Source organism: Pseudomonas guangdongensis, assembly GCF_900105885.1.
Classification (GTDB): Bacteria; Pseudomonadota; Gammaproteobacteria; order Pseudomonadales; family Pseudomonadaceae; genus Geopseudomonas; species Geopseudomonas guangdongensis.
Map to the genome: position 1 here is coordinate 109270 of NZ_LT629780.1, position 55680 is coordinate 164949.

57 protein-coding genes and 3 tRNA genes (1 of these 60 only partly in view) are annotated in these 55680 nt (G+C 68.4%); 15 read left to right on the top strand and 45 right to left on the bottom strand.

Going from position 1 to position 55680, the window contains the following annotated elements; genetic code table 11:
* The first annotated feature begins 88 nt into the window (after positions 1–88).
* Complete coding sequence (locus tag BLU22_RS00570; protein WP_090211339.1) at positions 89–1249, top strand: 1-acyl-sn-glycerol-3-phosphate acyltransferase; 1161 nt, start codon at positions 89–91, stop codon at positions 1247–1249.
* A 30-nt stretch (positions 1250–1279) separates the two neighbouring features.
* On the opposite strand, the gene BLU22_RS00575 is transcribed toward BLU22_RS00570, so the two are convergent.
* From BLU22_RS00575 to BLU22_RS00595, 5 genes are all read right to left on the bottom strand, one after another.
* Entirely contained in the window at positions 1280–1591 is a 312-nt protein-coding gene (locus tag BLU22_RS00575; protein WP_090211341.1) for a hypothetical protein, read from the bottom strand.
* 192 nt (positions 1592–1783) lie between these two features.
* Positions 1784–2371, bottom strand: coding sequence for a YajG family lipoprotein (locus BLU22_RS00580; protein ID WP_090211343.1), 588 nt, complete (start codon positions 2369–2371; stop codon positions 1784–1786).
* Positions 2372–2472: 101 nt separating this feature from the next.
* Positions 2473–3570: a cell division protein ZapE gene (gene zapE / locus BLU22_RS00585; RefSeq protein WP_090211344.1), complete on the bottom strand. Its 1098-nt coding sequence runs from the start codon at positions 3568–3570 to the stop codon at positions 2473–2475.
* A gap of 86 nt (positions 3571–3656) precedes the next feature.
* A complete protein-coding gene (locus BLU22_RS00590) occupies positions 3657–5171 on the bottom strand; it encodes a tryptophan--tRNA ligase (protein ID WP_231975252.1) in 1515 nt (504 codons plus the stop codon).
* A gap of 23 nt (positions 5172–5194) precedes the next feature.
* Positions 5195–5830 carry an alpha/beta hydrolase gene (locus BLU22_RS00595; RefSeq protein ID WP_090211346.1) on the bottom strand — a complete coding sequence of 212 codons (636 nt, stop codon included), beginning with the start codon at positions 5828–5830 and terminating at the stop codon, positions 5195–5197.
* Positions 5831–5979: 149 nt separating this feature from the next.
* Here BLU22_RS00595 and BLU22_RS00600 point away from each other — a divergent pair, with 149 nt between their 5' ends.
* A complete protein-coding gene (locus BLU22_RS00600; RefSeq protein ID WP_090211347.1) occupies positions 5980–6408 on the top strand; it encodes a YhcB family protein in 429 nt (142 codons plus the stop codon).
* Positions 6409–6534: 126 nt separating this feature from the next.
* On the opposite strand, the gene cysN is transcribed toward BLU22_RS00600, so the two are convergent.
* From cysN to BLU22_RS00615, 3 genes are all read right to left on the bottom strand, one after another.
* Positions 6535–8436 (bottom strand): sulfate adenylyltransferase subunit CysN, encoded by a 1902-nt coding sequence (gene cysN, locus BLU22_RS00605; protein ID WP_090211349.1) that lies wholly within the window; start codon positions 8434–8436, stop codon positions 6535–6537.
* Between the two features lie 12 nt (positions 8437–8448).
* Positions 8449–9366: a sulfate adenylyltransferase subunit CysD gene (cysD, locus tag BLU22_RS00610; RefSeq protein ID WP_090211350.1), complete on the bottom strand. Its 918-nt coding sequence runs from the start codon at positions 9364–9366 to the stop codon at positions 8449–8451.
* A 136-nt stretch (positions 9367–9502) separates the two neighbouring features.
* Positions 9503–10261, bottom strand: a complete 759-nt coding sequence (locus BLU22_RS00615; RefSeq protein WP_090211352.1) for a Nif3-like dinuclear metal center hexameric protein — start codon at positions 10259–10261, stop codon at positions 9503–9505.
* A gap of 107 nt (positions 10262–10368) precedes the next feature.
* Here BLU22_RS00615 and algW point away from each other — a divergent pair, with 107 nt between their 5' ends.
* The gene (gene algW, locus BLU22_RS00620) at positions 10369–11514 is read left to right on the top strand and encodes a Do family serine endopeptidase AlgW (RefSeq protein WP_090211353.1); all 1146 of its coding nucleotides are present in this window, start codon (positions 10369–10371) and stop codon (positions 11512–11514) included.
* A gap of 66 nt (positions 11515–11580) precedes the next feature.
* Here the strand turns inward: algW and hisC are convergent, their stop codons facing one another.
* From hisC to BLU22_RS00670, 10 genes are all read right to left on the bottom strand, one after another.
* Positions 11581–12639, bottom strand: a complete 1059-nt coding sequence (hisC, locus tag BLU22_RS00625) for a histidinol-phosphate transaminase (RefSeq protein ID WP_090211355.1) — start codon at positions 12637–12639, stop codon at positions 11581–11583.
* A 110-nt stretch (positions 12640–12749) separates the two neighbouring features.
* The gene (hisD, locus tag BLU22_RS00630) at positions 12750–14057 is read right to left on the bottom strand and encodes a histidinol dehydrogenase (protein WP_090211357.1); all 1308 of its coding nucleotides are present in this window, start codon (positions 14055–14057) and stop codon (positions 12750–12752) included.
* A gap of 165 nt (positions 14058–14222) precedes the next feature.
* A complete protein-coding gene (gene hisG, locus BLU22_RS00635; RefSeq protein WP_090211359.1) occupies positions 14223–14858 on the bottom strand; it encodes an ATP phosphoribosyltransferase in 636 nt (211 codons plus the stop codon).
* Positions 14859–14867: 9 nt separating this feature from the next.
* Positions 14868–16133 (bottom strand): UDP-N-acetylglucosamine 1-carboxyvinyltransferase, encoded by a 1266-nt coding sequence (murA, locus tag BLU22_RS00640; protein ID WP_090211361.1) that lies wholly within the window; start codon positions 16131–16133, stop codon positions 14868–14870.
* Positions 16134–16156: 23 nt separating this feature from the next.
* Positions 16157–16396, bottom strand: coding sequence for a BolA family protein (locus BLU22_RS00645; protein ID WP_090211362.1), 240 nt, complete (start codon positions 16394–16396; stop codon positions 16157–16159).
* An 87-nt stretch (positions 16397–16483) separates the two neighbouring features.
* Positions 16484–16786 carry an STAS domain-containing protein gene (locus tag BLU22_RS00650; protein WP_090211364.1) on the bottom strand — a complete coding sequence of 101 codons (303 nt, stop codon included), beginning with the start codon at positions 16784–16786 and terminating at the stop codon, positions 16484–16486.
* Positions 16786–17430: an MlaC/ttg2D family ABC transporter substrate-binding protein gene (locus BLU22_RS00655; protein WP_090211366.1), complete on the bottom strand. Its 645-nt coding sequence runs from the start codon at positions 17428–17430 to the stop codon at positions 16786–16788. The genes BLU22_RS00650 and BLU22_RS00655 overlap by 1 nt, the downstream gene beginning before the upstream one ends.
* A gap of 11 nt (positions 17431–17441) precedes the next feature.
* Positions 17442–17915, bottom strand: coding sequence for an outer membrane lipid asymmetry maintenance protein MlaD (gene mlaD / locus BLU22_RS00660; protein ID WP_090211367.1), 474 nt, complete (start codon positions 17913–17915; stop codon positions 17442–17444).
* Positions 17915–18712 carry a lipid asymmetry maintenance ABC transporter permease subunit MlaE gene (gene mlaE, locus BLU22_RS00665; RefSeq protein ID WP_090211369.1) on the bottom strand — a complete coding sequence of 266 codons (798 nt, stop codon included), beginning with the start codon at positions 18710–18712 and terminating at the stop codon, positions 17915–17917. Before mlaE ends, mlaD begins: the two co-directional genes overlap by 1 nt.
* Positions 18712–19521 (bottom strand): ATP-binding cassette domain-containing protein, encoded by an 810-nt coding sequence (locus BLU22_RS00670; protein WP_090211371.1) that lies wholly within the window; start codon positions 19519–19521, stop codon positions 18712–18714. The genes mlaE and BLU22_RS00670 overlap by 1 nt, the downstream gene beginning before the upstream one ends.
* Before the next feature lie 204 nt (positions 19522–19725).
* Here BLU22_RS00670 and BLU22_RS00675 point away from each other — a divergent pair, with 204 nt between their 5' ends.
* The 10 genes from BLU22_RS00675 to BLU22_RS00720 all read left to right on the top strand — a co-directional run bounded on the left by BLU22_RS00675 (position 19726) and on the right by BLU22_RS00720 (position 26730).
* Positions 19726–20700 carry a KpsF/GutQ family sugar-phosphate isomerase gene (locus BLU22_RS00675; protein WP_173867162.1) on the top strand — a complete coding sequence of 325 codons (975 nt, stop codon included), beginning with the start codon at positions 19726–19728 and terminating at the stop codon, positions 20698–20700.
* Entirely contained in the window at positions 20701–21225 is a 525-nt protein-coding gene (locus tag BLU22_RS00680; RefSeq protein ID WP_090211372.1) for a KdsC family phosphatase, read from the top strand.
* Positions 21226–21236: 11 nt separating this feature from the next.
* Positions 21237–21806: an LPS export ABC transporter periplasmic protein LptC gene (gene lptC / locus BLU22_RS00685; protein ID WP_090211374.1), complete on the top strand. Its 570-nt coding sequence runs from the start codon at positions 21237–21239 to the stop codon at positions 21804–21806.
* Entirely contained in the window at positions 21793–22335 is a 543-nt protein-coding gene (lptA, locus tag BLU22_RS00690; protein WP_090211375.1) for a lipopolysaccharide transport periplasmic protein LptA, read from the top strand. The genes lptC and lptA overlap by 14 nt, the downstream gene beginning before the upstream one ends.
* Complete coding sequence (lptB, locus tag BLU22_RS00695) at positions 22332–23057, top strand: LPS export ABC transporter ATP-binding protein (protein WP_090211377.1); 726 nt, start codon at positions 22332–22334, stop codon at positions 23055–23057. Before lptA ends, lptB begins: the two co-directional genes overlap by 4 nt.
* Before the next feature lie 160 nt (positions 23058–23217).
* A complete protein-coding gene (locus BLU22_RS00700; protein ID WP_090211379.1) occupies positions 23218–24711 on the top strand; it encodes an RNA polymerase factor sigma-54 in 1494 nt (497 codons plus the stop codon).
* 73 nt (positions 24712–24784) lie between these two features.
* A complete protein-coding gene (gene hpf / locus BLU22_RS00705) occupies positions 24785–25093 on the top strand; it encodes a ribosome hibernation-promoting factor, HPF/YfiA family (protein WP_090211380.1) in 309 nt (102 codons plus the stop codon).
* A 20-nt stretch (positions 25094–25113) separates the two neighbouring features.
* Complete coding sequence (gene ptsN / locus BLU22_RS00710) at positions 25114–25578, top strand: PTS IIA-like nitrogen regulatory protein PtsN (RefSeq protein WP_090211382.1); 465 nt, start codon at positions 25114–25116, stop codon at positions 25576–25578.
* Positions 25579–25582: 4 nt separating this feature from the next.
* The gene (rapZ, locus tag BLU22_RS00715) at positions 25583–26440 is read left to right on the top strand and encodes an RNase adapter RapZ (protein WP_090211383.1); all 858 of its coding nucleotides are present in this window, start codon (positions 25583–25585) and stop codon (positions 26438–26440) included.
* A gap of 17 nt (positions 26441–26457) precedes the next feature.
* Complete coding sequence (locus tag BLU22_RS00720; RefSeq protein WP_090211386.1) at positions 26458–26730, top strand: HPr family phosphocarrier protein; 273 nt, start codon at positions 26458–26460, stop codon at positions 26728–26730.
* 13 nt (positions 26731–26743) lie between these two features.
* On the opposite strand, the gene BLU22_RS00725 is transcribed toward BLU22_RS00720, so the two are convergent.
* Genes BLU22_RS00725 through BLU22_RS00735 form a run of 3 tightly spaced genes read right to left on the bottom strand, consistent with a single transcriptional unit; the run spans position 26744 to position 29474 of the window.
* The gene (locus BLU22_RS00725; protein ID WP_090211388.1) at positions 26744–27613 is read right to left on the bottom strand and encodes a rhomboid family intramembrane serine protease; all 870 of its coding nucleotides are present in this window, start codon (positions 27611–27613) and stop codon (positions 26744–26746) included.
* On the bottom strand, positions 27610–28584 hold the full coding sequence (locus tag BLU22_RS00730; protein ID WP_090211389.1) for a metallophosphoesterase: 975 nt from the start codon (positions 28582–28584) through the stop codon (positions 27610–27612). The genes BLU22_RS00725 and BLU22_RS00730 overlap by 4 nt, the downstream gene beginning before the upstream one ends.
* A gap of 2 nt (positions 28585–28586) precedes the next feature.
* Complete coding sequence (locus BLU22_RS00735; RefSeq protein WP_090211391.1) at positions 28587–29474, bottom strand: NAD(+) kinase; 888 nt, start codon at positions 29472–29474, stop codon at positions 28587–28589.
* A gap of 194 nt (positions 29475–29668) precedes the next feature.
* Between BLU22_RS00735 and BLU22_RS00740 the strand changes: the two genes are divergently transcribed.
* Positions 29669–30601 (top strand): DUF1853 family protein, encoded by a 933-nt coding sequence (locus tag BLU22_RS00740; RefSeq protein ID WP_090211392.1) that lies wholly within the window; start codon positions 29669–29671, stop codon positions 30599–30601.
* On the opposite strand, the gene BLU22_RS00745 is transcribed toward BLU22_RS00740, so the two are convergent.
* From BLU22_RS00745 to leuC, 20 genes are all read right to left on the bottom strand, one after another.
* The gene (locus BLU22_RS00745) at positions 30579–31538 is read right to left on the bottom strand and encodes a 1-aminocyclopropane-1-carboxylate deaminase/D-cysteine desulfhydrase (protein ID WP_394327532.1); all 960 of its coding nucleotides are present in this window, start codon (positions 31536–31538) and stop codon (positions 30579–30581) included. The two genes, BLU22_RS00740 and BLU22_RS00745, sit on opposite strands and share 23 nt — an antisense overlap.
* Positions 31535–33568, bottom strand: coding sequence for an NADPH-dependent 2,4-dienoyl-CoA reductase (locus BLU22_RS00750; RefSeq protein WP_090211394.1), 2034 nt, complete (start codon positions 33566–33568; stop codon positions 31535–31537). The genes BLU22_RS00745 and BLU22_RS00750 overlap by 4 nt, the downstream gene beginning before the upstream one ends.
* A 445-nt stretch (positions 33569–34013) precedes the next feature.
* Positions 34014–34090: transfer RNA gene (locus tag BLU22_RS00755), tRNA-Asp, on the bottom strand.
* A gap of 96 nt (positions 34091–34186) precedes the next feature.
* Positions 34187–34263, bottom strand: a tRNA-Asp gene (locus tag BLU22_RS00760).
* 46 nt (positions 34264–34309) lie between these two features.
* Positions 34310–34385: transfer RNA gene (locus BLU22_RS00765), tRNA-Val, on the bottom strand.
* Positions 34386–34500: 115 nt separating this feature from the next.
* Positions 34501–35265 (bottom strand): SDR family oxidoreductase, encoded by a 765-nt coding sequence (locus BLU22_RS00770; protein ID WP_090211395.1) that lies wholly within the window; start codon positions 35263–35265, stop codon positions 34501–34503.
* On the bottom strand, positions 35265–36476 hold the full coding sequence (locus BLU22_RS00775; RefSeq protein WP_090211396.1) for an O-succinylhomoserine sulfhydrylase: 1212 nt from the start codon (positions 36474–36476) through the stop codon (positions 35265–35267). The genes BLU22_RS00770 and BLU22_RS00775 overlap by 1 nt, the downstream gene beginning before the upstream one ends.
* A 111-nt stretch (positions 36477–36587) precedes the next feature.
* On the bottom strand, positions 36588–38093 hold the full coding sequence (gene purF, locus BLU22_RS00780; protein WP_090211398.1) for an amidophosphoribosyltransferase: 1506 nt from the start codon (positions 38091–38093) through the stop codon (positions 36588–36590).
* A gap of 25 nt (positions 38094–38118) precedes the next feature.
* Complete coding sequence (locus tag BLU22_RS00785; RefSeq protein WP_090216145.1) at positions 38119–38646, bottom strand: CvpA family protein; 528 nt, start codon at positions 38644–38646, stop codon at positions 38119–38121.
* Between the two features lie 83 nt (positions 38647–38729).
* The gene (locus BLU22_RS00790) at positions 38730–39338 is read right to left on the bottom strand and encodes an SPOR domain-containing protein (protein ID WP_090211400.1); all 609 of its coding nucleotides are present in this window, start codon (positions 39336–39338) and stop codon (positions 38730–38732) included.
* Positions 39339–39388: 50 nt separating this feature from the next.
* Positions 39389–40663, bottom strand: a complete 1275-nt coding sequence (folC, locus tag BLU22_RS00795) for a bifunctional tetrahydrofolate synthase/dihydrofolate synthase (protein WP_090211401.1) — start codon at positions 40661–40663, stop codon at positions 39389–39391.
* Positions 40660–41553 carry an acetyl-CoA carboxylase, carboxyltransferase subunit beta gene (accD, locus tag BLU22_RS00800; protein ID WP_090211402.1) on the bottom strand — a complete coding sequence of 298 codons (894 nt, stop codon included), beginning with the start codon at positions 41551–41553 and terminating at the stop codon, positions 40660–40662. The genes folC and accD overlap by 4 nt, the downstream gene beginning before the upstream one ends.
* Positions 41554–41794: 241 nt before the next feature.
* Positions 41795–42415 (bottom strand): phosphoribosylanthranilate isomerase, encoded by a 621-nt coding sequence (locus tag BLU22_RS00805; protein WP_090211403.1) that lies wholly within the window; start codon positions 42413–42415, stop codon positions 41795–41797.
* Between the two features lie 74 nt (positions 42416–42489).
* Entirely contained in the window at positions 42490–43344 is an 855-nt protein-coding gene (gene truA, locus BLU22_RS00810) for a tRNA pseudouridine(38-40) synthase TruA (RefSeq protein WP_090211404.1), read from the bottom strand.
* Positions 43345–46080 carry a FimV/HubP family polar landmark protein gene (locus tag BLU22_RS00815; RefSeq protein ID WP_090211406.1) on the bottom strand — a complete coding sequence of 912 codons (2736 nt, stop codon included), beginning with the start codon at positions 46078–46080 and terminating at the stop codon, positions 43345–43347.
* Positions 46081–46209: 129 nt separating this feature from the next.
* Positions 46210–47193 carry an aspartate-semialdehyde dehydrogenase gene (locus BLU22_RS00820; RefSeq protein ID WP_090211407.1) on the bottom strand — a complete coding sequence of 328 codons (984 nt, stop codon included), beginning with the start codon at positions 47191–47193 and terminating at the stop codon, positions 46210–46212.
* 92 nt (positions 47194–47285) lie between these two features.
* Complete coding sequence (gene asd / locus BLU22_RS00825) at positions 47286–48398, bottom strand: aspartate-semialdehyde dehydrogenase (protein WP_090211409.1); 1113 nt, start codon at positions 48396–48398, stop codon at positions 47286–47288.
* Between the two features lie 60 nt (positions 48399–48458).
* A complete protein-coding gene (gene leuB / locus BLU22_RS00830) occupies positions 48459–49541 on the bottom strand; it encodes a 3-isopropylmalate dehydrogenase (RefSeq protein ID WP_090211411.1) in 1083 nt (360 codons plus the stop codon).
* A 106-nt stretch (positions 49542–49647) separates the two neighbouring features.
* On the bottom strand, positions 49648–50295 hold the full coding sequence (leuD, locus tag BLU22_RS00835) for a 3-isopropylmalate dehydratase small subunit (protein WP_090211412.1): 648 nt from the start codon (positions 50293–50295) through the stop codon (positions 49648–49650).
* A gap of 11 nt (positions 50296–50306) precedes the next feature.
* On the bottom strand, positions 50307–51731 hold the full coding sequence (gene leuC / locus BLU22_RS00840; protein ID WP_090211414.1) for a 3-isopropylmalate dehydratase large subunit: 1425 nt from the start codon (positions 51729–51731) through the stop codon (positions 50307–50309).
* Between the two features lie 161 nt (positions 51732–51892).
* Here leuC and BLU22_RS00845 point away from each other — a divergent pair, with 161 nt between their 5' ends.
* Positions 51893–52780: a LysR family transcriptional regulator gene (locus BLU22_RS00845; RefSeq protein WP_090211415.1), complete on the top strand. Its 888-nt coding sequence runs from the start codon at positions 51893–51895 to the stop codon at positions 52778–52780.
* 115 nt (positions 52781–52895) lie between these two features.
* On the opposite strand, the gene BLU22_RS00850 is transcribed toward BLU22_RS00845, so the two are convergent.
* From BLU22_RS00850 to edd, 4 genes are all read right to left on the bottom strand, one after another.
* The gene (locus BLU22_RS00850) at positions 52896–53876 is read right to left on the bottom strand and encodes a tRNA dihydrouridine synthase (RefSeq protein ID WP_090211417.1); all 981 of its coding nucleotides are present in this window, start codon (positions 53874–53876) and stop codon (positions 52896–52898) included.
* Between the two features lie 116 nt (positions 53877–53992).
* Positions 53993–54427 carry an acyl-CoA thioesterase gene (locus tag BLU22_RS00855; RefSeq protein WP_090211419.1) on the bottom strand — a complete coding sequence of 145 codons (435 nt, stop codon included), beginning with the start codon at positions 54425–54427 and terminating at the stop codon, positions 53993–53995.
* A complete protein-coding gene (eda, locus tag BLU22_RS00860) occupies positions 54424–55077 on the bottom strand; it encodes a bifunctional 4-hydroxy-2-oxoglutarate aldolase/2-dehydro-3-deoxy-phosphogluconate aldolase (RefSeq protein ID WP_090211421.1) in 654 nt (217 codons plus the stop codon). Before eda ends, BLU22_RS00855 begins: the two co-directional genes overlap by 4 nt.
* 2 nt (positions 55078–55079) lie before the next feature.
* On the bottom strand, positions 55080–55680 hold the 3' portion of the coding sequence (edd, locus tag BLU22_RS00865) for a phosphogluconate dehydratase (protein WP_090211422.1). The gene runs 1214 nt beyond the window's last position; the window shows 601 of its 1815 coding nt (coding positions 1215–1815); the start codon falls outside the window, past its right edge; its stop codon occupies positions 55080–55082.

Sequence of the window (55680 nt, forward strand, 5' to 3'; positions counted from 1 at the left end):
CACGCCTCCCGGAACTCTTCGTTTATAATCGACTTCCTGCCTGGCGGAACTCACGGACCGCCCCCGATATCCTGATCAAGAGACGACAATGGGCGAGTTCGAAGCCATCCGACCCTATGCCGACACGGAAGTGCGCGCCGTTCTGGCGCGCCTGCTCACCGACGACGCCTTTCTTTCCATCCTGACACGCTATCGCTTCCCGCGCCTGGCCGGCCCCTGCGGCTGGCTGCTCAAGCCGATCATCGCCCATTACCTGCGCCGCGAGATCCAGGGCGTGGACAGCGTGGCCGCCCTGCAGGCGCGCATCGAGCCCTATGTCGACCGCAGCATCGAGCGGGCCAGCGACGGCATCACCTACTCCGGCCTGGAAAACCTGCAGAAGGGGCGCGCCTACCTGTTCCTCAGCAATCACCGCGACATCGTCATGGATCCGGCGTTCGTCAACTACGCGCTGTACCACGCCGGGCATCCCACGCCACGCCTGGCGATCGGCGACAACCTGCTGCAGAAGCCCTTCGTCAGCGACCTGATGCGCCTGAACAAGAGCTTCATCGTGCACCGCTCGATCAGCGGTCGGCGCGAGAAGCTGGCCGCTTTCCAGACCCTGTCGGCCTACATCAACCACTCGATCCGCACGGAAGGCGAGTCAATCTGGATCGCCCAGGCCGAGGGCCGCGCCAAGGACGGCGACGACCGTACCGATTCGGCGATCCTCAAGATGTTCCACATGAGCCGCAAGGACGAAGCCTTCGCCAGCGTGCTGCGCGAACTCCATCTGGTGCCGATCGCCATCAGCTACGAGTACGATCCCTGCGACCTGGCCAAGGCCCGCGAGCTGTACATCCGCGCCAGCACCGGCAGCTACAGCAAGGCGCCAGGCGAGGACGACGCCAGCATCGCCCTGGGCATCACCGGCTACAAGGGGCGCGTGCACATCCACTTCGGCGCCGAGATCGACACCCCGGAGGACGACGCCAAGCTGCTGGCACAGCGCATCGACCGCGAGATCCTCGGCCATTACCGGCTGTTCCCGGTGCACTATCTGGCCTACGCCATGTGGGACGAGCGCGACCCGCAACTGGCGGTGCCGCCGGCGGACAGCCTGTTCGAGGCTGACGAGCTGGCGCGCGCGCGCAGCGAATGGCAACGCCGCCTCGACGCCTGCCCGGCCGAGCAGCGCCCGTGGCTGATCATGCAGTACGCCACCCCGCTGCGTAACCGCTACGCCGCGCTGTACAGCGCGACCTGAGGAGAACGGCGGCGCTCTGCGCCGCCACGCTCAGCCGGCGAGCGACGTGCCCAGGGTGGTGCTGAACCACGACAGGGCCAGCCCGGCGCCCAGGCTGACCAGCCCGAAGGCATAGAAGAAGCGGTTGAGGCGGTCGAGCGCCGCATCGGCCGCCGACGGCGCCAGAGCCTCCAGCAGCGCCTCCCCCTCGCTTTCCATCAGCACGCGCGCCAGCGCGCGGCGCTCGCGCCAGCGGGTGGCCAGCAGCAGCCAGCTGCCGGCCAGCGCCAGAAACAGGGCCAGCCCATTGACGACCTGGGCCGGATAGGCCAGTCCCAGCGACCACAGCACTTCAAGCGACATCCACACCTCCCCGACGGCCTGCCGGGCAGGCCTTGCGATGACTGACCGGCGCCGCGCGGCCGGTCGAAACGCCGCGCAGTCTAACCGCCGCCGCCGCGGCGCTCGGCAGCTATCCGACGAGCGCAGCGTCCGGGCATGAAAAAAGGCGATGGGGTCACCATCGCCTTGCGCTCGCCGGACAGCAGCCGCGGCTTACTGGTTGTTCAGCAACTGGCCGACGGTGGGATCCTTGAACACCCGGGTCAGCGCATCGCTGACCACATCGCTGACCAGCTTGCTGTTGGTCTGCTGATTGGGCGCCATGCCGAAGCGCTGGTTCAGCGAGGCGCCGTAGCGGCCGCTGTAGCGGCGCACGCTGTTCTGCACGTCGGCGCGGATGCTGGCGCTGATGTTCGCCTCGGTGACGTAGCTGCCATCCTTGGGCGACTGGTACTTCAGGTCGGTCAGGGTCAGGGTCAGCTGCGGCGCGTTGTAGGCGTTGGGTGTCGGGGTGAAACCGAGCAAGCGTACCGCCGCCTCGGCCTGACCCTGCAGCTTGGGCAGCAGGTCCTGCGGGTTGACGCTGATCGCGCTGGTTTCCGGGTAGAGGCCGCCACGGGTGCCGAGCACCGGCGAGGGACGTCCGTCGACAACCCGCACCACCACCGGCTGACCCTGACCGACCGGCGTCAGCGGCGCGGTGACCATCGGTTGCAGACTGAGTTGTTGCGGGCTGTGCGCACAGCCCGCCAGGGTCAGACTGGCGGCGGCGAACAGGCCAAGCAGCAGACGGGGCAGCATGTCGATTTCTCCGGAAAGGGACTGGAAGGAACGGAGCGCAGTATATCCACACCGCCCGGGAGCGGAAACGACGAGGGCACCCGCAGGTGCCCTCGTCGAGGTCACGGCTTGTGCGGCCGGGCGAGGAATTCGTGGGACTGCATCTCCAGCAGGCGACTCAGGGTGCGCTGGAACTCGAACTCCAGGCGGCCGCCGGTGTAGAGATCCTTGAGTTCCACCTCGGCGGAGAGGATCAGCTTGACGTTGCGGTCGTAGAACTCGTCCACCAGGTTGATGAAGCGCCGCGCCATGTCGTCCTTGGCGGTGCCCATCTGCTCGACATTGGAGATCAACACCGCGCCGAAGATCTTGCCCAGCTCGATGTAGTCGTTCTGGCTGCGCGGGCCGTCGCACAGGGCGCGGAACTCGAACCAGGCAACGTCGTTGGCGGTCTTGCGCGCGCGGATCTCGCGGTTCTCGATCAGCAGCACGTCATCGTCCTTCACCGTGCAGTTCTCGGTGAGCAGGCTCTTGAAGCTGCGCTCCAGGCTCAGCTCGGCCTCGGCGTCGAGCGGGCAGTGGTACAGCTCGGCCTGCTCCAGGGCGCGCAGGCGGTAGTCGATGCCGCTGTCGACGTTGACGATCTCGGTGTGCTGCTTGAGCAGGGCGATCGCCGGCAGGAAGCGGGCACGCTGCAGGCCGTCCTTGTACAGGCCGTCCGGCACGATGTTGGAGGTCGCCACCAGACTCACGCCGTTGTTGAACAGCTCCTCGAGCAGGGTGGCGAGGATCATCGCGTCGGTGATGTCGGAGACGAAGAATTCGTCGAAGCAGATCACCCGTGCCTCGTCGGCGAAGCGCTTGCCGATGATGGTCAGCGGGTTCTTCTCGCCCTTGAGGGTCTTCATCTCCTCGTGGACGCGCTTCATGAAGCGGTGGAAGTGGGTGCGCATCTTCTGCTCGAACGGCAGGGCATCGAAGAAGGTGTCGACCAGGTAGGTCTTGCCGCGACCGACGCCGCCCCAGAAGTAGATGCCCTTGACCGGCCCCTGCGGCTTCTTGCGGCCGAACAGCTTGCCGAACAGGCCCGCCGACTCCTGCTGGCCGCTGACCAGGTCGTCGTAGAGACGCTGCAGATGACGCACGGCATTTTCCTGCGCGGCGTCGTGGAAGAAGTCGGGGCGTTTCAGATCGGCCTGGTAGCGTTCGAGCGGGGTCATGACGGCAACACGGTTAAGAAACGGGGCCGCCACTTTAACGGCGCACCCCGCCCTTGGCAATTCGCCGGACCGCCGCGCGCGGCACCCTACTCTTCCTGCGGCGCCAGCACCTCGCCGAGACGACGCATCGCCGCATCGCGCGCGGCATTGTCGGCATAGGCCGGGCTGTGCGCCACCGGCGCATCGTCCAGCCACACGGCAAAGCCGCTGCCGTCCTTGCGCAGATCCAGCTCCTCGTCCTGCAGGCGCTTGCTCGCCGCGCCGGCACTCTTGCCGTCGGCGAAGCCGATCGACAGCAGCAGCGGGCTGCCGTCGACGTCCAGCAGGCGGAAGCGGAAGCTGCCGTCGCCGTCGCGGAAGCTGACCAGACGCGACTTCTTCGCCGCCTTGGGTGCGGCCTTGTCGGCGGCGACTGCGGCGACCGGGGCCGGCGCGGCGGCAGGAGCGGCGGGCGCGGCCGCCGGGACCGGTGCGCCGCGCTTGGCGGCCTGCGCCATGTTCATGTCCACCGCCACCTCGTCGAGGAAGCTGACGAAGGCGCCCAGCGCCTGGCCCAGCGAGGCGCCCGCCGGCTTGGCGACCGGCGCGGCCACGAAGGAGCGCAGGCCCACCGCCTCGCGCAGCTCGCCGAGGAACGGCGTGGCGATCTTGCGGGCCTTGGCGGCGCCGGCCAGCAGGATGTCCTCCAGATCGTTCGGCCGGGCGATCAGCGCGTTGTAGCGCTCGCGGGCCGCACCCAGCTCGCCTTCGAGCAGCTCGGTCAGGCGGCGCTTGGCCTCGCCCCAGCCCAGGCCATCCTGCAGTTCGGCACGGAATGCCGCGCCCTGCTCGGCGCTGGCGAAAGCCTGGTAGAGGGTGCAGAGATGCGAGCTGTCGGCATCCTTGGGCTCGCCCGGCAGCTTCGAGTCGGTGACGATGCGCGCCACCGCGTCCTTGAGCTGCTTGCTGGTGCCGAACAGCGGGATGGTGTTGTCGTAGCTCTTGCTCATCTTGCGCCCGTCGAGGCCCGGCAGGGTCGCCACGCTCTCCTCGATCAGCGCCTCGGGCAGGGCGAACAGCTCGCGGCCGTTGCCGAACAGGTGGTTGAAGCGCTGGCCGATGTCGCGGGCCATTTCCACGTGCTGGATCTGGTCGCGACCGACCGGCACCTGGTTGGCGTTGAACATCAGGATGTCGGCAGCCATCAGCACCGGGTAGCTGAACAGGCCCATGGTCACCCCGGCGTCCGGATCCTCGCCCCTGGCCAGGTTCTGGTCGACCGAAGCCTTGTAGGCGTGGGCACGGTTGAGCAGGCCCTTGGCCGCCACGCAGGTGAGCAGCCAGGTCAGCTCGGGGATCTCGGGGATGTCCGACTGGCGATAGAAGGTCACCCGCTCGGGGTCGAGGCCGCAGGCCAGCCAGGTGGCGGCGATCTCCAGGCGCGAGCGCTGGATGCGCTGCGGATCGTCGCACTTGATCAGCGCGTGGTAGTCGGCCAGGAAGTAGAAGGAGTCCACATTGTCCGCGCGGCTGGCTCTGATCGCCGGGCGGATGGCACCGGCGTAGTTGCCCAGGTGCGGCGTGCCGGTGGTGGTGATGCCGGTAAGAATACGGATGGTCATGATCTATCGCTTGTCGGACTGCGTCAGGAGTGGAGGCGGGGCAGAACCAGCGCTTTCAGCTCGTTCAGCTTGCCGTGGAAGAAGTGCCCGCATTCTGCCACCTTGAGCAGCTCGTGGGGACGCTCGAGGGCCGCCGACCAGGCGTACACCGCCGCCGGCGTGACCACCTCGTCGTCCTCGGGCTGGATCACGTACAGCGGCCCCGCCTCGGGCAGACGGCCATCGACGGCGAAGCGCTCGACCGGCGGCGCCAGCATCAGCAGCTGCGCGACCTCGACGCCACGCCGCTCCAGCCGGCCGCCCAGGCAGGCCGCCACGCAGGCGCCGAAGGAGAAGCCGCACAGGGTCAGCGGCAGGCCGGGATGTTCGGCCAGCAGCCAGTTCGCGGCCGCCTCGGCATCGTCGATCTCGCCCTCGCCGTTGGCATGCTCGCCCGGGCTCTGGCCGACGCCACGGAAGTTGAAGCGCAGGGTGGCGTAGCCGGCGTCGCGCGCCGCGCGCTGCAGGGTGGCCACCACCTTGTTGTGCATGCTGCCGGCGAACAGCGGGTGGGGATGGCAGATCAGCGCCAGGCCGCGCGCATCGGCGCGACCCAGGTACAGCGCTTCGAGGGCACCGGCGGGGCCGTCGAGCAGCAGGGGGATTTCCGTCAAAGACACAAGGTACTCCGTGACCCCGACCAGGGGCGACTCGTCTGTGGCCTGCAGGGCGCACGCGGCCCTGCTGCAGGCTGGCTGAGCGCCGATGCTATACAGCGCCGGCACAAGCCGTTAACGTAATGCAAATACCGTCTATAGAGGAAGGATTCGTGGAACAGTCTCTTGCTGGCTGGCTGCTGCCAGTCGTGGCGCTGATCGTCGGCGTCGTCATCGGCTTCCTGCTCGCGCGCCTGCTGCCGGGCGCCGCTCCCGGTCGCGCCCAACACAAGATGGACGAGATGCAGGAGCGCTTCGAGGCCTACCAGAGCGAGGTGATCAATCACTTCAACGCCACCGCCAACCTGGTGCAGAAGCTCAACCAGAACTATCAGGACATCCAGGAGCACCTCTCCGAGGGTGCCAGCCGTCTGGCACTCGACGAGCTGACCCGCCAGCGGCTGATCGCCGCCCTCAGCGACGGCGCCCAGCCGCCGCGCGAGCGCCTGTCGAGCAACGTCAGCGGCACCGAGCCGCCGAAAGACTACGCCCCCGGCCAGTCCGGCATACTCAGCGACGAGCCGGTGGTCAAGCACGGCTGACGCCACCTCCGCGACACGACAAAAGCCCTGCAACTGCAGGGCTTTTGCTTATCTGGCGGCGGCATTACCCCAGAAGCGACAAGGCCCCGGCATTGCGCCGGGGCCTTGTCGTCTGGCGGATGCGGATCAGATCGCGCCGCGGCTGCGCAGCAGCGCCAGCACCTGGGCCACGCCCTCCTCCACCGAGGTGGACTGGGTGTCGATCACCAGATCGGCATCCAACGGCACGTCGTAGGGGAAGGACTCGCCGGGGATGTTGTCCTCGCCGGCGGCGTACAGGCCCTGCGGATCGCGCTCGCGGCAGGCCTGCGGCGAGGCCTGCACGTAAACGGTGATCAGCCGCTCGGCGCCGATGACGGCCCGGGCCTGCTCGCGCCCCTCGGCATCCGGGGCGACGAAGGCCGCCAGGGTCAAGAGACCCGCCTCGTTGAACTGCTTGGCCACCTGGGCGGCGCGGCGCCAGTTCTCGGCGCGGCCGGCGCGATCCAGCGGCAGGCCCTTGTTCAGGTCGTGACGCAGATTCTGGCCGTCCAGCACGTAGACCGCGCGACCACTGTCGAACAGCTTGCGCTCGACGGCATAGGCCAGGGTGCTCTTGCCGGCGCCGGAGAGCCCGGAGAACAGCACGGTGGCCGGCTGCTGACCGAAGCGCGCGGCGCGCTCCTCGGTGCTGACGTGGGCCAGGCGCCCATGGTGACCGTGGCTGTTCTGCCCGGCCAGCGGGTCGGCGACGATCATCCCGGCACCGACGGTGCCGTTGGTCAGCCGGTCGACGACGATGAACGCGCCGGTGGTGCGGTTGTGGGCGTAGCCATCGAGGGCGATGGGCGCATCCAGGCTGACGCGCACCTTGCCGATCTCGTTGAGCTTCAGCTCGCTGGCGGCCAGCTGCTCGAGGCTGTTGACGTCGACACGGTGCTCGATGCCGACGATGTTGCCCGGCACATAGCTGGTGGCGCGCTTGATGTCGTATTTCTTGCCCGGCAGCATCGGCTCCTCAGCCATCCACACCAGCATGGCGTCGAAGCTGTCGGTGACCTGCGGACGGTTGTCGGCATGCACCAGCATGTCGCCGCGCGACACGTCGATCTCGTCTTCCAGGGTCAGGGTCACCGCCTGGCCGGGGATCGCCTGCTCCAGCTCGCCGTCGAAGGTGACGATGGACTTGACCTTGCTGGTCTTGCCCGACGGCAGCACGGCAATCTCGTCGCCCTTGTGCACGATGCCGCTGGCCAGGGTGCCGGCGAAACCGCGGAAGTTCAGGTTCGGGCGGTTGACGTACTGCACCGGGAAGCGCATGTCAGTCAGGTTGCGGTCGGCGGCGATCTCGACGGACTCGAGGATCTCCATCAGCGACGGCCCCTGGTACCAGGGCGCACGCTCGCTCTTGTTGACCACGTTGTCGCCCTTGAGCGCCGACATCGGGACGAAGTGCAGCGAGCTGGGCTGCATGCCGATGCGCCCGGCGAACTGCAGGTAGTCGGCCTTGATCGCCTCGAACACGCCCTGATCGAAGTCCATCAGGTCCATCTTGTTGATGGCCACGACGATGTGCTTGATGCCCAGCAGCGAGGCGATGAAGCTGTGCCGGCGGGTCTGGGTCTGCACGCCGTAGCGGGCATCGACGAGGATGATCGCCAGGTCGCAGGTCGAGGCGCCGGTGGCCATGTTGCGGGTGTACTGCTCGTGGCCCGGGGTGTCGGCGATGATGAACTTGCGCTTGGCGGTGGAGAAGTAGCGGTAGGCCACGTCGATGGTGATGCCCTGCTCGCGCTCGGCCTGCAGGCCGTCGACCAGCAGCGCCAGGTCGACGTCATCGCCGGTGGTGCCGACCTTCTTGGAGTCGCGGGTGATCGCTTCCAGATGATCCTCGTAGATCATCTTGGAATCGTGCAACAGGCGGCCGATCAGCGTGCTCTTGCCGTCGTCGACGTTGCCGCAGGTGAGGAAGCGCAGCAGCTCCTTGCGTTCGTGCTGGGCCAGGTAGGCGAGGATGTCCTCGCCGATCAGATCAGATTGGTGCGACATGATGCGAAACCCTTAGAAGTAGCCCTGACGTTTCTTTTCTTCCATCGAGCCTGCGCCATCGTGGTCGATGACCCGGCCCTGGCGCTCGGAAGTGCGGGTCAGGAGCATTTCCTGGATGATCTCCGGCAGGCTGGTGGCGGTGGATTCCACCGCCCCGGTCAGCGGGTAGCAGCCGAGGGTGCGGAAGCGCACCATGCGCTTCTCGATGCGCGCCTTCTCCTCGTCGGACAGGTGTTCGAGGATGCGCTCGTCGTCGATCATGATCAGCGTGCCGTTCTTCTCGATCACCTCGCGCTCGGCGGCAAAGTACAGCGGCACGATCGGGATACCTTCCAGGTAGATGTACTGCCAGATGTCCAGCTCGGTCCAGTTGGACAGCGGGAACACGCGGATCGACTCGCCCTTGGTCACCTTGCCGTTGTAGACGTTCCACAGCTCGGGACGCTGGTTCTTCGGGTCCCAGCGGTGCTTGCTGTCGCGGAACGAGTAGACGCGCTCCTTGGCGCGCGACTTCTCCTCGTCGCGACGCGCGCCGCCGAAGGCGGCGTCGAAGCCGTACTTGTCCAGCGCCTGCTTCAAGCCTTCCGTCTTCATGATGTCGGTGTGCTTGGCGCTGCCGTGGGTGAAGGGGTTGATGCCCTGCGCCACGCCGTCCGGGTTGACATGGGTGATCAGGTCCAGGCCCATCTCGGCGACCATCTTGTCGCGGAAGCGGTACATCTCCTGGAACTTCCACTGGGTGTCGACGTGCATCACCGGGAACGGCAGCTTGCCGGGGAAGAAGGCCTTGCGGGCCAGATGCAGCATGACGGCAGAGTCCTTGCCGATGGAGTACAGCATCACCGGGTTGTCGAACTCGGCGGCCACCTCGCGGATGATGTGGATGCTTTCCGCCTCCAGCTGCTTCAGATGCGTCAGTTTGTCGACCATGGCTACTCACATAAGACAGACGGATTGCGGCCAGCGGGCCGCGGACGTGCGCGCACGATAGCACGCTCCTCGACTTCTAATAAGCCGACACAATAGAACCAATCATTCTATAAATATGCCGGGATTCCTGCGCCGTTCAGACCGGGTTGTCGCAGTCGACGAAGCGATGCTCGATGCCGAAGCGCTCGGCCAGCCATTCGCCCAGCGCCTGCACGCCGTAACGCTCGGTGGCATGATGGCCGGCGGCGAGGTAGCTGATGCCGCTCTCGCGGGCGCTGTGCACGGTGGACTCGGACACCTCGCCGCTCAGGTAGGCGTCCACGCCGGCGGCCAGCGCCTGCTCGATGTAGCCCTGCGCCGCGCCGGTGCACCAGCCGACCCGACGGATCGGCCGCCCGGCGTCGATCAGCAAGGGCGCGCGGCCCAGTACCTGCGCCACCTGTGCGGCGAACGCGGCCGGTTCCAGCATCTGCGCCAGGCTGCCGACCAGGCCCACCGAGCGCGGATTGCCCGGCTCCAGCGGCCCCTCGATGCGCAGGCCGAGACGGCGGGCCAGCTGCACGTTGTTGCCCAGCTCGGGATGCACGTCCAGCGGCAGGTGGTAGGCGACCAGGCTGATGTCGTGGGTCAGCAGGGTCTTCAGCCGGCGCTGCTTCATGCCGACCACGCAGGGGTTCTCGCTCTTCCAGAAGTAGCCGTGATGGACCAGCACCAGGTCGGCCTGGGCCTCGACCGCCGCATCGAGCAGCGCCTGGCTGGCGGTCACCCCGCTGACGATGCGGCGCACCTCGGCGCGGCCCTCGACCTGCAGGCCGTTGGGGCAGTAGTCGCTGATGCGCGCCGCATCCAGATGGCGGTCGCATTCGGCGACCAGGGTGTTCAGGGCAACGCTCACGGTGATCCTCCGTTACAGTTGGCGACTGCCGGGCAGCCACCAGCCTCGTATAATGCCCGCCACCTTAATTGGCCCTCCTCTTTTCCTGCAAGCCCAAGGATGCCGCGATGCACAAGGCCCTGCGCTACCTCGGCGGACCGGCGATTGCCGGTCTGCTGCTGGCACTTCTGATCATCCTGCTGTTCCCCCAGTGGCTCGGCCTGGAGCGCTCGGAACTCGACCTGCGCGAGGCGCCGCGCCTGGGCATCGCGCAGAGCGGGCCGGTGTCCTACGCCGATGCGGTGGAGCGCGCCGCGCCCACGGTGGCCAACCTGTACACCACCAAGGTGGTCAGCAAGCCGAGCAATCCGCTGTTCGGCGACCCGCAGTTCCGCCGCTTCTTCGGCGACAACCTGCCCCAGCAGCGGCGCATGGAGTCGAGCCTGGGCTCGGCGGTGATCATGAGCCCCAAGGGCTACCTGCTGACCAACAACCATGTGGTGGCCGGCGCCGACCAGATCGTCGTGGCCCTCAAGGACGGTCGCGAGACCCTGGCACGGGTGATCGGCAGCGACCCGGAAACCGACCTGGCGGTGCTGAAGATCGACCTGCCGGCGCTGCCGGCGATCACCCTCGGCCACTCCGACGACATCCGCATCGGCGACGTTTCGCTGGCCATCGGCAACCCGTTCGGCGTCGGCCAGACGGTGACCATGGGCATCATCAGCGCCACCGGGCGCAACCAGTTGGGCCTGAACACCTACGAGGACTTCATCCAGACCGACGCGGCGATCAACCCGGGCAATTCCGGCGGCGCGCTGGTGGACGCCCACGGCAACCTGATCGGCATCAACACGGCGATCTTCTCCCGCTCCGGCGGCTCGCAGGGCATCGGCTTCGCGATTCCCACCAAGCTGGCGCTGGAAGTGATGCAGGCGATCATCGAGCACGGCCAGGTGATCCGCGGCTGGCTGGGCATCGAGGTGCAACCGCTGACTGCCGAACTGGCCGAGTCCTTCGGCCTGGCCGGGCGCAGCGGGATCATCGTCGCCGGCATCTACCGCGCCAGCCCGGCGCTGCGCGCCGGGCTGCAGCCGGGCGACGTGATCCTCGCCCTCGACGGCGAACCGGTCAGCGACGGCCGTCAGGCGATGAACCAGGTGGCACGCAAGCGTCCCGGCCAGGGCGTGCGCATCGACGTCGTGCGCGGCGGCGAGCAGCTCACCCTGAGCGCCGAGGTCGGCGTGCGCCCGGCGCCATCCGGCGCCGAATGAGCGGGCGCGTCTGCCCGAGAAACACGAACGGCGCCCGCAGGCGCCGTTCGCAGCTCAGCAGCGGACTCAGGCCAGCAGCTCGCCCAGCGCCTCCTGCAGCGCCATGTTCTGCTCGGCGTCGCCGACGGTGATGCGCAGGAACTGACTGATGCGCTCCTGCTTGAAGTGGCGCACGATCACCCCGCGCTCGCGCAGCCCGGCGGCCAGCTCGGCGGCGTCACGCTGCGGATGGCGGGCGAACACGAAGTTGGCCGCCGAGGGCAGCACCTCGAAGCCCAGGTCCTGCAGGTCCACCACCAGTTGCTCGCGGCTAGCGACCACGGTCTGGCAGGTCTGCTCGAAGTAGTCCTGGTCCTCGAAGGCCGCCACCGCCCCGGCCAGCGCCAGGCGATCCAGCGGGTAGGAGTTGAAGCTGTTCTTGACCCGCTCCAGCGCCTCGATCAGCTCGGCGTTGCCGACCGCCAGGCCGACCCGCAGGCCGGCCAGCGAGCGCGACTTGGACAGGGTCTGGGTGACCAGCAGGTTGGGGTACTCGTCGACCAGGCTGATCGCGCTTTCGCCGCCGAAGTCGATGTAGGCCTCGTCGACCACCACCACCGAGTCGCCGTTGTCTTCCAGCAACTGACGGATCGCCGCCAGCGGCAGCAGGCAGCCGGTCGGCGCGTTGGGGTTGGGGAAGATGATCCCGCCGTTGGGCCGTGCGTAGTCGGCGACCGCGATGCGGAACTGTGCGTCCAGCGGCACCGCCTCGAAGGGAATGCCGTACAGGCCGCAGTACACCGGATAGAAGCTGTAGCTGATGTCCGGGAACAGCAGCGGCTGGCCGTGCTGGAACAGCGCGTGGAACACGTGGGCCAGCACCTCGTCGGAGCCGTTGCCGACGAACACCTGGGCGGGCTGCACGCCGTAGTAGTCGGCCACGGTCTGCTTGAGCCGCTCGCCGTTGGGGTCCGGGTACAGACGCAGGTCGTCGCCCAGCTCGGCGCGGATCGCCTCCAACACCTTGGGCGACGGGCCATAGGGGTTCTCGTTGGTGTTGAGCTTGACCAGCCGGCTCATCTTCGGCTGCTCGCCCGGCACATAGGGCACCAGGTCCTTGACGAAGGGGCTCCAGAATTTGCTCACGCCCTTCTCTCCTCGAATTCGATCTGCTTGGCGTCGGGTGGGAAACCGCGCAGCGCTTCCCCCCAGTTACGTCAGGTGGAAAAGGCCTACGGCCGTTTCCACCCCACGGCTTACTTGATGCGGTACTCGGCGCTGCGCGCGTGGGCGGTCAGCGACTCGCCGCGCGCCAGCACCGAGGCGGTCTTGCCCAGCTCGGAGGCACCTTCGGCGGAACAGAAGATGATCGACGAGCGCTTCTGGAAGTCGTAGACCCCCAGCGGCGAGGAGAAGCGCGCGGTGCCGGAGGTCGGCAGTACGTGGTTGGGGCCGGCGCAGTAGTCGCCCAGCGCCTCGGCGGTGTAGCGCCCCATGAAGATCGCGCCGGCATGGCGGATCTGCGGCAGCCAGGCCTGCGGATCGGCCACCGACAGTTCCAGGTGCTCGGGGGCGATGCGGTTGGCCACGGCGATGGCCTGCTGCATGTCGGCGACCTGGATCAGTGCGCCGCGGCCCTCCAGCGAGGTGCGGATGATCTCGGCGCGTTCCATGGTCGGCAGCAGGCGGGCGATACTCTCGGCCACCTTGTCGAGGAACCCGGCGTCCGGGCTGACCAGGATCGACTGGGCGTCCTCGTCGTGCTCGGCCTGGGAGAACAGGTCCATGGCGATCCAGTCCGGATCGGTCTGGCCGTCGCAGACCACGAGGATCTCCGAGGGACCGGCGATCATGTCGATGCCGCACTGGCCGAACACGTGGCGCTTGGCGGTGGCTACATAGATGTTGCCCGGGCCGACGATCTTGTCGCACTGCGGCACACTCTCGGTGCCGTAGGCCAGTGCGGCCACGGCCTGGGCGCCACCGATGGTGAACACCCGGTCGACCCCGGCCACGCAGGCAGCGGCCAGCACCAGCTCGTTGAGTTCGCCGCGCGGGGTCGGCACCACCATCACCACCTCGGGCACCCCGGCGACCTTGGCCGGAATGGCGTTCATCAGCACCGAGGACGGATAGGCAGCCTTGCCGCCTGGCACGTACAGGCCGGCGCGGTCCAGCGCCGTGACCTGCTGGCCGAGCACGGTGCCGTCGGCTTCGGTGTAGGTCCAGGAGTCCTGCTTCTGCCGCTCGTGGTACCGGCGCACGCGCTCGGCGGCCTGCTCCAGCGCCGTGCGCTGCTCGGCGCTGATGCGGCTCAGCGCCAGCTCCAGACGCTCGCGCGGCAGGATCAGCTCGGCCATGGCTGTCGCCGGGACACCGTCGAAGCGCTGGGTGAACTCCACCAGCGCGGCATCGCCCCGCTCGCGCACGGCCTGGATGATCTCCAGCACCCGCTGGTTGACTGCGTCGTCGGACACGCTCTCCCAGCTCAGCAGATGATCCAGATGAGCGGCGAACTGCGGATCGGCGGCATCGAGTCGGCGGATGGCGAGTGGTGCGGTCATGGCAAAGCCTCTCTGGCGTCAGCGTGTTGGGGCGCCGCTAGATTATCAGGCCTTCCGCACGGGCACCCGGCAATTGTGGCTATGACGCGGATAGGCCGGCGCGACGGGAAGTCGCGACGGGGGTTGCCGGCCGGCCCGCGGCGGGCGGGCCGGCGGCAGGGCTCCTCAGGCGTCGTGGCGGGAGGCCACGGCCTGGCGCAGGGTGTCGATCAGGGCCTGGATGCGCGCGTGCTGCATCTTCATCGAGGCCTTGTTGACCACCAGGCGCGAGCTGATGTGAGCGATCAGCTCCTGGGGCTCCAGGCCGTTGGCGCGCAGGGTGTTGCCGGTGTCGACCACGTCGATGATCTTGTCGGCCAGCCCCACCAGCGGCGCCAGCTCCATCGAGCCGTACAGCTTGATGATGTCGACCTGGCGACCCTGTTCGGCGTAGTAGCGCTTGGCGACGTTGACGAACTTGGTCGCCACCCGCAGGCGGCCGCGCGGCTCGGCGGCGCCGACCGCGCCGGCGGTCATCAGCTTGCAGCGGGCGATCTGCAGGTCCAGCGGCTCGTAGAGGTTCTGCGCGCCGTACTCCAGCAGCACGTCCTTGCCGGCCACGCCGAGGTCGGCGGCGCCGTGTTCGACATAGGTCGGCACGTCTGTGGCGCGCACGATCAGCAGGCGCACGTCGGGCTGGGTGGTGGGAATGATCAGCTTGCGGCTCTTGTCCGGATTCTCGGTCGGCGCGATGCCGGCCGCGGCCAGCAGCGGCAGGGTGTCGTCGAGGATGCGGCCCTTGGACAGCGCGATGGTCAGCATGAGTTACCCCTAGCCCGGCACGCGGCGGATCTTCGCACCGAGGAGCTGCAATTTCTCCTCGATGCACTCGTAGCCGCGGTCGATGTGGTAGATGCGGTCGATCAGCGTCTCGCCGTCGGCCACCAGCGCAGCGATCACCAGGCTGGCGGAGGCGCGCAGGTCGGTGGCCATCACCGGAGCGGCCTTGAGACGGGGCACGCCACTGACGATGGCGGTGTTGCCCTCGATCTGGATCTGCGCGCCCATGCGCTGCATCTCCAGCACGTGCATGAAGCGGTTCTCGAAGATGGTCTCGATCACCGTGCCGGTGCCCTCGGCCACCGCGTTCATGGCGATGAACTGCGCCTGCATGTCGGTGGGGAACGCCGGATAGGGCGCGGTGCGGATGTTCACCGCCTTGGGCCGCTTGCCCTTCATGTCCAGCTCGATCCAGTCCTCGCCGGTGGTGATCTCGGCGCCGGCCTCCTGGAGCTTGAGCAGCACCGCTTCGAGGATGGTCGGATCGGTGTCCTTGAGCTTGACCCGGCCACGGGTCGCTGCGGCGGCGACCAGGAAGGTGCCGGTCTCGATACGGTCGGGCATCACCGCGTAGCTGGTGCCACCCAGACGCGGCACGCCGTCGACGGTGATGGTCGAGGTACCGGCACCCTGGATCTTGGCGCCCATGGCGATCAGCATGTTGGCCAGATCGACCACCTCCGGCTCGCGCGCGGCGTTTTCCAGCACGCTGCGGCCGTTGGCCAGAGTCGCGGCCATCAGGATGTTCTCGGTACCGGTGACGCTGACGGTGTCGAAGCAGAAGTGCGCGCCGCGCAGGCCGCCCTCGGGGGCGCGGGCCTTGATGTAGCCGCCATCGACGTCGATGATCGCGCCCATCGCCTCAAGCCCGCGGATGTGCAGGTCGACCGGGCGGGTGCCGATGGCGCAGCCGCCGGGCAGCGCCACTTCGGCCTGGCCGAAGCGGGCGACCATCGGGCCGAGCACCAGGATCGAGGCGCGCATGGTCTTGACCAGCTCGTAGGGCGCCACCAGGGTCTTGATGGTGGTGGCGTCGACCTCGACGTCGAGCTTCTCGTTGATCACCGGCTGCACGCCCATGCGACCGAACAGCTCGATCATGGTGGTGATGTCGTGCAGGTGCGGCAGGTTGCGCACGGTGACCGGCTCGTCGGCCAGCAGGGTGGCGGCGAGGATCGGCAGGGCCGAGTTCTTCGCGCCGGAAATGCGGATTTCCCCGTCGATCGGGGCGCCGCCGGTGATGATCAGTTTGTCCATTGGGTTGTCTCGGTCACCGGCGCTCAGGCGCGCTCGGCCCAGGCGGCCTGGGTGAAGAAGTTCATGGTCACGGCGTGGATGCTGCCATCGGCGATCCACTCGTTGAGATGGGCGTAGACCTGTTGCTGGCGCTTGACCGGGCGGAGCGCGGCGAGATCGTCGCTGATCAGGTTCAGCTGGAAATCGCAGCCCTGCCCTTCGACCACCACGCGGGTGCCGGGCAAATGCGCTTCCAGGTGGCGTTTGACGTCTTCAGCCTGCATAACTCAACCTCGATGGGGACCTGCTGGAACGGGCGGCCATCATACAAAAAAGCCCCGCCGGCTGCGAATCCCGCGGCCAGCGGGGACTCAGTCGGCCAGCGGCAGCAGTTCGAGCAGACCGTAGACCTCGGCGACCTGGCGCAGGTCGGCGGGCAGGTTGCAAATCCGCAGACGCTTGCCGGTGGCCTGGGCGTCGCGCAGCAGACAGAGCAGCAGCGACAGGCCGACGCTGCTGCTCTGCTCGATGCCGGCGCAGTCCAGCGTCACCTCCGCCGCGACGCCGGCGGCCAGCAGACGCCGCGCGGCGCCGCGCAGCTCGGCGCCGACATGCATGTCGATCACCCCGCGCAGGGCCAGCCCGCCCTCCAGCGCATGCAGCTCGCCGCGCATCAGCGGGCGCCCTGCGCTTCGACCGTCTGGCGCGAGCGCGCCACGGTATCGCCCCAGGTGGCGATCACCCGGTCGAGGTCGTTGCGGTTGTTGCGCATGGCGTCGGCGAACTGGTCACGGAACAGCTTGCCGATGTTGATGCCGTTGACGATCACGTTGCGCACCATCCAGCGCCCCTGCTGCTGCACCATGGTGTAGCTCAGCGGGTAGACAGCGCCGTTGCGGCCGACGATCTCCATGTTCACCGAGGCTCGCCCCGGCTCGCGCTCGGGCGCCACCGGCAGCATGCGGATCTCCTGGTTCTCGTATTCGAGCAGGGCGTTGCCGTAGAACTGCATCAGGCTGCGCTTGAAGCTGTCCTGGAAGGCTTGCATCTGCGCCGGCGAGGCGCTGCGACTGTAGCGCACGGTCATCACCCCGCGGGCGAAGCCGTCGAAGTCGACCACCGGCGCCAGGATGCGGTCGAGGCTCTGGTAGAAGGCCTCGGGATCCTGACGGAACAGCTCGCGGCGCGAATTCAGCTCGCCGAGCACCTGGTCGATGGTGCCTTGCACCACCTGGTGGGGCGTCGTGGTCGTGGCCAGCGCCGGCAGGGAAAGAGCGGCCAGCAGCAACAGCAGGCCGCGACGCAGGAACTTGAGCATGGGTGTTCTCCTCAGGGCTGAGCAGGTTCTTTGTTCACGGAGTTGAGCAGGAACTTGCCGATCAGGTCTTCCAGCACCAGCGCCGACTGGGTGTCGCGGATCACGCCGCCGTCCTTGAGCACCTCGTCCTCGCCGCCGATGCTGATGCCGATGTATTTCTCGCCGAGCAAGCCGGCGGTAAGGATCGACGCGGTGGAGTCGACCGGCAGGTTGTCGACGCGCTGATCGAGCTCCATGGTCACCCGCCCCATGAAGCTTTCGTGATCGAGATCGACCGCCACCACCTTGCCGATGGTCACCCCGGCCATGGTCACCTTGGCCCGTGCGCTGACGCCGGCGGTGTTGTCGAAGTAGGCATAGACGCGATAGGTGTCCTGCGCCGCACCAAGGCTCAGGCCACTGACGCGCAGCGCCAGCAGCAGCAGGGCCAGCAGGCCGGCGAGGAGGAACAGGCCGACGCCGATTTCCAGGGAACGCGTTTGCATCAGAAGTCTCCAAACATCAGAGCGGTAAGGATGAAGTCGAGGCCGAGCACGGCCAGCGAGGCGTAGACCACGGTGCGGGTGGTGGCGCGGCTGATGCCCTCGGAAGTCGGTTCGCAGTCGTAGCCCTGGAACACCGCGATCCAGGTCACCACCACGGCGAACACCAGGCTCTTGATGATGCCGTTGAGCACATCGCCCTGGAATTCCACGCTGCGCTGCATGTTGCCCCAGTAGGAGCCCTCGTAGACCCCCAGCCAGTCCACCGCGACCATCGCCCCACCCCAGATGCCGACCACGGTGAAGATCGCCGAGAGCAGCGGCATGGAGATGAAGCCGGCCCACAGCCGCGGGGCGATGATGTACTTCAGCGGATCGACGCCGATCATCTCCAGGCTGGAGAGCTGCTCGGTGGACTTCATGTTGCCGATCTCGGCGGCCAGCGCCGAACCGGCGCGCCCGGCGAACAGCAGCGCGGTGACCACCGGCCCCAGCTCGCGCAGCAGGGTCAGGGCGACCATCTGGCCGACCGCCTCCTCGGAGGCGAAGTCGACCAGGATGTTGTAACCCTGCAGGGCCAGCACCATGCCGATGAAGATGCCGGAGACGATGATGATCGCCAGCGACAGTACGCCCACCGCCCACAGCTGCTTGACCAGCAGCTGCAGGAAGCTGCCGGCGCCGTTGCGACCGAACAGGGCATGTACCAGGAACAACACCGAGCGTCCGAGCGCCTGCAGTACGTCGAGCCCGGCGCGACCGAACAAGCGTACCCGTTCGAGGGAGGAAATCTTGCGCATCAGGATTCCCCCAGCAGGTCGCGCCGGTAGTCCGGCGCCGGGAAGTGGAACGGCACAGGGCCGTCGGCGACGCCTTTCATGAACTGGCGGATGCGCGGATTGTCCGACGCCATCAGCTCGGCCGGCGTGCCCTGGCCAAGCACCTGGCCGTCGCCCACCACATAGAGGTAGTCGGCGATGCTGGCGGTCTCCACCAGATCGTGGGACACCACGATACTGGTCAGCCCCAGGGCATCGTTGAGCAGGCGGATCAGCCGCACCAGCACGCCCATGGCGATCGGGTCCTGGCCGACGAAGGGCTCGTCGTACATGAGGATCTGCGGATCGAGGGCGATCGCCCGGGCCAGCGCCACGCGGCGCTTCATGCCGCCGGACAGCTCGTCAGGCATCAGCTCGATGGCGCCGCGCAGGCCGACCGCCTGCAGCTTCATCAGCACGATGTCGCGAATCATCTCCTCGGGCAGATCGGTGTGCACGCGCAGCGGAAAGGCGACGTTCTCGAACACGTCGAGATCGGTGAACAGCGCGCCGCTCTGGAACAGCACGCCCATCTGCTTGCGCAGGTCGAACAGTTCGCTGCGCGACAGTCCCGGCAGGTTGTGACCGTTGACGATCACCTGGCCGCTGGCCGGGCGCAGCTGCGCGCCGATCAGCCGTAGCAGAGTGGTCTTGCCGCACCCAGACGGCCCCATGATCCCGGTCACCTTGCCGCGCGGAAAGGCCAGATCCACGTTATCGAAGATGGCGCGCGAGCCGCGCCTGAAGGTCACTCCCTTCAGCTCGACGGCATACGCATTGTCGCTGGTCATCGGAACTCCTTGCGTGACAGCCTTCCGTGCAGACGCCGGCCGACCGGCTTGGGACACCTGACGAACGGTGGCCGAATGGGCGCGCACTATAGCACCCGCCTCGACGACACCCCAAGGCAGCCGCGCGAGCGGCATCGGCAGGTGATGAGCCGAAGCGACTTTAGCGTTATAATGCGCGGCTTCCCCGCAAGCCGACCCTGTGCCATGCCGCATACGCCCGCTTTCATCGAATCCGCCCGGCGCACCATCCGCCTCGAACTGGACGCCGTCAACGACCTGCTCGCGCGCATCGACGGCGACTTCGTGCGCGCCTGCGAACTGCTGCTGGCCTGCAAGGGCCGCGTGGTGGTGGTCGGCATGGGCAAGTCCGGACACATCGGCAACAAGATCGCCGCCACCCTGGCCAGCACCGGCACTCCGGCGTTCTTCGTCCACCCGGCCGAGGCCAGCCACGGCGACATGGGCATGATCACCCGCGACGACGTGGTGCTGGCGCTGTCCAACTCCGGCAGCACCGCCGAGATCGTCACCCTGTTGCCGCTGATCAAGCGCCTGGGCATCACCCTGGTGAGCATGACCGGCAACCCCGACTCGCCGCTGGCCCAGGCCGCCGAGGTCAACCTCGACGCCCGCGTGGCTGCCGAGGCCTGCCCGCTGAATCTGGCGCCGACCTCCTCGACCACCGTGTCGCTGGTCCTCGGCGACGCACTGGCCATCGCCCTGCTGGAAGCCCGCGGCTTTACCGCCGAAGACTTCGCCTTCTCCCATCCCGGCGGCGCACTCGGCAGACGCCTGCTGCTCAAGGTCGAACACATCATGCACGGTGGCGACAGCCTACCCTGCGTACCGCGCGGCACCTCGCTGCGCGAGACCCTGCTGGAGATGACCCGCAAGGGCCTGGGCATGACGGTGATCACCGAGCCCGACGGCCGTCTGGCCGGAATCTTCACCGACGGCGACCTGCGCCGCGCACTGGATCGCGGCGTCGACGTGCGTGACGCACAGATCGACGCACTGATGACCGTCGGCGGCAAGAGCGTACGTCCGGAGATGCTCGCCGCCGAGGCACTGAAGATCATGGAAGACCACAAAATCAGCGCCGTGGTGGTACTCGACGCCGACCAGCGCGCCATCGGCGCCCTCAACATGCATGACCTGCTGCGCGCCGGAGTGATGTGAATGAATGACGATCTGCTGCAACGCGCCCGCGCCATCCGCCTGGCAGTCTTCGACGTCGACGGCGTGCTGACCGACGGCAAGCTGTACTTCCTGCCCGAAGGCGGCGAGTTCAAGACCTTCAACACGCTCGACGGCCACGGCATCAAGATGCTGATCGCCTCCGGCGTGCGCACCGCGATCATCAGCGGGCGGCAGAGCCCGGTGGTCGAACGGCGCGCCGCCAACCTCGGCATCCAGCACCTCTACCAGGGGCGCGAAGACAAGCTGGTGGTGCTCGATCAGCTGCTCGCCGAACTGGGCCTCGACCACGAGCAGGTCGCCTACCTGGGCGACGACCTGCCCGACCTGCCGGTGATCCGCCGGGTCGGTCTGGGCATGGCCGTGGCCAGCGCCGCCTCTTTCGTCCGCCAGCATGCTCATGGCGTCACCGTGGCACGCGGCGGCGAAGGCGCCGCCCGCGAGTTCTGCGAACTGATCATGCACGCCCAAGGCAGCCTGGAGGCGGCTCAGGCCGCCTACCTGTGAGCGGAGCGCACATGAATCGCACCCTGCGCCTGGCCCTGCCGCTGGCAGTACTGGCAGTCCTGCTGGCGGCCATCGGCTACTGGAACATCCGCCCGGAAAGCTTCATGGAGCGCCGCAGCGCGGCGCCGGGCGAAAACGCCATCGACTTCTATGTTGAGAACGCTCGCAGCGTACAGTTCCAAGCCGACGGCACCCTGCACTACCGGATGAGCGCCGAACGCCTCGAACACCTGCAGACCACCGACGTCACCCACCTGACCCGTCCCGACCTTCATCTCTATCGCGGCAGCGAATACCCTTGGCGGGTACAGAGCCTGCGCGGCGAGGTGCTGCCCGGCGGCCAGCAGGTCGAGCTGCTCGACGAGGTACGCGTGGCGCGCACCGACGCCAAGGGGCGACCGACCATTCTCACCAGCAGCCACCTGAGCGTATTCCCCGAACGCGAATACGCCGAAACCGCTACCGCGGTACGCATCGAGGCCGCCAACGGCGTGACCACCGCAACCGGGCTGCAGGCCTATATCAAGGACGGCAGGATGATCCTGCCGGCAAACGTGCGAGGACAGCATGAGCTCCGTTAACTCCCGATCCCTTATCTTCGCTCTGGGCCTGCTGCTGTCCAGCACCTGCGTCTTCGCGCTGCCCTCCGACCGCGACCAGCCGATCCGCGTGCAGGCCGACAGCGCCGAACTGGACGATGCCAAGGGCGTGGCGGTCTATCGTGGCGGCGTGGTGATCACCCAGGGCACCCTGAAGATCACCGGCGACACCGTGACCATCACCCAGGACAGCAACGGCGACATCGAGGTGTTCACCTCGGTGGGCAAGCCGGCCTACTACGAGCAGCAGCCGGCCGAAAACAAGCAGCTGGTCCAGGCCTATGGCCTGACCATCCAGTACTTCGCCGCCAACGAGCGCATCGTGCTGATCGACCAGGCCAAGGTGGTACAGGAAGGCAACACCTTCGAGGGCGAGAAGATCGTCTACGACACCCGCCGCCAGATCGTCAACGCCGGCCGCGCCACCGGCAGCAATCTCAGCACGCCGCGTCCGCGCATCGACATGGTGATCCAGCCGCGCAAGAAGACCGAGGAGCAGAGCGCGCCATGAGCACCCTGACCGCCCAGCACCTGGCCAAGAGCTACAAGGGTCGACAGGTCGTCCGCGACGTCAGCCTGTCGATCGACAGCGGACAGATCGTCGGCCTGCTTGGCCCCAACGGCGCCGGCAAGACCACCTGTTTCTACATGATCGTCGGCCTGGTGCGCGCCGATCAGGGCCGCGTACTGATCGACGAGCAGGACGTCACCCAGCTGCCGATGCACGGCCGCGCCCGCGCCGGCATCGGCTACCTGCCCCAGGAAGCATCGATCTTCCGCAAGCTGACGGTGGCCGACAACATCCTGGCGATCCTCGAAACCCGCAAGGATCTCGACCGCGCAGCGCGCCGCGCGGCGCTGGAGGATCTGCTGCAGGAATTCCACATCAGCCATATTCGCGACAACCTCGGCATGAGCCTGTCCGGCGGCGAACGGCGCCGCGTGGAAATCGCCCGTGCCCTGGCCAGCAATCCGAAGTTCATCCTCCTCGACGAACCCTTCGCCGGGGTCGATCCGATCTCGGTCGGCGACATCAAGCAGATCATCCATCACCTGAAGAATCGCGGCATCGGCGTGCTGATCACCGACCACAACGTGCGCGAAACCCTGGATATATGCGAGACCGCCTACATCGTCAACGCCGGCCAGCTGATCGCCGAAGGCGACGCCGAGAGCATCCTCGCCAACCAGCTGGTCAAGGACGTCTACCTCGGTCACGAGTTCCGTCTCTGAAGCCTGGCGGCCTGGCAAGGACGCCGGGCACCCGCAGCCATGGGCGCACCCTAGGCAAGCAAGCCCCTGCTGGGCATATAATTTGCTAAATAGCGGCGCCTCGGCGTCCGGCAGTGGACGGCGCAGCCGCGCCGGCAGACCCCAAGGGCACATTCCCGGCATGAAACACTCGCTAGTCCTCAAGATGGGCCAGCAGCTGACGATGACTCCGCAGCTGCAACAAGCCATTCGCCTGCTGCAATTGTCGACCCTCGACCTGCAGCAGGAAATCCAGGAAGCCCTCGACTCCAACCCGATGCTCGAACGCCAGGAAGACGGCGACGACTTCGACAACAATGACCCGCTGGCGGAAAAAGAGTCGAGTCCCAGCCTCGGCGCTCACGACAGCAGCACCAACCACAGCGAGCGCACCCCCGACAGCCTCGACGAAGCCGACCAGTGGGGCGAGCGGATTCCCAGCGAGCTGCCGGTTGATACCGCCTGGGAAGACATCTACCAGACCAGCGCCAGCAGCCTGCCGGCCAGCGATGACGACGACTGGGACTTCACCGCCCGCACCTCCTCCGGCGAAAGCCTGCAGAGCCACCTGCTCTGGCAACTCAATCTCTCGCCGATGAGCGACAGCGACCGACTGATCGCGATGTCGATCATCGATGCCATCAATACCGATGGATACCTGGAGGAAACCCTCGAGGAGATCCTCGACTCCCTCGACCCGGAACTGGGCATCGAGCTGGACGAAGTGGAAATGGTCCTGCACCGCGTGCAGCAATTCGAGCCGCTGGGCATCGGCGCGCGCGACCTCAGCGAATGCCTGCTGCTGCAGCTCAAGCAACTGCCGGCCGGCACGCCCTGGCTGGAGGAGGCGCAGCGCGTGGCGCGCGAGCACCTCGACCTGCTTGGCAGCCGCGACTATGCCCAGCTGATGCGCCGCCTGCGGATCAAGGAAGACGACCTACGCCAGGTGATCGAACTGATCCAGCGCCTGCATCCGCGCCCCGGCGCGCAGATCGAGTCCAGCGAAGCGGAATACGTGGTCCCCGACGTGATCGTGCGCAAGGACAACGAGCGCTGGCTGGTCGAGCTCAATCCCGACGCCATGCCGCGCCTGCGAGTCAACCCGCACTATGCCGGTCTGGTGCGCCGCGCCGACTCCAGCGCCGACAACATCTTCATGCGCAACCAGCTGCAGGAGGCTCGCTGGTTCATCAAGAGCCTGCTCAGCCGCAACGAGACGCTGATGAAAGTCGCCAGCGAGATCGTCACCCAGCAGCGCGGCTTCCTCGAATACGGCGAGGAGGCCATGAAGCCGCTGGTTCTGCACGACATCGCCGAAGCGGTGGGCATGCACGAGTCGACCATCTCGCGGGTCACCACGCAGAAATACATGCATACGCCACGGGGCATTTTCGAACTCAAATACTTCTTTTCCAGCCATGTCAGCACCACCGAAGGCGGCGAATGCTCCTCCACCGCGATCCGCGCCATCATCAAAAAGCTGGTTGCCGCGGAAAATCCCAAAAAGCCATTGAGCGACAGCAAGATCGCTGGTTTACTGGAGGCACAGGGAATTCAGGTGGCACGCAGGACCATAGCCAAGTATCGGGAATCACTGGGAATTGCCCCCTCTAGCGAGCGCAAGCGCCTGGTGTGAGAAGATCACAAGAAAAGACATTCCACGGCAGGTACATCGACCTGCCGGTTATGCGGCAATAAGGAGAAGCGGTATGCAAGTCAATATCAGTGGCCAACACCTGGAAGTGACCGACGCCCTGCGCGACTATGTCCACGAGAAATTCGACCGACTGGCGCGCCATTTTGACAAGATCACCAATGTTCAGGTGATCATGCAGGTGGAGAAACTGAAGCAGAAAATCGAAGCGACTCTGCACATTGCCGGCGGCGAAGTGGTTGCCAATGCCGAGCACGAAGATATGTACGCCGCCATCGATTTGCTCGCCGACAAACTTGATCGTCAACTGATCAAGCACAAGGAAAAGCAGATCGCTCGCGAGCAGGGTACTGCCGCCCGCTGACCACTCGCCACTACTCTCCGATGATCCGACTAGAGCACATCCTGACCCCCGGCCGTTCCCAGGTGAACGTGCCGGGTGGCAGCAAAAAACGCGTTCTCGAGCAGATCGCCAACCTCGTGGCCCGGGATATTCCCGGGCTCGACGCACATGACATCTTCGAAAGCCTGGTCGCCCGCGAAAAGCTCGGCTCCACCGGCTTCGGCAATGGTATCGCCATTCCCCACTGCCGCCTGGCCGGATGTTCGGTTCCGGTCAGCGCCCTGCTGCGCCTGGATGCGCCGGTCGACTTCGACGCCATCGACGGCGCGCCGGTAGACCTGCTATTCGTCCTGCTGGTCCCCGAGGCTGCCACCGAGGAGCATCTGGAGCTGCTGCGCCAGATCGCCGGACTGCTCGACCGCGCCGAGGTGCGCGAGCGCCTGCGCCAGGCACAGGACGGCTTCGACCTGTATCAGGTGGTGCTCGATACCGTGGACGGGCACTGACGCCATGCGCCTGGTCATCGTCAGCGGACGCTCGGGGTCGGGCAAGAGCACCGCGCTGGCCGTGCTCGAAGACAATGGCTTCTACTGCATCGACAACCTACCGGCCAGCCTGCTGCCGGATCTGGCCGAACGCGCCCTGCTGCACACCGAGCTCCTGCGCCCGCAGGTGGCCGTATCGATCGATGCGCGCAACCTGCCCAGCCAGCTCAAGCGCTTCCCCGAACTGCTCGAACAGCTGCGCCAGCGCAACATCCAGTGCGACGTGCTCTATCTGGACGCCGACAACGCCACCCTGCTCAAGCGCTTCTCGGAAACCCGCCGCCGCCACCCGCTGACCGACGAACACCGCTCGCTGGCCGAAGCCATCGACGACGAAACCCTGCTGCTCGGCAGCATCGCCGACCTGGCCGACCTGAAGATCGACACCGCCAACCTCAACCTGTACCAGCTGCGCGACAGCATCAAGCTGCGCCTGCTGGACAAGCCCGATGCCGGCACCGCCTTTCTGATCGAATCCTTCGGCTTCAAACGCGGCATGCCGGTCGACGCCGACCTGGTATTCGATGTGCGCTGCCTGCCCAATCCCTACTGGAAGCCGGACCTGCGCGACTACAGCGGCCTGGACGAGCCGGTGCGCGAATACCTGGCCGCCCAGGCGGATGTCGAGGAAATGTACCAGGACATCTTCGCCCACCTGGACAAGTGGCTGCCGCGCTTCGCCGCCAGCAACCGCGCCTACGTCACCGTGGCCATCGGCTGCACGGGTGGCCATCACCGCTCGGTCTACCTGGCCGAACGCTTGGGACACGCCCTGCGCGAGCGCCTGCAGAACGTGCAGACCCGCCACCGCGACCTCAAATAGACAGAGCCCATAGCGCGATGCCAGCCTGCGACATCACCATCATCAACAAGCTCGGCCTGCACGCCCGTGCCGCCGCCAAGTTCGTCGGCGTGGCCGGGCGCTACCCCTGCCAGGTGCGCGTCGGCCGCTCGGCGCAGAGCCTGGTCGACGGCAAGAGCATCATGTCGGTGATGATGCTGGCCGCCGGCAAGGGCACCTCGATCCACCTGCACACCGAAGGCGAGCAGGAGCAGGAAGCCCTGCAGGCCCTGCAGGCCCTGATCAACGACTACTTCGAGGAAGGCGAGTAGCTTCTCTCGGCTACTACGCACGCCGGCGCGCCAGCAGGCCGCCGAGCATGCCGCTGACGCAGCCGGCCAGCAGGCCGCCGACGTGCGCGGCGTTGGCGATCTGGCCCAGGCCCAGCGCGCCGATCAGTCCGGACAGGCAGACCAGCAACCAGGCCAGCATCAGGCCGACCACGCCCGGCGGCAGCCGGTAGTGCGCGCAGGGCGCCAGACGCTGGAACAGCCAGCAGTGGCCGAGCAGGCCGTAGAGCACGCCGGACAGGCCGCCGAAGATCGACGGGCCGCCGAACAGGTACTGGGCGAGGTTGGACACCAGGCTGAACAGCAGGCTCAGGCCGAGCAGCATCAAACTGCCCTGGCGCGCCTCGATGCGCCGGCCCAGCTCCCAGAACCACAGGCTGTTCATCGCCAGATGCAGCACGCCGAAATGCACCAGCATCGGCGTGAACAGCCGCCACCACTGGCCGGCGGCCAGGCTGTCGGTGACCGGCAGGAACCAGGCGTAGTCGCCCTGCACGCGGAAATCGTTGAAGGCCAGCCAGGCGACCCGTTCGAGGTTGTCGCCGAAGCCGCTGAGCAGCGCCACCAACAGGCTGGCCAGCAGCACCAGGGCGGTCACCGGCCAGTTCCGCGTCCCGGCCAGCAGGCGCGCCGGCGAGACCGCGACACCAAGCGGCGGGCGCCGCTCGCCGGCCTCGCCGCTGCCCTCGGGATAGCGCGCGTAGAGTTCGCGCACCCGTTCGGCCAGCTGCGCATCGGGCACCCAGAGCACCTGCTCGCCGGATTCCTCGCTGACCCGGTGCGGCACGCCGAGGCGCAGCAGCAGGCCGACGAAGGCCCCCAGGTCGGTGTCCAGCGGCAGGCGCAGGGCGACGACCGCGCTCATGTATCCAGCCCCATGCCGCCGCCGACCTCGACCCAGAAGAATTTGTGCGGTTCCAGGCGGGTTTCCTCGTCGAGCCGGTAGGCCACCAGCTTGCCGCGGCGCACCGCGCTGTAGTCCAGGCAGGCCAGGTTGGGACGCAGCGGCCCGGGGGTGCCGCGGCACCAGTAGTGGCCGACGAACAGCAGCGGCTCGGCGTCGCCGTAGCGCAGCAGCGCCGCCTTCTGCGCGTTGGACAGCGGCAGGCTGGCCACCTCGTCGGGCAGCGCATCGGGCTGGAAGACGATGTCGCCGTAGGTCTTGGGATCCTCCTCCCAGAACTTGGTGCGGAACACCGAGCGGGTGAAGCCGTCGCTGCTGGTCAGGGTCAGGCCGCGCGGCAGCGGCATGTCGATGCCGCGCAACAGGCGCTGGAAGCAGTGCGCGGCGAAGCTCTGCAGATCGCCGGCCTGCTGGACGAAGGCGCGGTCGACGCGGGCGTCGGGGTAGTCGCGCAGCAGGCGTTCGATCACCCCGGCATCCCAGCAGGCATGTACCAGGCGGAAGCGCCCGGCGTCCACGCACAGCGGCAGGGTCTGGAACCAGGTGAGGAAGTCGCGCCAGTCGCCGGGATGGCCTTCGAGCTGCGCCAGGGTCTCGCGGATCAGCCGCTCGTGGCGCGGCACGTGCTCGCGCACGTAGCGCCGCCCGCTGCCGGGCAGCGCCGGGGTGCTCCAGCCCAGCGCGTACCACTCATGGTTGCCCATCAGGCACAGCGCCTGGCCGGCCTCGACCATGTCGTGGACCAGGTGCAAGGTCTCGCGGATGTGCGGGCCGCGGTCGACCAGATCGCCGAGGAACACCGCCATACGCTGCGGGTGACGCCAGACGCCGGCCACGCGCCGGTAGCCGAGCCCGGCCAGCAGCCGCTCCAAGGCGCGCGCGCAGCCGTGGATGTCGCCGATCAGGTCGTAGCCGCGAGCCGGGTCGAGCAACACTACTCGTGCCCCCCGAGACGACTGCCCCAGCCCAGCTTGGTGCGGCAGATCTCGTAGTAGTTGTGCCCGACCGGGTGGATCAGCTGCAGCTTCTGCACCTTCTTACGGATGGTCAGGGTGTCGCCCGGCGCGCAGGTGAAGTGGTTCTGGCCGTCGCAGGACACCTGTGGGTAGATCTGCAGGTTGGGCGAGACCACCACCTTCAGTTCGCTGTTGCCGTCCACCACGATCGGCCGGCTGGACAGGGTGTGCGGATACATCGGCACGATGACGATGGCGTCCAGCTTGGGATGCATGATCGGCCCGCCTGCCGACAGCGCGTAGGCGGTGGAGCCGGTGGGGGTGGCGACGATCAGGCCGTCGGACTTCTGGCTGCAGACGAACTGGCCGTTGATGTACAGCTCGAACTCGATCATCCGCGTCGACTTGCCGGGGTGCAGCACCACATCGTTGAGCGCGTCGCTCTGGCCGATGAGCTCGTCGCCGCGGCGCACCAGGCCTTCGAGCAGGAAGCGGCTCTCCATCAGGTAGCGACCTTCGAGCACCTCGCTGACCTTGGCCTCCAGCTCGTCGGGGCGGATGTCGGTGAGAAAGCCCAGGCTGCCGCGGTTGATGCCCAGCACCGGGGTGCCGTGGCGGGCCATGGCACGCGCCGCGCCGAGCAGGCTGCCGTCGCCGCCGACCACGATCACCAGATCGCAGATCTCGCCCATCAGCTTGCGGGTGCAGGTCTGCATGCCGTGGCCGGGCAGCATCTCGGCGATGCTGTCTTCGAGGATCACATGCAGGTGCCGCTCGACCAGGAAACGCTTGAGGCGACGGATGGTGTCGAGCACCTGCGAGCTGCCCAGGCGCCCGATGATGCCAATGTTGCGAAATTGCTCCATGAGAACCTGCCGGCTTCAGTCTGCGAAAGCCCGGATTATGGAGGATGCGCCGAGGGCCGGGCAAACCGGGGCAAGCCAGCGCTGACCGCGCCGCGACAAGCCGCGCTCCGACACCGCCACACCGGCTGCGCGCGGCCCTGCGACGAGCCTTTCGCGCAGGCCGCCGCGGCCGGCGCAACTGCTATGCTCGGCCCATGAACCCGTTCGCCGTCCTCGCCGACCTGCCCGCCCGTCTGCAGCACCCGCAGGTGCGCGACCTGGCCTGGGTGCTGTGCAGCCCGCCGCTGCTGGCCCGTTACGACGGCCTGATCCCCCGCCACCCGCTGCGGGCCAGCGCCTGGGCCGCCGCACCGCAGCGCCTGGAGCGCTGGCTGCAGGCCCTCGACCGCGCCCCGCAGGCACTGCTCGCCAGCCTGCCAGCACTGCACGGCAACCGCCTGGGCCGCTACTACGAGGAACTCTGGCAGTTCGCCCTGCGCCAGGCGCCGGACGTGCGCCTACTGGCCGCCAACCTCGCGGTGCGCGACAACGGCAACACCCTAGGCGAGCTGGACCTGCTGCTGGAGGACGACGAAGGTCTGCAGCACATCGAGCTGGCGGTGAAGTTCTACCTCGGTCCGCCACATGGCGACGGCCGCGCCCTCGACGCCTGGCTCGGCCCCGGCCGGCACGACCGCCTCGACCTCAAGCTCGCCCACCTGCGCCGGCACCAGCTGCCGCTGGCGCGCCGCGCCGAAACCCGCGCGCTGCTGCAGGCGTTCAGCGCGCGCACGCCGCAGTCCAGCCTGTGGCTGGGCGGCTACCTGTTCTACCCCTGGGGGCACGCCTGCAGCGCGCCGGCCGTGGCCAGCGCCGATCACCTGCGCGGCCGCTGGCTGGGGCGCAGCCAGTGGGCGAGCCACCCGGCCGCTGCCGACGAGCACTGGCAGCCGCTGACGCGCCTGAGCTGGCTGGCACCGGCGCGCTTCGCCGCGGCGAATCTGGCACAGGCACCCTTCGCCGACTGGCTGCAGGCGCTGCCCGCCGACGCCGAGCCGCGTCTGCTGGTGCGTCTGCGTCAGGACGCGCAGGGCGCCTGGCAGGAGTGCGAGCGGCTGTTCCTGGTCAGCGATCGCTGGACGGAGTGAGTCCGGCCAGCGCCTGCAGACGCGCCTCCAGGGCGCGACGACCCTGCAGGCCGCCGCTGTGGACCGCGACGATGCGGCTGCCGGCGGCAATCTCGCCGCGCGCCAGCGCCTCGCGCAGAGCCAGCAGCAGCTTGCCGGTGTACAGCGGCTCCAGCGCCACCCCAGTCTCGCGCTCGAAATCGAGGATCAGCCGGGCCAGCTCGCCGTCGAGCCGGGCGAAACCGCCGCGACTGGCATCGCGCAGCCGCCAGCGGCCGTCCGCGCCCTGGCCGGCCTGGGCGAGCAGCCGCTGCAGGGTCTCGGCCACGCCGTGGTCGGCCGGCACCGCCAGACAGCCGACCACCGGATGGCGCCCCGCTTCGCCCAGCACCAGGCCGGCCAGCGTGGTGCCGGTGCCGGCGGCCACCCACAGTTGCTGGTAATCGTCCCAGCCCAGCACGCCCAGGCCCTGGCCGATCAGCTCAACCAGCCCGGCGCAGGACTGCGCCGCCGCCAGGCTCGCGCCACCTTCCTCGACCGTGACGAAGCCCGGATAGCGCTGCCGCCAGGCATCCCAGAAGTCCGCGCGGTGGCGCTGCCGATAACCGGCGTAGCCCAGCCAGTGCAGGCGCATGCCGAAGGCCGCAAGATCGCGCACCGTCGGGGTGTCCTGGGGCTCGCCGCGCAGCAGGCCGACGCTGGCCAGCCCGAAACGCGCTCCGGCGACGGCCAGCGCATGCAGATGGTTGGAGTGCGCGCCGCCCAGGCTGATCAGCCCCGGCGCCCCCAGGCGGCGCGCCTCGATCAGGTGCGGAGCCAGCTTGTACCACTTGTTGCCGCTGAGCAGTGGGTCGACGAGGTCCAGGCGCAGCAGCGCCAACTCGACGCCGGCCGCTTCCAGCCAGGCGCAGGAGACCCGCTGCAGGGGCGCCGGCGGCGCCTGCCAGAGCGCCGTCACAGCCCGGCCGCCAGGCGCGTGCCCTGGGCGATAGCGCGCTTGGCGTCCAGCTCGGCGGCGATCTCGGCGCCGCCCACCAGATGCACCCGCTGGCCGGCGGCGCGCAGGCCGTCGAGCAGCTCGCGGCGCGGCTCCTGGCCAGCGCACAGCACCACATTGTCCACCGCCAGCAGACGCACCTCGCCGTCGACGCGCAGGTGCAGACCGGCATCGTCGATGCCCAGGTACTCGACGCCGCCGAGCATTTCCACCCCGCGCCGCGCCAGGCTGCTGCGATGGATCCAGCCGGTGGTCTTGCCCAACCCGGCGCCGGGCCGGCCGGCCTTGCGCTGCAGCAACCAGACCTGGCGCGCCGGCGCCGGCGGCACCGGAGACACTCCGGCCACCCCGCCGCGCGCCGTCAGCTGCGGGTCGATGCCCCATTCGCGCCAGAACGCCGCGACCTCCAGACTGCTCGATGGCCCCTCCTGGGTGAGCAGCGTGCAGACGTCGAAGCCGATGCCGCCGGCGCCGATCACCGCCACCCGCGCGCCGAGCGGGCGCAGACCGAGGATCGCCTCGATATAACCGAGCACCCGGGGATGCTCGATGCCGGGAATCGCCGGCCGGCGCGGCAGCACGCCGGTGGCCAGGACGATGTCGTCGAAACCGCCCCGCACCAGCTCGCCGACCTCGGCGCGCCGGCCCAGACGCTGCTCGACGCCCAGCAGCTCCAGCTGGCGGCGGAAATAGCGCAGGGTCTCGGCGAATTCCTCCTTGCCGGGAATCCGCCGCGCCAGGTTGAACTGCCCGCCGATCTGCGCCTCGGCCTCGAACAGGGTCACCGCATGGCCGCGCTGCGCCGCCACGCAGGCCGCCGCCAGCCCGGCAGGTCCGGCGCCGACCACCGCGATGCGCTTGCGCTGCGGCGCCGCGACGACGTTCAGCTCGGTCTCGTGGCAGGCCCGCGGATTGACCAGGCAACTGCTCAGCCGGCCGGCGAAGGTGTGGTCCAGGCAGGCCTGGTTGCAGCCGATGCAGGTGTTGATCTCGTCGCTGCGCCCGCTCGCCGCCTTGGCGACGAACTCGGGATCAGCGAGCAGCGGGCGGGCCATCGACACCAGATCGGCGCAGCCGTCGGCGAGCACCTGCTCGGCGATCTCGGGACTGTTGATCCGGTTGGTGGCGATCAGCGGAATGCCCACCGCCCCGCGCAGCCGCGCGGTGACTCGGGCGAAGGCGGCGCGCGGCACGCTGGTGGCGATGGTCGGAATCCGCGCTTCGTGCCAGCCGATGCCGGTGTTGAGCAGGCTGGCGCCGGCCTGTTCGACCGCCTGGGCGAGCTGCACGACCTCCTCCCAGCTGCTGCCGTCCTCGATCAAATCGAGCATCGACAGGCGGTAGATGAGCAGGAAGTCCGTGCCCACCGCCGCGCGGATGCGCCGCACGATCTCCACCGCCAGGCGCATGCGGTTGGCGTAGCTGCCGCCCCAGCGGTCGCTGCGCCGGTTGCTGCGGGTCACCAGGAACTGGTTGATCAGGTAGCCTTCCGAGCCCATCACCTCGACGCCATCGTAGCCGGCCTCGCGGGCCAGACAGGCGCAGTTGACGAAGTCGGCGATCTGCCGCTCGATGCCGGCCTCGTCCAGCTCGCGCGGCACGAAAGGGTTGATCGGCGCCTGGACGGCGCTGGGCGCCACCAGTTGCGGGTGATAGGCGTAGCGCCCGGCATGCAGGATCTGCAGGCAGATGCGCGACCCGGCGTCGTGTACCGCGGCGGTCAGCGGACGGTGACGGGCCGCTTCCTCCGCGGTGGACAGGATCGCCGCCCCGGCGTGCAGCGCCCCTTCGGCGTTCGGTGCGATGCCGCCGGTGACCATCAGACCGACGCCGCACCGCGCCCGCTCGACGAAGTAGGCGGCCAGCCGGGCGAAACCCTGCGGGCACTCCTCCAGACCGGTGTGCATCGAGCCCATCAGCACCCGGTTGGGCAAGGTGAGGTGGCCCAGGTCGAGCGGAGCCATCAGGTGTGGATAACGGGAAGTGCTCATCGACGATCTCCTGGCGCGGGCGCCGCTTGCGGTTGCGTGGCTGCGACCATAGGCCGAGTCGACCTCGCAACTCAACGCACAGCGGGCCGGAGATGAACGCCGCCCCAGAAAAGCACAACCCCGGCCGGCGCAGAGCGCCGGTCGGGGTTGGGTGTCGCGGCGTCGGGTGCCGCGAAGTGCGACGCCTGCAGCCCGTCGGGGCTGCAGGCGGTTACCGGATGGGGGGTTACAGTTCGGTGGCGTCTTCGGCCAGGTCCGGGCAATCGCGCTCGGCTTCGCGGCGGGCCAGCAGTTCTTCTTGATAGTCTTCCATGGAATTTCCTCTTGCTCTGATTGTTCGCGCTCTTGGACACGAGTATCAGGCTAAAGATTCCCGGTGACGAAAAGATGAATGTTTCAGAAAGTTAAAAAGCCCTTCGAGATCGCTCTCGAAGGGCTTTCGATATGGCGCAGTGGACGGGACTCGAACCCGCGACCCCCGGCGTGACAGGCCGGTATTCTAACCGACTGAACTACCACTGCGCGTCGGTTGGACTTTCGTCCGTAGAACTCTTTGCAACTGGCTGCAGGTGTTTTCACTTGCAGCTGTGAACCCCCCCGTGGGCGATTCCCGAGATATGGCGCAGTGGACGGGACTCGAACCCGCGACCCCCGGCGTGACAGGCCGGTATTCTAACCGACTGAACTACCACTGCGCGTCGGCCGGACTTACGTCCTAATACTTCATTGCATTGCAAGGCTTGGTGGCTGATGACGGGATCGAACCGCCGACCCCCTGCGTGTGATGCAGGTGCTCTCCCAGCTGAGCTAATCAGCCATTACCGTTTGCCTTGCGACGGGGGCGAACTTTACGCACGCACCGAAGCTAAGTCAACAGCCCACAAGGATTTTTTTCATTTTCCGGGAAAATCGCGGCGCCCTCCTCCGGCGACTCAGTGCGGATAGATCATCCGCCGGCTCATGCCGCCGTCGACCACGAACTCCTGGCCAGTGACGAAGCCGGCCTGCGGCGATAGCAGCCAGGCCACCAGCGCGGCGACGTCCTCGACGCTGCCGACCCGTCCGGCCGGATGCTGGGCATGCTCGTCGGCCGACAACGGCGCGGCGCGCTGCGCCGAGAGATCGCGGGCGTCGATCCAGCCGGGGCTGACCGCATTGACCCGCACCTCCGGGCCGAGGCTGATCGCCAGTGCATGGGTCAGCGCCAGCAGACCGCCCTTGCTGGCCGCATAGGCCTCGCTGTCCGGCTCGGACTGGTGGGCGCGGGTCGAGGCGATGTTGACGATCGCCCCGCCACTGGCACGCAGGTAGGGCGCGCAGGCCCGCGCCAGCAGCAACGGGCCGCTCAGGTTGACCGCCAGCACGCGGTTCCAGTGCGCCAGGTCGAGGCTTTCCAGCGGTGCATGGTGGGGCTCGGCCAGCGCCGCGTTGCTGACCAGCGCGTCGAGTCGACCGAACTGGCCGAGCACCTCGGCGACGCACTCGCCCACCTGGCGCTCGTCGGCGACATCCAGGCGCAGGAACCAGGCCTGCTCGCCCAGTGCCTGGGCCACGCGGGCGCCGCGCGCACGATCGATATCGGCGAGCACCACCTGCCAGCCCTCGGCGACCAGCCAGGCGGCGATGCCCAGGCCGATGCCGCGGGCCGCGCCGCTGACCAGCGCCACCGGCCGCGCGCCCTCGACGCGCAGCTCCATTACAGCGCCGCCAGGCCGCGGGCCAGGTCGGCCTTGATGTCGTCGAGGTCTTCCAGGCCGACCGCCACGCGGATCAGACTGTCGCCGATCCCCGCCGCCGCACGCGCCTCGGGGCTCAGGCGACCGTGGGAGGTGCTGGCCGGATGGGCGATGGTGGTCTTGGTGTCGCCCAGGTTGGTGGTGATCGAGATCATCCGGGTAGCGTCGATCACCGCCCAGGCAGCGGCCCTGCCGCCGGCGACCTCGAAACTGACCACCGCGCCGAAGCCCTTCTGCTGCCGCTTGGCCAGCTCGTGCTGCGGGTGGCTGGGCAGCCCGGCGTAGTGGACCCGCGTCACCTGCGGCTGCTGCTCCAGCCACTCGGCCAGCGCCTGGGCGCTGGCGCAGTGGGCCTGCATGCGCACCTTGAGGGTTTCCAGGCCCTTGAGGAACAGCCAGGCGTTGAACGGGCTGAGGGTCGGCCCCGCGGTGCGCAGGAAGCCGACCACTTCCTGCATCAGCTTGGCGCTGCCGGCGACCACGCCGCCCAGGCAGCGGCCCTGACCGTCGATGTACTTGGTCGCCGAGTGGATGACGATGTCGGCGCCGAGCCTGAGCGGCTGCTGCAGCACCGGGGTGCAGAAGCAGTTGTCCACCGCGAGCAGCGCGCCACGGGCGTGGGCGACCTCGGCCAGCGCGGCGATGTCGACCAGCTCGGCCAGCGGGTTGGACGGCGACTCGACGATGAACAGTTTGGTGCTGGGCTTGCAGGCGGCGGCCCAGGCGTCCAGGTCGGCCAGCGGCGGATAGTCCACCTCGATGCCGAAGCGCTTGAAGTACTTGTCGAACAGGCTGATGGTCGAGCCGAACACGCTGCGCGACACCAGCACGTGGTCGCCGGCGCTGCACAGGCTCATCACCATGGCGAGGATGGCGCCCATGCCGGAGGCGGCGGCGACCGCCTGCTCGGCGCCTTCCAGGGCGGCGATGCGCTCCTCGAAGGTGCGTACCGTGGGGTTGGTGTAGCGCGAATAGACGTTACCCGGCTGCTCGCCGGCGAAGCGCGCGGCGGCGTCGGCGGCGCTGCGGAACACGTAGCTGGAGGTCATGAACAGGGCTTCGCCGTGCTCGCCCTCCGGGCTGCGGTGCTGCCCGGCGCGCACCGCCAGGGTGTCGAAGCCGGCGCCGTCGAGGTCGCTGTCGAGCCTTCCGGCCTGCCATTCTTGAGTCATTTGAGCCTTCTCCTCGGCGTGGCGGGAGCAGGCTGCGAGGCTGGCTGCGGCCGCCGCCGGTCAGGTGGGCGACGGTGCCGGCAGGACGCCGGTGCCGTCGCGGGTCACGGATCAGTTGTTGTGCAGATCGATGATCGCGCCGGGCGCGCCATGGGCGGCCTTGGCCAGGTCGTTGCGGGCCTGCTCGATGCGGTTCAGGTAGGCCTCGTTGACGTCGCCGGTGACGTAGTTGCCGTCGAACACCGCGCTGTCGAACTGGCCGATCTTGATCTTGCCGCCGCCGACCGCTTCCTTCAGGTCGTCGAGATCCTGATAGACCAGCCAGTCGGCGCCGATCAGCTCGGCGACTTCCTCGGTGCTGCGGCCATGGGCGATCAGTTCGTGGGCGCTGGGCATGTCGATGCCGTAGACGTTGGGGTAGCGCACCGCCGGCGCCGCCGAACAGAAGTAGACGTTCTTCGCCCCGGCCTCGCGGGCCATCTGGATGATCTGCTTGCAGGTGGTGCCGCGGACGATGGAATCGTCCACCAGCATGACGTTCTTGCCGCGGAACTCCAGATCGATGGCGTTGAGCTTCTGGCGCACCGACTTCTTGCGCGCCGCCTGGCCGGGCATGATGAAGGTGCGGCCGATGTAGCGGTTCTTGACGAAGCCCTCGCGGAACTTGACGCCCAGCTTGTTGGCCAGTTCCAGCGCCGAGGTGCGGCTGGTGTCGGGGATCGGGATGATCACGTCGATGCCATGCTCGGGACGCTCGCGCTGGATCTTCTCGGCCAGCTTCTCGCCCATGCGCAGGCGCGCCTTGTACACCGACACGCCGTCCATGATCGAGTCCGGGCGGGCCAGGTAGACGTATTCGAAGATGCACGGCGAAAGCTGCGGGCTCTGCGCGCACTGACGGGTGTGCAGCTGGCCCTCGGGAGTGATGTAGATCGCCTCGCCCGGCGCCAGGTCGCGGATCACGGTGAAGCCGAGCACGTCGAGGGCCACGCTTTCCGAGGCGATCATGTACTCGACGCCCTCGTCGGTATGGCGCTGACCGAAGACGATCGGGCGGATGCCATGGGGATCGCGGAAGCCGACCACGCCATAGCCGGTGATCATCGCCACCACCGCATAACCGCCACGGCAGCGCTGGTGCACGCCGGCCACCGCGGCGAACACGTCGTCGGCGCTCGGCTGCAGCTTATTGCGCACCGCCAGCTCGTGGGCGAACACGTTGAGCAGCACTTCCGAATCGGAGTTGGTGTTGATGTGGCGCAGGTCGGATTCGTAGATCTCGCGCGACAGCTGGTCGACGTTGGTCAGGTTGCCGTTGTGCGCCAGGGTGATGCCGTAGGGCGAGTTGACGTAGAACGGCTGGGCCTCGGCGGAGCTGGAGCTGCCGGCGGTCGGGTAGCGCACATGGCCGATGCCGACGTTGCCGATCAGCCGCTGCATGTGCCGGGTGTGGAACACATCGCGCACCAGACCGTTGTCCTTGCGCAGGAACAGGCGGCCATCATGGCTGGTCACGATGCCGGCCGCGTCCTGGCCGCGGTGTTGAAGAACCGTAAGGGCGTCGTAGAGCGCCTGGTTGACGTTCGACTTACCCACAATACCAACAATGCCGCACATGTGACGCAACCCCTAGAAAGTCAGGCTAAAGCGGAAAAGCCGCACGACCGGGAAGGCCTGCGGCATTGGACGACGGATCGAAGAAACCGAGCAGCAGGTTCTTCGACCAGTCGGCAATCATCAGAAAATCGGGCAGCAGTACCGACTGCTGCCACCAGGGATCCTGCTGCACCGGCGCCAGGCTGAGCAGCCCGACCACGATCACCACCAGCAGGGCGCCACGCGCCACGCCGAAGACCATGCCCAGCAGGCGGTCGGTGCCGCTCAGGCCGGTGGCCTGCACCAGCAGGCCGAGCAGGTGGGTGAGCAGCGCGCCGACCATCAGGGTCAGCACGAAGAGGATCGCACAGGCGGCGATCACCCGCGCCGAGGGCAGCTCGATATAGGCGGCGAGGTGGCCGGCCAGGGCACCGCCGTACAGCCAGGCCACCGCACCGGCACAGCACCAGACCAGCAGCGACAGGGCTTCCTTGATGAATCCACGATTCAGGCTGATCAGACCGGAAATCCCGATCAGCGCGACGATGGACCAGTCGACCCAGTTGAATGACACGATGCTGCTCACCCGCGAGGCGGTAAAAAGTGCGCGGATTCTAGCAGAGCGACGGCTTTTCCGTCAGCGCGAATCGCGCCCGCTCAGCGCCGTTCGGGCTGGAAGCGCACCACGATGGGGCTCAGCCGCTGCTGGCGACCGATCTCCTGGGCCAGGCGCTGGGCCTCGCTCTTGTCGAGCAGCGGGCCGACGAACACCCGCTGCATGCCGTCCACCGAACGGATATAGGCGTTGTGCCCCTGCTGGCGCAAGCGCTGCTGCAACTCCTGGGCACGCGCGGCATTGGACAGGCTGACCAGCTGCACCGACCAGCTGAGCGGCAGGCCATCGCCGTCCAGGCGGCTGGCCGGCGCGGCGACCGGCTCGCTGCGGACCGGCGGAGCGACAGCCGGTGGCGCGGCGGGAACGGCAGCCGGCGGCGGCGGGGCAACCGGCTCGGGAGCCGCCACGGCTGCCGCCTCGACAGCCGGGGCCGAGGCCGGAGCTTCGGCCAGCGCGGGTTCGGGCACGTCCGGCTCGGGCGTTTCGATCTGCAGCGGCGCCGGCGCCGCCGGCATCGGCGGCGCCTCGACCCGCACCGCACGCGGCTGGTCGGCCCGGTTGAACAGCATCGGCAGGAACACCGCCGCCAGCGCCAGCAATACCAGCGCCCCGACCATCCGTTGTTTCAGTCTGCGATCCAGCAAGGCCATGCGCCCTCCCCTTCAATCGATTGCGCACGGCACGTGCCGCAGCGATGCATTCAGCTCCGCGACTGCAGCCAGGCCAGCGCCTCGGCGACGCTGTAGAACGAGCCGAACACCAGTATCTCGTCGTCCTCGCCGGCCTGCGCACACTGCGTTTCCAGCGCCTGCGCCAGCGACGGCCAAGCCGTGACCCGCGCGCCCAGCGCTGCCAGCGCCGTCTGCAGCTCGTCCGCCGTGCGGCTGCGCGGCGTCGGCAGCGGCGCCACCGCCCAGTCGGCGATCAGCCCGTGCAACGGCGCCAGCACGCCGTGCAGGTCCTTGTCGGCGAGCAGGCCGAACACCGCCAGACGCCGCCCGCGCGGCGCGCGGCGCGCCAGGCGGCCGGCCAGATAGACGGCGGCATGGGGGTTGTGGCCGACATCCAGCAGCAGGCTGAGACGCCGCCCCTGCCAGTCGATGCTGCGCCGCTCCAGGCGGCCGGCGATCCGCGTGTCCTGCAGGGCCTGGGCCAGTGCGGCCGCCCGCCACGGCAGGCCGAGCAAGGCATAGGCCTGCAGGGCCAGTGCGGCGTTGTCCTGCGGCAGGTCGAGCAGGGCCAGATCGTGCAGGGCAAGAGGCCGGCCGTCGGCGTCGCGCCCCCGCCAGGACCAGGCCTGCGCCTGCTCGTCGAGGTCGAAATCGGTGCCGCGCAGGTACAGCGTGCAGCCGATCTGCGCGGCCCGCGCCAGCAGGCTCGCCGGCGGCTGCGGGTCGCCGCACAGCGCCGGCCGGCCGGCGCGGAAGATCCCGGCCTTCTCCACCGCCACGCTGTCACGGCTGTCACCCAGCCACTCGACATGGTCAATGCCGATGCTGGTCACCACGGCCAGGTCGGCATCGACCAGGTTGACCGCATCCAGCCGCCCGCCGAGACCGACCTCCAGCACCACAGCATCCAGCGCAGCGCGCTCGAACAGCCAGAAGGCCGCCAGGGTGCCCATCTCGAAGTAGGTCAGCGAGATGTCGCCGCGCGCCGCCTCGACGGCGGCGAAGGCCTCGCACAGCTGCTCGTCGCTGGCCTCGCCGTCCGCCAGCAGCACGCGCTCGTTGTAGCGCAGCATGTGCGGCGAGCTGTACACCCCGACACGCAGGCCGGCGCTGCGCAGCAGGCTGGCCAGGAAGGCACAGGTCGAGCCCTTGCCGTTGGTACCGGTGACGGTGATCACCCGCGGCGCCAGACGGCCGAGGTTCAGGCGCTGTAGCACCTGGCGGGCGCGCTCCAGCCCCATGTCGATGGACACGGGATGGAGCTGCTCCAGGTAGCTCAGCCAGTCGGCGAGGCTGCGGGTCATGCGCTGAGCGGTTCGGCGGCCACGGCAACCGGGCTGGCCTGGTGGGTCAGCTGGGCCAGCAGGCGGGCAAGGCGCGGACGCAGCTCGGCACGCGCCACGATCATATCGATGGCGCCGTGCTCAAGGAGGAATTCGCTGCGCTGGAAGCCTTCGGGCAGCTTCTCGCGTACGGTCTGCTCGATCACCCGCGGGCCGGCGAAGCCGATCAGCGCGCGCGGCTCGGCCACGTTGACGTCGCCGAGCATCGCCAGGCTGGCGGAAACGCCGCCGTACACCGGGTCGGTCAGCACCGAGACGAAGGGAATGCCTTCCTCGCGCAGCCGGGCGATCACCGCCGAGGTCTTGGCCATCTGCATCAGCGAGATCAGCGCTTCCTGCATGCGCGCACCGCCCGAGGCGGAGAAGCAGATCAGCGGGCAGTTGCGCTCCAGGGCGACGTTGGCGGCGCGCACGAAGCGCTCGCCGACGATCGAACCCATCGAGCCGCCCATGAAGGAGAACTCGAAGGCGCAGGCGACCACCGGCAGGCCGAGCAGCTTGCCGCTCATGGCGACCAGCGCATCCTTCTCGCCGGTGTCCTTCTGCGCGGCAACCAGGCGGTCCTTGTACTTCTTGCTGTCGCGGAACTTCAGGCGGTCCACCGGCTCCAGCTCGGCGGCGATTTCCTCGCGGCCGTCGGCGTCGAGGAAGTAGTTGAGGCGGGTACGCGCGTTGATGCGCATGTGGTGGTCGCACTTGGGGCAGACGTCGAGGGTCTTTTCCAACTCGGGGCGATAGAGCACGGCATCGCAGGACGGACACTTGTGCCAGAGCCCCTCCGGAACCGTGCTTTTCTTCACCTCGGAACGCATGATCGAGGGGATCAGTTTGTCTACCAGCCAGTTGCTCATGCCGTGTTCTCCGTAGGCCCGGACCGGCGCGACCTGCGCCGCACCTCGAGCGGATTCATGGGGTGCCGCAATCCGGTGCGCTACGCCCGGCAACCCGTGCCGGCACGCTCACTCCACACCTCCTGCGACCTTGCTGAGCGCAGCCATCGCCGGCCACGCCCGAAAAATTCCCGGCCACCCGCCAGGGGCAGCTCCAGGCTAATGGACGGCAGCCCGACGGCGACCGTCACATGCCACACACTCAGGCGCCCCGCACCGCCGCGAGAAACGCCCGCACCTTGCCGGCATCCTTGATGCCCGGCGCCGCCTCGACACCGCCACTGACATCCACCGCCCAGGGTCGCACCTGGGCGATCGCCGCGCAGACGTTGCCGGCGTTCAGGCCACCGGCCAGAACGATCGGGCAACCCGGCTCGGCCGGCACCAGCGACCAGTCGAAGGACTCGCCGGTGCCGCCCGGCACGCCGGGGACGAAGGTGTCGAGCAGAATGCCGGCGGCGCTCGGGTACTCGGCGCAACGAGCCGCGACGTCCTCGCCGGGACGCACGCGCAGTGCCTTGAGGTAGGGGCGGTGATAACCCTCGCAGTCGGCAGCGCGCTCGTCGCCATGAAACTGCAGCAGGTCCAGCGGTACCGCATCGAGGATCTCGTTCAGTTCGCAGCGCGAGGCGTTGACGAACAGGCCGACGCTGGTGACGAACGGCGGCAGCGCCGCGACGATGGCGCGCGCGCGGCGCACGTCGACCGCCCGCGGACTGCGCGCGTAGAACACCAGGCCGATCGCATCGGCGCCGGCCTCGGCGGCCAGCAGGGCATCCTCGATGCGGGTGATCCCGCAGATCTTGCTGCGAACGACTGGCAACGGCCGACCCTCGTGCGGACAAAGCGCCGATGGTAGCAAAAGCGCTCCGCGATCAGCCAGACGCCCGCCCCCCTTCAATCGTCGAGGGCGGACAGGAAGTGCGGCCCCAGGTAACGCTCGGGCAGGCGGAAGGGTTCGGGGTATTCGACCCGGACCAGATACAGGCCGTAGGGGTGGGCGGTGACCCCGCCCTGGCGACGGTCGCGCGCCGCCAGCACCTCGCCGGCCCAGCCGGGCTCGCGCTCGCCGGCGCCGATGCTCATCAGCACGCCGGCGATGTTGCGCACCATATGGTGGAGGAAGGCATTGGCGCGGATATCCAGCACGATGAACCGCCCATGCTCGATGACCCGCAGGTGGTGCAGGGTCTTGATCGGCGACTTGGCCTGGCACTGCACGGCGCGGAACGAGGTGAAGTCGTGGGTGCCGACCAGCGCCCTGGCGGCGACGGCCATGCGCGCGGCATCCAGCGGCCGGTGGTTCCAGGTCACCTCCTCGGCCAGATGCGCCGGGCGCACCGGGTCGTTATAGATGACATAGCGATAGCGGCGTGCCATCGCGGAGAAACGCGCATGGAAATCGGCCGGCATCACCTTCGCCCAGGTCACGCTGATGTCCGCCGGCAGGTTGGCATTGGCGCCCATCACCCAGGCCTTGAGCGGTCGCTCCACCCGGGTATCGAAATGCACCACCTGGCCGCTGGCGTGCACCGCGGCGTCGGTACGTCCGGCGCACATCAGCGACACCGGCTCGGCGGCCACCCGCGACAGCGCCTGTTCGAGAAAGCCCTGCACGGTGGGCACGCCGGACTCCTGGCGCTGCCAGCCGCGATAGCGGGCTCCCTTGTATTCAACGCCGAGGGCGATTCTGGAAAAGCCGACGGCAGCCCTTTCGGCTGCCGTCGTGGAAGGGTATTGCTCTGGGATCATTCAGGTCATGCGTCCGATCAGTTCGCGGGCTTCCTGCTGCTGGGCGGCACTCCCTTCCCGGAGCACCTCGTCGAGAATGTCACGGGCGCCTTCGACGTCGCCCATGTCGAGGTAGACGCGCGCCAGCTCCAGCTTGGTCGCCGCCTCGTCGGCATCGGTGGGCAGATCGAGATCGCTCTCGCCCAGGGGCGCAGCCGACAGGTCGAACTGCAGGTCGTCAAGCGTGGCGCGGCCGCTCTGCGGCGCAGGCGCCATGGCGTCCGCCTGGGCGGCGTGGGCCATGAAGGCATCGAATGCCGCATCCAGCTCCGCATCGACGGCCTGCAGGTCGTCCAGCCCGTCACCGGCCAGCGTCTCCTGCACCGCGGACTCCTCTGCGAGAACGGGCAGTTCGATGTCGAGGCTCAGCGGCTCAGCCATCTCCGGAAGCTCCGGCTCGACCTGCTCGGGCAGCAGCGCCGCACCCGCGGCAGCCGGCACAGACTGTGGGTTGTCGTCGAGCATCAGCGCATCGAGATCCAGTTCGAAGTCGATCTCCTGCAGTGCCGCGGCATCGCCGTCCCGAGCAAGATCCGCGGCGTTGCCGCCCGGCGCCAGATCGCGCTCGAGATCGGCCTGCAGATCGTCCAGGGTCAGCTCGATGGCGGGTGGAGCGTCGTCCGAACTGGCCGGCGCCTCGCTCGCGGGCATTTCGAAGCTCAAGGCATCCAGCCCAAGCTCGCCCAGCTCGGCAGCGGCATCGGGCTCCGCCGCGGCCGCTGCGACGCCCGCTGCGGCCATGCCGGCTGCGGCGAACGCAGTCATCGACGGGTAGCGGCTCCGCAGCTGTTCGACCTGCGCCTGAGCGCCACCGGTCTCGCGCAGTTCGGCTTCCTCGCGGACGAAGCCGTCGCGATCGCCCATTTCGGCACAGACTTCCATGAGTTTCAGCCGCAGGTCGCTGCGCTGCGGCTGCTCGTCGAGCGCAGCGCGCAGCAGCTCCGCTGCCTGGGTAAAGCGACCGTAGGCGATGGCCTGCTCGGCCTCGGCCAGCACCCGATCCTCAGCGGCCCCGACAGCCGCGCCCGCCACCGCGGGAGCGGAGTCCAGCGCCGACAGCGCGCCGACACCGGCCAGCTCGGCCGGCTCGTCGTCAGCCTCCAGACTGGCGCCGCGCTGCGCGCGGCGGCGGGCGGCGATCAGCCCGAGCGCCAGCAGCAGGGCCAGAGCGCCGCCACCGGCAGCCAGCAGGTTCGGATTGGCCAGCAGTTCGTCGAGCAGTTGCGGAGCTTCTGCGGACGGCATGCTGGCGGCGTCCGGCGCGACGGCCTTGGCCGGCTCGGCGACGGCGGCAGCCTCGCCGGGAGCCGGCTCGCTCTCCGCGATCGTCGCGGCACCCGCTGCAGGCCCGGCGGCGTCGGCAGGCGACGTTGCCGCAGCGCCTTCGGCCGGCGGCGCGGCGGCGACCTCGGCCAGGGTGGTCAGCGCGCCGGCCGGCGGCTCGGACGCCTCGGCCTCGCCCTGGGTGCCCTGCAGGCGGGCCAGCTGCGCATTCTTCAGTTCGATCAGCCGCTGCAGCTTGTCCAGCTGGCTCTGCAGCTCGCCGAGACGCTCGTTGAGTTCCTGATTCTCGCGGCTCGCGGTCGCCAGTTGCTCCTCGGCCAGCGCCAGCTTGTCGGTCAGGCCGGCTCCGCCCTGCGCGGCGCCCTTGTCGCTGCCGCGGGTCGCCGTGCCGCTGTCGGCCGACAGCAGGCGCAACTTGTCGGTTGCCGGTGCGAGGGTCGCGGGCTCGGCCGGCTGGGCGCGGCCGGTGGCATCGAGCTGGCGGGCAACCGCGGCCGGCTGGCCACGCCCGTCGCGCCAGGCGACGTTCTGGCGTTCCACCTCGGCGAGCGCCTCGGCCTGGCTACGTCCGCGGATCTGCTGCTCGTCGGGCAGACGCAGCACCTGGCCGGCTTTCAGGCGGTTGATGTTGCCGCCGACGAAGGCCTGCGGGTTGAGCTCCTGCAGGGCCAGCATGGTCTGGTGTACCGACACCGCAGCGCTCGGCCGGACCCGGGCCGCGATCTTCCACAGGGTATCGTCGCGACCGGTGCGATAGCGGTCGCTGGCGGGCACGGATGCGGGCGCAGCCTCGGCGCGCAGCACCGGCGCCGGACGCGCGACCGGGGGTGCGGCCTGGGACTGGCGGGGCGGCACAGGCGCAGACAGCGGGGGGCGCGCGGCGGCAACGGGGACAGGAGTCGGTGCCGGCGCAGCGACCGGCGCAGCGCGCTGCACGGGTTGCGCCGCAGGCAGCGGGGCGGCCGCGGTGGCCACCGGCAGGCTGGGCAGCGCGGCCGCTGCGGCGGGAGCATACAGCGGCGGGTCGAGCAGCACGGTGTACTCGCGCAGCAGGCGACCATTGGGCCACAGCACCTCGACCAGGAAGTTCAGGTAGGGCTCGCGCACCGGCTTGTCGGAGGTGACGCGGATCACGCTGCGCCCGTTGGCCTGCACCACCGGGGTGAACTTGAGGCCGGTGAGGAAGTACGGACGGTCGATGCCGACCTTGCCGAACTCCTCCACCGAGGCCAGCGCCGAGCGCAGCTCGGCGACTTGCAGGCCGCGCACATCCAGCAGCTCGATTTCCGCCTCCAGCGGCTGATCCAGCGCGGACTTCAGCGCAATCTCGCCCAGACCCAGCGCGTGCGCCAGGCCGGAAGTCAACGCCGAGGCAGCGGCAACGGCCAGCACCAGTTTGCGAACCCGAAGCATAGATTTGGTCCTTTTCTCTTTCAGTCCCCGCCCTGCACGCCAAGGCGCCACAGGTGGCACGGCACCCGGCGGGGCGACTGCGATGCACAACCTGCGGGCTCGGCCGGCAAGATTTCGCGCCAGTATCTTTTACGGCCGGGGGTTAAGCAACAACTCCGCCAACTGCACGGCGTTGAGCGCCGCGCCTTTGCGCACGTTATCCGACACAATCCACAAATCGAGCTGGCAGGGATCGTGCAGGCCCCGGCGCAAGCGGCCGACATACACGCTCTCCTGCCCCACCGCATCGCCCACCGCGGTCGGCCAGTCGCCGGCCTCGATGCGCTCCACCCCCGGCGCCGTATCCAGGCAGCGTTCCACCGCCTCCAGATCGACCGGCGCGGCGCACTGCAGGCTGACCGCTAGGCTGTCGCCGAAGAACACCGGTGCCTGAACGCAGGTCGCCGCCACCGGCAGCTCGGGCAGTGCCAGCACCTCGCGCAACTCGCCGGCCAGGCGGCGCTCGTCGACCCCGTGACCGTCTTCCTCGGCGCCGCTCGCCGCCAGCAGGTTGAAGGCGATCTGCCGACCGAACATTCCGGGCTCCAGCGGGCGGGCATTGAGCAGCTGGGCGGTCTGCCGGGCCAGCTCCTCGATGCCCTCGCGCCCGTGGGCGGAGACCGCCAGGCAGGCGGTGAGCGTCACCCGCCGCAGCGCCAGCAGCCCGGCCAGCGGCGCCAGCACCTCGGCCAGCGCCACCACCGCCGGCAGCGGCGCACGCACCTGTCGGCCGACCAGCGCCTGCGGATTGGCCTGCGCAGCCACGCAAGGCGTGCTGCCGGGTGCGCCGCTCAGGTCGACCAGGGCGCACCCGGCCGCCTCGATGCGCGCGCGCTGCGCAGGGGCCAGGGGTTCGAGGACGAACACCAGCGCCACGTCGGTCAGGTCGAACGCATCCAGCGCCCGCACCCGCAGGTTACGCTCGCGGAAGCTCGCCACCTGACCGATGGCCTCGTCGCAGGCCAGGGCAGTCAGTTTGCCCACCGGAAACTCGCGCTCGTCGAGCAGTTCGAGCAGGGCCTCGCCAACCAGCGAGGTGGCGCCGATCACGGCGATGTCGAAGGTGCGGTTCATCGGGAAACTCCGGTATCAGGGAAGGAGGCAACAGCGGAAACGACAGAACCCGCCGTGGCGGGTTCTGGATTCGACGCGGACGGAACTGGCGATCAGCGTTCCAGCAGGATGCGCAACATGCGCCGCAGCGGCTCGGCCGCGCCCCACAGCAGCTGGTCGCCGACGGTGAAAGCGCCGAGGTATTGCGAACCCATGTTGAGCTTGCGCAGACGACCGACCGGCACGCTGAGGGTGCCGGTGACGGCGGTCGGGCTCAGCTCGCGCATGCTGGCTTCGCGCTGGTTGGGCACCAGCTTGACCCAGGGGTTGTGCTGGCTGATCAGGCCCTCGATGTCGGCCATCGGCACGTCCTTGTTCAGCTTGATGGTCAGCGCCTGGCTGTGGCAGCGCATCGCGCCGACCCGCACGCAGATGCCGTCCACCGGGATCGGGCTCTTGTTGCGACCGAGGATCTTGTTGGTCTCGGCCTGGGCCTTCCACTCTTCGCGGCTCTGCCCGTTGGGCAGTTCCTTGTCGATGTAGGGGATCAGGCTGCCGGCCAGCGGCACGCCGAAGTTGTCCACCGGGAAGTCGCTGCCGCGCTGCAGCTCGGCGACCTTGCGGTCGATGTCGAGGATGGCGCTGGCCGGGTTGGCCAGATCGTCGGCAACGCCGGCGTGGATCGCGCCCATCTGCTTGATCAGCTCGCGCATGTTCTGCGCACCGGCACCGCTTGCTGCCTGGTAGGTCATGGCGCTCATCCACTCGACCAGACCGGCCTCATAGAGACCGCCCAGGGCCATCAGCATCAGGCTGACGGTGCAGTTGCCGCCGATGAAGTTCTTGCCGCCGTTGTCCAGCGACTGGTCGATGACCTTGCGATTGACCGGATCGAGGACGATCACCGAATCATCGGCCATGCGCAGGCTGGAGGCGGCGTCGATCCAGTAGCCCTGCCAGCCGGCTTCGCGCAGCTTGGGGAACACTTCGCTGGTGTAGTCGCCACCCTGGCAGGTGAGGATCACGTCGAGGGTCTTCAACTCGTCGATGCTGTAGGCATCCTTGAGCGGGGCAATGTCCTTGCCGATCGCCGGGCCCTGACCACCCACGTTGGAGGTGGTGAAGAACACCGGTTCGATCAGGTCGAAATCGCGCTCTTCCAGCATTCGCTGCATGAGCACGGAACCCACCATACCGCGCCAACCGACAAGACCAACACGCTTCATCGCAACTACACCTTTCTCGAAAAAGTGGGGCCGCCCGCGACGGGACGGCGCCCGGACAGCTTACAGATTACGCAGCGCGGCGACTACCGCATCGCCCATCTCGCGGGTACCGACCTTCTGGCAGCCTTCCGACCAGATATCGCCGGTGCGCAAGCCCTGGTCCAGCACGACGCTGACCGCCTGCTCGATGGCGTTGGCCGCCTCGACCTGAGCGAAGCTGTAGCGCAGCATCATCGACACCGAGAGGATGGTCGCCAGCGGGTTGGCGATGCCCTTGCCGGCGATATCCGGCGCCGAACCGTGGCACGGCTCGTACATGCCCTTGTTGTTGGCGTCCAGCGAAGCCGACGGCAGCATGCCGATCGAGCCGGTGAGCATCGAGGCTTCGTCGGAGAGGATGTCGCCGAACATGTTGTCGGTGACCATCACGTCGAACTGCTTGGGCGCGCGCACCAGCTGCATGGCGGCGTTGTCGACGTACATGTGCGACAGCTCGACTTCCGGGTAGTCCTTGGCGACTTCCTCGACCACCGCGCGCCACAGCTGGCTGGAGGCCAGCACGTTGGCCTTGTCCACCGAGCACAGCTTCTTGCCGCGCACCATGGCCATGTCGAAACCGACCTTGGCGATGCGGCGGATCTCGCTCTCGCTGTAGGGCAGGGTGTCGTAGGCCATGCGCTCGCCGTTCTCCAGCACCTTGCTCTCGCGCGGCTGGCCGAAGTAGATGCCGCCGGTCAGCTCGCGAACGATGAGGATGTCCAAGCCGGCGACGATTTCCGGCTTGAGGCTGGAGGCCGCGGCCAGCTGCGGGTAGAGCAGCGCCGGGCGCAGGTTGCCGAACAGGCCCAGCTGCGAGCGGATCTTCAGCAGGCCGCGCTCGGGGCGGATCGCCGGGTCGATGGTGTCCCACTTCGGACCGCCGACGGCGCCGAGCAGGATGGCGTCGGCGGCGCGGGCGCGCTCCAGGGTCTCGTCGGCCAGCGGCACGCCGTACTTGTCGACGGCGGCGCCGCCCAGTTCGTCGTAGCTCAGCTCGAAGCCCAGCTGGTACTTGTCGTTGGCGACTTCCAGCACCTTGACCGCTTCGGCGACGATTTCCGGACCGATACCGTCGCCCGGGAGAACCAGAATCTGCTTGCTCATTGCATCCCTCTATCTTCTGTAGGGTGGATAACGGCCAGCGGCCTTATCCACCGGAACTCTGTGGTGGAAAACGCTGCGCGGTTTTCCACCCTGCGCATGTTCTCGCTTACTTGATCGCGCCGAACAGCCAGGGGCTGCTCTGCTGGTGCTTGGCCTCGAAGGCGCGGATCGCGTCGGCGTCCTGCAGGGTCAGGCCGATGTCGTCCAGGCCGTTGAGCAGGCAGTGCTTGCGGAACGGATCGATCTCGAAGGACAGCACCTTGCCGTCCGGACGGGTCACGGTCTGCGCGGCCAGGTCGACGGTCAGCTGGTAGCCCTCGCTCGCCTCGCACTGCTGGAACAGCTCGTCGACTTCGGCCTCCGCCAGGATGATCGGCAGCAGGCCGTTCTTGAAGCTGTTGTTGAAGAAGATGTCGGCGTAGCTCGGCGCGATGATGGTGCGGAAGCCGTATTCCTCGAGCGCCCACGGGGCGTGCTCGCGGCTTGATCCGCAGCCGAAGTTCTCGCGGGCCAGCAACACGCTGGCGCCCTGGTAGCGCGGGAAATTCAGCACGAAGTCCTGGTTGACCGGACGCTGCGAGCAGTCCTGGTTCGGCTGGCCGACGTCCAGGTAGCGCCACTCGTCGAACAGGTTGGGGCCGAAGCCGGTGCGCTTGATGGATTTCAGGAACTGCTTGGGAATGATCTGGTCGGTGTCGACGTTGGCGCGATCCAGCGGGCAGACCAGGCCGGTGTGTTGGGTAAAGGCTTTCATTCAGGCAATCCTCAGTTCAGCAGCTCGCGCACATCGACGAAGTGACCGGTCACCGCGGCGGCGGCGGCCATGGCCGGGCTGACCAGGTGGGTACGGCCACCGGCGCCCTGACGGCCCTCGAAGTTGCGGTTGGAGGTGGAAGCGCAGTGCTCGCCGCTCTCCAGGCGGTCCGGGTTCATCGCCAGGCACATGGAGCAGCCCGGCTCGCGCCACTCGAAACCCGCCTCGATGAAGATCTTGTCCAGCCCCTCGGCCTCGGCCTGCGCCTTGACCAGGCCGGAGCCCGGCACCACCAGCGCCTGCTTGACGGTGGCGGCGACCTTGCGACCCTTGGCCACCTCGGCGGCGGCACGCAGGTCCTCGATGCGCGAGTTGGTGCAGGAACCGATGAACACGCGGTCCAGCTTGATGGTGGTAATCGGCTGGTCGGCGGTCAGGCCCATGTACTTGAGCGCGCGAACGATGGAGTCGCGCTTGACCGGATCGGCCTCGTTGGCAGGGTTCGGCACGGTCGCATCGACCGGCAGCACCATCTCCGGCGAGGTGCCCCAGCTGACCTGCGGCTTGATCTCTTCGGCCTTCAGCTCGACCACGGTGTCGAAGTGGGCGTCGGCGTCGGACACCAGGCCCTGCCACTGCGCCACGGCGGCATCCCAGTCGGCGCCCTTGGGCGCGAAGGTGCGGCCTTCGACGTAGGCGATGGTCTTCTCGTCGACGGCGACCAGACCGACGCGCGCGCCGGCCTCGATGGCCATGTTGCAGATGGTCATGCGGCCTTCCATCGACAGGTCGCGGATCGCGCTGCCGGCGAACTCCAGGGCATGGCCGTTGCCGCCGGCGGTGCCGATCTTGCCGATGATCGCCAGCACGATGTCCTTGGCGGTGACGCCGGCGGGCAGTTGGCCCTCCACGTTCACCCGCATGTTCTTCATCTTCTTCGCCACCAGGCACTGGGTCGCCAGCACATGCTCGACCTCGGAGGTGCCGATGCCGTGGGCCAGCGCGCCGAAGGCGCCGTGGGTGGAGGTGTGCGAGTCGCCGCAGACCACGGTCATGCCCGGCAGGGTGGCGCCCTGCTCCGGGCCGACCACGTGGACGATGCCCTGGCGCACGTCGTTCATCTTGAATTCGAGGATGCCGAAGTCGTCGCAGTTCTCGTCGAGGGTCTGCACCTGCAGGCGCGACACCTCGTCGTGGATCGACTCCAGGCCGCCCTGGCGCTCGGCCTTGGTGGTCGGCACGTTGTGGTCCGGGGTGGCGATGTTGGCGTCGACGCGCCACGGCTTGCGCCCGGCCAGGCGCAGGCCCTCGAAGGCCTGCGGCGAGGTCACTTCGTGGAGGATCTGGCGGTCGATGTAGATCAGCGCCGAACCATCGTCGCGCTGCTTGACCAGGTGCATGTCCCAGAGCTTGTCGTAAAGCGTCTTGCCGGCCACGGGGAATTCCTCATCGGTGGTTACGTAGGTGGAGGTCGGTGCGGCTTGCGCCTGCCCGCCCTCCTATGCCCACAGGGCTTGTGCGGTCGATCCTAGGGGCTTGCCACCGATGAAGCAAATTCATATTTTTCATGCTTTGGATAACCATACGGAATCCGAACATGGATCTGGCCAGCCTCGACACCTTCATCGCCATCGCCGAAACCGGCAGCTTCTCGGCCGCCGGCGAGCGCCTGCACCTGACCCAGCCGGCGATCAGCAAGCGCATCGCCGCCCTGGAGCAACAGCTCGACGCCCGGCTGTTCGACCGCATCGGCCGCGAGGTCAGCCTGACCGAGGCCGGCCGCGCCCTGCTGCCGCGCGCCCGCCAGGTCCGCAGCGTGCTGGACGACACCCGCCGCGCGCTGAGCAACCTGAGCGGCGCCATCGGCGGCCGGCTGACCCTGGCCACCAGCCACCATATCGGCCTGCATCGGCTCCCTCCCCTGCTGCGCGCCTTCACCCGCGCCCACCCGCAGGTGGCGCTGGACATCCGCTTTCTCGACTCGGAGGTGGCCTATGAAGAAGTGCTGCACGGGCGCACCGAGCTGGCGGTGATCACCCTCGCCCCGCATACCGCCGCGCCGGTGCGCGCGGTGCCGGTGTGGGATGATCCGCTGGACTTCGTCGCCGCCCCCGAGCACCCGCTGGCCCACGGCGGGCCGGTGAGCCTGGCCGAGGTGGCGCGCCATGCGGCTGTGTTCCCCGGCGAGAACACCTTCACCCACCATATCGTCCAGGGCCTGTTCGAGCAGGCCGGGCTCAGGCCCAACGTCAGCATGAGCACCAACTACCTGGAGACCATCAAGATGCTGGTGTCGATCGGCATCGCCTGGAGCGTGCTGCCGCGCACCATGCTCGACGAGCAGGTGAAGCGCTTGCCGCTGGAAGGCATCCAGCTGAGCCGCCAGCTCGGCTACATCGTGCACACCGAGCGCACCCTGTCCAACGCGGCGCGGGCGTTCATGGCACTGCTGGATGCAGCGGGCGCAGAGGAGCAGGTTGCGTAGGGTGGGTTAGCCGCACAGCGGCGTAACCCACCATCGCGACCGCAAGGTCGCGCATTGCGAAAGCACCGAGCCTGCGGTCCGGTCGGTGGGTTACGGCCTGCGGGCCTGACCCACCCTATGCGGGAATGGCTTCCGGCCGCGCCAGTTCCTCGGCGCGCAGGCCGAACAGCGCATCCAGCCGCGCGCAATCGTTGTCACGGCGAATGCTGTCGAACAAGGCCTGCGCCTCGGGATAGCTGCGCGTCAGCATCGCCAGCCACTGCTTGAGCCGCCCCGGCGCGTAGCGCGGCGCCAGCTTCTGCCGCGCCTTGCGCCAGAACAGCTGCAGCAGCGGCTGCAGCTCGTCCCAGCCCAGCGGGGCCGGTTCGCGTCCGGCTTCGGCGGCGGCGATCTGCCGGGCCAGATCGGGACGCGACACCAGCCCGCGCCCCAGCATGATGTTGTCCGCCCCGCTGACCTCACGGCAGCGCCGCCAGTCGTCGACCGTCCAGATCTCGCCGTTGGCATAGACCGGGATGTCGACCACCTCCTGCACCCGCGCCACCCACTCCCAGTGCGCCGGCGGCTTGTAGCCGTCGAGCTTGGTGCGCGCGTGCACCACCAGCATGGCGGCACCGCCTTCGGCCAGGGCGCGGGCGCAGTCCAGCGCACCGTCCGGACTGTCGTAGCCCAGGCGCATCTTCGCGGTGACCGGTACCTCGGCCGGCAGGCCGCGACGCACTGCGCGGACGATGGCATGCAGCAGCTCCGGTTCCTTGAGCAGCACCGCGCCGCCGCGCGACTTGTTCACCGTCTTGGCCGGGCAGCCGAAGTTGAGGTCGACCACCGGCGCGCCAAGCTCGGCGGCAAAGGCGGCGTTGTCGGCCAGACAGGCCGGATCGGAGCCGAGCAACTGCAGGCGCATCGGCGTGCCGCTGGCAGTACGCCAGCCGTGGTCTAGCTCGGGCGCCAGCTTGCGGAAGCTGGCCAGCGGCAGCAGGCGGTCGCAGACACGGACGAACTCGCTGACGCACCAGTCGACGCCGCCGACCTCGGTCAGCAGCTCGCGGAGGATTTCATCGACCAGCCCCTCCATGGGCGCCAGGGCAATCTGCACGGGAAGACTCTCGGAGAAAAAACGGGGGCGGATTCTAACAAGCCGGCCTGGCCGCAGGGTGCGCCACACACCATCACGGCCGCAGGAAGCTCCGCCGGTGCGCAGGGCGCAGCCTGTCAGGCCTTCACCAGCGCCCGGCCGTAACGCTCGACGAACTCCGCCGGCAGGCGCCGCGGCCTGCCGCTGGACAGTTCGGCGCAGACGAAGCGGGTCCGTGCGCGCAGCAGGGTGACGTCGTCGGCCGGGCGGCGCAGCTGGAACTCCCGACTGAGGCTCAGCCGGCCATCGCACTCGACGATCCAGGTACCCAGTTCGAGGCGCTCGCCCTCGCGGGCGGCGGCCAGATAGTCGATCTCGTGGCGCACCACCAGCATGCCGCGATCCAGGCGCAGGAACTCGTCGAGCCCCAGCCCCAGCGCGCGCGAGTGCGCCCAGGCGCACTGCTCCAGCCAGCCGACGTAGACCACGTTGTTGACGTGGGCGAACTCGTCGAGATGTTCGGCGCCGACCTCGATGTCCAGCACGAAGGGCGCCGGGCGTCGCCAGCTCATGCCGCGCCGGCTTCCAGGCTGGCGGCCAGTGCGCAGGCTTCGGCCGCGCGCTGGGCGATCTGGTCCCAGGCGCGGGCGCGCACCAGGCTGCTCGGCGCGATCCAGGTACCGCCGACGCAGGCGACGTTGGGCAGGCGCAGGAAGGTCAGCAGGTTGTCGGCGGTGATGCCGCCGGTCGGGCAGAAGCGGATGCCGCTGAACGGCTCCTTGAAGCTTTTCAGCATCTTCACGCTGGCCTCGCCGTTGGCCGGGAACAGCTTCAGCGAGCGGTAACCCTTCTCGATGGCGAACAGCACCTCGGAGGGGGTCATCACTCCCGGCAGCCAGGGCATCCCGACCGCGTCCGCCGCATCGGCCAGCCGCTCGGTGCAACCGGGACTGACCGCGAACTGCGCGCCGGCTTCCTGCGCCTCGCGGAACTGGCCGGCATGGATCACCGTGCCGGCGCCGACCAGCAGCTCCGGCAGCGCCTGACGGATCGCCGCCAGCGCCTCCAGCGCGCGCGGAGTGCGCAGGGTCACTTCCAGCACTTCGATGCCGCCGGCATACAGCGCACGGGCCAGATCGACCGCGAGGCCGGCATCCTCGATCACCAGCACCGGCAGGACCGGGCGGGCGCGCTTGAGCACATCATCCATCGTCAGCACCATCTTCACTCCTCCCAGTCCAGGATCGAACCACCAGTGTCTGCCGGCCCGGCCAGCCGACGTTGCAGATTGAACAGCTCCAGGCCATAACCGACGGCCTGCGCCTGACCCAGCCCGGCAGGCGCGCGCGTGCCCCACTCGCCTTCCTCTACCTCGACGGCCAGCACGCCGCGCGCGGCATCCAGCTCGACAACATCGCCGTCGCGCAGCCGGGCCAGCGGCCCGCCGGCGGCGGCCTCGGGAGTCAGGTGCAGCGCCGCCGGCACCTGGCCGGAAGCGCCGGACAGCCGGCCGTCGGTGACCAGCGCGACCTGCTGCCCGGCCGCCTGCAGGTTGGCCAAGAGCGGCATCAGCTTGTGCAGTTCGGGCATGCCGTTGGCCCGCGGGCCCTGGAAGCGCACCACCAGCACCAGATCGCCCTGCAATTCTCCAGCCTGGTAGGCCCGCTGCACCGCTGCCTCGCTGTCGAACACCCGCGCCGGCGCGCGCACCCGCCAGTGCGCCGGATCGACCGCCGAGGTCTTCAGCTGGGCGCGGCCGAGGTTGCCGGAGAGCAGCACCAGGCCGCCTTCGGGGGCGAAGGGCTCGACCAGCGGGCGGACGATG

Coding starts and splice junctions, on each gene's coding strand:
- BLU22_RS00570 (WP_090211339.1), top strand. CDS start 89: ATGGGCGAGTTCGAAGCCATCCGACCCTATGCCGACACGGAAGTGCGC.
- BLU22_RS00575 (WP_090211341.1), bottom strand. CDS start 1,591: ATGTCGCTTGAAGTGCTGTGGTCGCTGGGACTGGCCTATCCGGCCCAG.
- BLU22_RS00580 (WP_090211343.1), bottom strand. CDS start 2,371: ATGCTGCCCCGTCTGCTGCTTGGCCTGTTCGCCGCCGCCAGTCTGACC.
- zapE (WP_090211344.1), bottom strand. CDS start 3,570: ATGACCCCGCTCGAACGCTACCAGGCCGATCTGAAACGCCCCGACTTC.
- BLU22_RS00590 (WP_231975252.1), bottom strand. CDS start 5,171: ATGACCATCCGTATTCTTACCGGCATCACCACCACCGGCACGCCGCAC.
- cysN (WP_090211349.1), bottom strand. CDS start 8,436: ATGTCGCACCAATCTGATCTGATCGGCGAGGACATCCTCGCCTACCTG.
- cysD (WP_090211350.1), bottom strand. CDS start 9,366: ATGGTCGACAAACTGACGCATCTGAAGCAGCTGGAGGCGGAAAGCATC.
- algW (WP_090211353.1), top strand. CDS start 10,369: ATGCACAAGGCCCTGCGCTACCTCGGCGGACCGGCGATTGCCGGTCTG.
- hisD (WP_090211357.1), bottom strand. CDS start 14,057: ATGACCGCACCACTCGCCATCCGCCGACTCGATGCCGCCGATCCGCAG.
- hisG (WP_090211359.1), bottom strand. CDS start 14,858: ATGCTGACCATCGCGCTGTCCAAGGGCCGCATCCTCGACGACACCCTG.
- murA (WP_090211361.1), bottom strand. CDS start 16,133: ATGGACAAACTGATCATCACCGGCGGCGCCCCGATCGACGGGGAAATC.
- BLU22_RS00645 (WP_090211362.1), bottom strand. CDS start 16,396: ATGCAGGCTGAAGACGTCAAACGCCACCTGGAAGCGCATTTGCCCGGC.
- BLU22_RS00650 (WP_090211364.1), bottom strand. CDS start 16,786: ATGCGCGGCGAGCTGCATGCGCTGGAGGGCGGGCTGGCCCTGCGCGGG.
- BLU22_RS00655 (WP_090211366.1), bottom strand. CDS start 17,430: ATGCTCAAGTTCCTGCGTCGCGGCCTGCTGTTGCTGCTGGCCGCTCTT.
- mlaD (WP_090211367.1), bottom strand. CDS start 17,915: ATGCAAACGCGTTCCCTGGAAATCGGCGTCGGCCTGTTCCTCCTCGCC.
- mlaE (WP_090211369.1), bottom strand. CDS start 18,712: ATGCGCAAGATTTCCTCCCTCGAACGGGTACGCTTGTTCGGTCGCGCC.
- BLU22_RS00670 (WP_090211371.1), bottom strand. CDS start 19,521: ATGACCAGCGACAATGCGTATGCCGTCGAGCTGAAGGGAGTGACCTTC.
- BLU22_RS00675 (WP_173867162.1), top strand. CDS start 19,726: ATGCCGCATACGCCCGCTTTCATCGAATCCGCCCGGCGCACCATCCGC.
- BLU22_RS00680 (WP_090211372.1), top strand. CDS start 20,701: ATGAATGACGATCTGCTGCAACGCGCCCGCGCCATCCGCCTGGCAGTC.
- lptC (WP_090211374.1), top strand. CDS start 21,237: ATGAATCGCACCCTGCGCCTGGCCCTGCCGCTGGCAGTACTGGCAGTC.
- lptA (WP_090211375.1), top strand. CDS start 21,793: ATGAGCTCCGTTAACTCCCGATCCCTTATCTTCGCTCTGGGCCTGCTG.
- lptB (WP_090211377.1), top strand. CDS start 22,332: ATGAGCACCCTGACCGCCCAGCACCTGGCCAAGAGCTACAAGGGTCGA.
- BLU22_RS00700 (WP_090211379.1), top strand. CDS start 23,218: ATGAAACACTCGCTAGTCCTCAAGATGGGCCAGCAGCTGACGATGACT.
- hpf (WP_090211380.1), top strand. CDS start 24,785: ATGCAAGTCAATATCAGTGGCCAACACCTGGAAGTGACCGACGCCCTG.
- ptsN (WP_090211382.1), top strand. CDS start 25,114: ATGATCCGACTAGAGCACATCCTGACCCCCGGCCGTTCCCAGGTGAAC.
- rapZ (WP_090211383.1), top strand. CDS start 25,583: ATGCGCCTGGTCATCGTCAGCGGACGCTCGGGGTCGGGCAAGAGCACC.
- BLU22_RS00720 (WP_090211386.1), top strand. CDS start 26,458: ATGCCAGCCTGCGACATCACCATCATCAACAAGCTCGGCCTGCACGCC.
- BLU22_RS00725 (WP_090211388.1), bottom strand. CDS start 27,613: ATGAGCGCGGTCGTCGCCCTGCGCCTGCCGCTGGACACCGACCTGGGG.
- BLU22_RS00735 (WP_090211391.1), bottom strand. CDS start 29,474: ATGGAGCAATTTCGCAACATTGGCATCATCGGGCGCCTGGGCAGCTCG.
- BLU22_RS00740 (WP_090211392.1), top strand. CDS start 29,669: ATGAACCCGTTCGCCGTCCTCGCCGACCTGCCCGCCCGTCTGCAGCAC.
- BLU22_RS00750 (WP_090211394.1), bottom strand. CDS start 33,568: ATGAGCACTTCCCGTTATCCACACCTGATGGCTCCGCTCGACCTGGGC.
- BLU22_RS00770 (WP_090211395.1), bottom strand. CDS start 35,265: ATGGAGCTGCGCGTCGAGGGCGCGCGGCCGGTGGCGCTGGTCAGCGGC.
- BLU22_RS00775 (WP_090211396.1), bottom strand. CDS start 36,476: ATGACTCAAGAATGGCAGGCCGGAAGGCTCGACAGCGACCTCGACGGC.
- purF (WP_090211398.1), bottom strand. CDS start 38,093: ATGTGCGGCATTGTTGGTATTGTGGGTAAGTCGAACGTCAACCAGGCG.
- BLU22_RS00790 (WP_090211400.1), bottom strand. CDS start 39,338: ATGGCCTTGCTGGATCGCAGACTGAAACAACGGATGGTCGGGGCGCTG.
- folC (WP_090211401.1), bottom strand. CDS start 40,663: ATGACCCGCAGCCTCGCCGACTGGCTGAGCTACCTGGAGCAGCTCCAT.
- accD (WP_090211402.1), bottom strand. CDS start 41,553: ATGAGCAACTGGCTGGTAGACAAACTGATCCCCTCGATCATGCGTTCC.
- truA (WP_090211404.1), bottom strand. CDS start 43,344: ATGATCCCAGAGCAATACCCTTCCACGACGGCAGCCGAAAGGGCTGCC.
- BLU22_RS00815 (WP_090211406.1), bottom strand. CDS start 46,080: ATGCTTCGGGTTCGCAAACTGGTGCTGGCCGTTGCCGCTGCCTCGGCG.
- BLU22_RS00820 (WP_090211407.1), bottom strand. CDS start 47,193: ATGAACCGCACCTTCGACATCGCCGTGATCGGCGCCACCTCGCTGGTT.
- asd (WP_090211409.1), bottom strand. CDS start 48,398: ATGAAGCGTGTTGGTCTTGTCGGTTGGCGCGGTATGGTGGGTTCCGTG.
- leuB (WP_090211411.1), bottom strand. CDS start 49,541: ATGAGCAAGCAGATTCTGGTTCTCCCGGGCGACGGTATCGGTCCGGAA.
- leuD (WP_090211412.1), bottom strand. CDS start 50,295: ATGAAAGCCTTTACCCAACACACCGGCCTGGTCTGCCCGCTGGATCGC.
- BLU22_RS00845 (WP_090211415.1), top strand. CDS start 51,893: ATGGATCTGGCCAGCCTCGACACCTTCATCGCCATCGCCGAAACCGGC.
- BLU22_RS00855 (WP_090211419.1), bottom strand. CDS start 54,427: ATGAGCTGGCGACGCCCGGCGCCCTTCGTGCTGGACATCGAGGTCGGC.
- eda (WP_090211421.1), bottom strand. CDS start 55,077: ATGGTGCTGACGATGGATGATGTGCTCAAGCGCGCCCGCCCGGTCCTG.